This is a genomic window from Photorhabdus australis DSM 17609, assembly GCF_000711895.1.
GTDB classification, from domain to species: domain Bacteria; phylum Pseudomonadota; class Gammaproteobacteria; order Enterobacterales; family Enterobacteriaceae; genus Photorhabdus; species Photorhabdus australis.
Genome location: NZ_KL543986.1, coordinates 52,152 through 107,234, shown reverse-complemented (window position 1 = coordinate 107,234; position 55,083 = coordinate 52,152). Strand labels below are relative to the sequence as shown.

Sequence of the window (55,083 nt, the reverse complement as noted above, 5' to 3'; positions counted from 1 at the left end):
TTGAATTTTCTGTGTTGTATGGTTTTTTTATTTTAATATCAATTTCATATATAGTTTTAATTGTATTTTTATTAATGTGTTCTTTGTCATGTTATGCAAAAAAAACATTTTTTATTATTGATGATTTATGATGAGAAAAATAATCTGTATATATGTTTATTAAATATTTTTAAGTTTTTTTCAGTTGGGATTTTATTTCACAGTTTTTTGCATGATTGGTTTTAGTTAAAAAGGAATTAATTTTATGGTCAAGTATGGTGTCTAAATTGGATTACGCTATGTATGACAATCACATGGATATTTCCAGATTGTGATAGTGGTTTCGGCAATATTTTCCGGATGAAAGAGAGATTCAATTCAACGTCATCATGCCATTTACTATCTTCTAATGGTCCCTTGTCGCTGCTTTAGCGTTTATGGGCAGTGGCTTACCTTAAACAATTTTTGTGTTTTGAAAGAGGTAATAATGAAGAAATTTAAATTGTGTACACTGGCAGCATTAACTGCAACTGTTGGACTTATGGGTTCTGCATATGCCACTGATGCAGCGCGGCAGTTGGTTGATTCACTAAGTCAATTAAAAGTTAATTATAAGGTTATTGATAATCAGGCAGGCAATCATGGAGTTGACTGCGCTGTACTGGGGGCAGATTGGGCTACTTGTAATCGAGTAGATATTACTTTAACAAATGGTAATCAGGTGATTAACTCATCTGACTGGGCGATTTATTTCCACAGTATCCGTCAAGTCCTGAATGTGGATAATGAGCAGTTTAAAATTACACATATTACTGGTGACTTACATAAACTGGAACCAACGGAAAAATTCACCGGTATTAAAGCTAATCAGCAGGTAAAACTGCCTATTATTGGAGAATACTGGCAGATTTATAGCACTGACTTTTTGCCCCGCTGGTATGCGACGTCAGGTGATGCGAAACCTAAAGTACTTGTTAATACGGATACGGAAGATCTTAGCGAATTTTTATCTGCTTTCGTTGATGATCAATGGAAACGTACAAAAGCAGATAATAACATTCTCATGACACCTGAGAATCGTTACGTCAAGAATTTACAGGTCAAAAAAATAGGATCAGAAAATCTGCGTGGGCAAATTATCCCGACACCAAGAGAGATTCAAATTTATGCTCAGGATGCTGATTTATCGGGTGGTGTCAGGCTGGAGCTAGGTGGTTTGAATGATGAGGCGGTTATTCTTATTAGAAAGCGTTTTACCGATCAGGGAATTAAGCTAGAGAACAGTGGCTATCCGGTTACGACACAGATTGTCTCTTCAGATTTTATTGACGATTGGAAGGTTAAAGGTGCTTACCGTTTGAATGTTAGTCAGAATGGTGCTCAGATCGTTGCTTTTGACCAATCTGGGGTGTTTTACGGTCTTCAGTCTCTGCTGTCATTGATTCCTACTGATGGTAGCGGAAAGATTGCGACTCTGGCGGTAAGAGATGCTCCACGTTTTGAGTATCGTGGGGCTCTCCTTGATGTCGGGCGCAATTTTCACAGTAAACAAGCTGTCTTACGTTTGCTTGACCAGATGGCAAGTTACAAGTTGAATAAATTCCATTTCCATTTGTCTGATGATGAAGGTTGGCGTATTGAAATCCCAGGGTTGCCAGAGTTGACAGAAGTTGGTAGTCAGCGTTGTCATGATTTGAGTGAAACCAAATGCTTATTACCACAACTGGGTTCCGGTCCTGATAACAACAATATGGGTAGCGGGTTCTTCAGCCGTCAGGATTACATTGATATTCTGAAATATGCCAAAGCCCGTTATATCGAAGTTATTCCTGAAATTGATATGCCGGCTCATGCCCGCGCTGCGGTGGTTTCTATGGAAGCTCGCTATAACAAGTTAATGGCTCAGGGGAATGTGGAAGGGGCGAATAAATATCGCTTGCTGGACCCAACCGATACGACGAGGGCAACATCTGTTCAATTTTATGATCGTCGTAGTTATTTGAACCCATGTATGGATTCTTCAAAACGATTTGTCGAAAAAGTCATTAGTGAAATTGCTGCTATGCACAAAACGGCGGGCTTACCATTAGAAACATGGCATTTCGGTGGTGATGAAGCGAAGAATATCCGTCTGGGAGAGGGTTTCCAGGATAAAAATGGTCCTATAGAGCCGGGTAAAGGTATCATTGATAAAAGCATTGAAGATAAGCCGTGGGCTAAATCTCAGGTTTGTCAGAAGATGGTAGAACAAGGTGTAGTGAAAGATATTGAACATCTTGCCAGCTACTTTGCAATGGAAGTGAGTAAGATTGTGAAGGCCAATGGTATTGAAAGAATGCAGGCGTGGCAGGATGGATTGAAACATGCTACTGACGCTAAAGATTTTGCGACTAAACGTGTTGGTGTGAATTTCTGGGATACTCTCTACTGGGGTGGGTTTGATTCAGTTAATGATTGGGCGAATAAAGGATATGAAGTGATCGTATCCAATCCAGATTATGTTTATTTGGATATGCCATATGAAGTCCATCCAAAGGAGCGCGGATATTATTGGGCAACCCGTTTTAATGATGAAGCCAAGATTTTTAGTTTTGTGCCCAATAATATGCCGCAAAATGCTGAAACTTCCGTTGACCGTGATGGTAATGCCTTTAGTGCGAAAAGTGATAAACCATGGCCGGGCGCTTATGGGCTTTCAGGACAGGGATGGAGTGAAACAGTCCGTACTGATGAGCAGATGGAATATATGCTTTTTCCGCGTTTGTTACCGCTAGCAGAACGAGCATGGCACCGTGCTGGTTGGGAACGAGATTATGTTCCGGGTCAGGAATATAAGAAAGGAGAAACATATAAAGTTGATATTGATGCGCTTAATCAGGACTGGACACGGTTTGCTAACCTGATAGGGCAACGAGAGCTTATCAAACTGGATAGAGCCGGAATTGCTTACCGTTTACCAGTTCCAGGTGCCAAGGTGAAACGCGGTGTTCTGAATGCCAATATTGCTTTGCCGGGATTGGTCATCCAGTATTCGACTGATGGTGGTAATAGCTGGAAAGTGTATGACAACCATAAACGTCCGAAGGTGAAAAGTGGTGTGTTGATCCGTTCTGTCAGCCCGGATGGTAAACGTTACAGCCGGATTGATAATGTGAAGGCATGATTATGTAACATTAGGAAGGGAACCCATCAGGGTTCCCTTCTATGATAAAAGTCAGTGGATCAGGAATGAATTACTTCTCGTCGTGTGCACTACTATCTTCGCGGCAATTACCGGTAGAGCAGTGACCATATAAGTAAAGACTGTGGTTTGAAAGTTTAATCCCATAACGCTCAGCAATATTTTTCTGGCGCTTTTCGATATATTGGTCACTGAATTCAATGACTTTACCGCAGTCCAGGCAGATTAAATGGTCGTGATGATGTTGTTGAGTGAGTTCAAAAACCGATTTGCCACCTTCGAAATTATGACGGGTGACAATCCCGGCGTCATCAAACTGATTCAACACGCGGTAGACAGTAGCGAGGCCAATCTCTTCACCGTTATCAATCAGTTTCTTGTAGAGATCTTCCGCACTGACGTGGTGGTATTCAGGATCCTGTAATACTTCCAATATTTTCAGACGAGGAAGTGTTACTTTAAGTCCAGCATCTTTTAATGCCTTATTGTTGTCGGTCATGCGGATTCAATCCTGTTACTCAGTAAAGTGAACGTAGCGATACTTCAAAAAGTACCAGTTAGTTATCAGATTATGATTATAGGCATGGCTAATGAAAATGAAAACCACGTTAACCATAACTATCATTACACATTTTGCCAGAATAATCATTTGTAAAATGCAGAAATAGCCTGACTATCCATGCTATTAGGCTATTTTATTTGCCATTCGTCGTTATAAAGAGCGAATTTGGCCAGTGTTCGGATAAAAATAATCGTCTTTTGAAAGAGCTTTATGCGGCTCGCAGAGTGAGAAAAGCGAATTGTGCCTCACATGCTGCGGCTACGCTCCGGATTTTGCACACTGTCCGTTTCACTATTGATAAGAATGGCCTGCACCAATTAATACCTATTGAGGTAGGCTCTTATTCTCCAAGAATTTCTGACAAACTCATCTCTTCGCGGATCTGCTTAGTCCAGGAATTGACTCGTTCATCTGTTAACTCTGGTTGGCGGTCTTCATCGATAGCAAGCCCGATAAAGTGGTTATCATCAGCCAGACCTTTTGATTCTTCGAAGTGATAACCCGCAGTTGGCCAGTGACCAACAATAATTGCTCCGCGAGGCTCTATGATGTCACGGATGGTTCCCATCGCATCACAGAAATATTCTGCGTAATCTTCTTGATCTCCACAGCCAAAAAGGGCGACAAGTTTCCCGTCAAAATTGATCTCTTCCAGAGTCGGGAAGAAATCATCCCAGTCACACTGTGCTTCACCGTAGTACCAGGTAGGGATGCCTAGCAGCAGAATATCGAACTGTTCGATATCTTCTTTACTGCTCTTGGCAATATCATGGACTTCAGCAATGTCAGAACCCAGAATTTTCTGGATCTTTTTGGCAATATTTTCTGTATTGCCGGTATCGCTGCCGAAGAATATACCTATAATTGCCATAAGATGATATAACCTCTTGTTTTATTTGTGTATTTCTGTTTGAGATATACGTATATAAAATGTCGAAATCAGCAGAAAGTTTCTGATTGCATTAATAAAAAATAAAGCCCTATTTTGACCAAACAGCAAGGACAATTCTGTCAAATTTGTGTGGTGCTAGTACTTTCAATGCTATGACGCAGTGATGTCACTTTCCGCTAACTGGGCCAACAGAATTTGCTCAATGAGTTCACTGCGGCTGATATTGCGTTGTTGTGCAAGAAAGTTTAGCGCATCTACTGCGTCAGCATTTATTTTCAGTTCCACACGACGCAGGCCCCGCACCTTATCGCGGCGAAGCTGATTACGTTTATTGATTCTAAGCTGTTCATCCCTGGAAAGTGGGTTGGTTTTTGGGCGCCCAGGTCTGCGTTCATCTGCGAACAAATCCAGAGTGGTGCGGTCCATTTGTTCTTTTGCCATAAATTCAACTACTAAAGGGCGTATACCATAAAATATAGCACGCCATGATACCCCAGCTTCCAATGTATCGCTACTGCCTGACAAAGATAAAAAGTCGTGTCATTGTTTGTCCGTAAGGGATTGTCAATGAGTACCCGATTTAACGGTACTGGTATTTTTTGCGGTACTCTATGGGGGTTAACCCATTAAGTTTCTTGAATAACTCTCTAAAATAGCGAGTGTCTTCATAACCAACTTCATGACTAATTTCTTCTATGGTTTTATTTGATTTTTCCAGCCGGTATTTTGCCAGGGATAACCGGATTTGCTGGATATATTGAATAGGTGTCTGGCCGGTTGCTGTTTTAAAGCGTCGTTTCATCTGTCTTTCGCATAGGTGAATTTTACTTGCCAAATCGCCAACAGACAGTATGTCTGATGGAGCAGAATGCATCCAATCCTGTAGCTTGTGGATAAGTGTATCTGAGTGTTGGCGGTAAGGTACAAAACTTGCCAAAGTATGTGGAGGAGCACCTTCCATATTACCAAATATAAGTTGGCTACAGGTTTCTCGAGTATTGTAGCCATATATCTGCTCGACAATATGCATCATGACATCATTGTATTCATAAGTGCCAGAAGTACAGAAGATATTATTATCGCTAGTGACTTTTATTTCCGAGTGTAGCTGTACTTGCGGAAACATATCTTTAAATAAGTTGGTAAACAACCAATGTGTGGTGGCTTTGCGATTATTGAGTAAATTAGCTTTAGCCAGTACAAACGAACCGGAGCAAATAGAGACAATAGGAATATTTTTTTCTTCCATCCTTTGGAGCCAATCTAAGGTTTCCTGGGTACAAGAATCCAAATCGCTATAAGGGATGCCAATTGAACCAACTAGCACAATATCTGTTTGTTTAATCTCCCCGATAAGTTTATTGGGTTTTAATCGCACTCCGCCCAGCCCAACAGCATCCTGATTATCCTGTGTGACGATATTTATTTCTGGCTCCGGCGCTCCGGCTAAATGAGCGGCAAGAGTTAAAATCTCTATTGGGCCAGTAATAGAAGTCAGAGATCCTCCTGAAAATGCTAAAGCGCTTAAAGAAACTGGATTCCTGTCCATAAGAATTCTCCGACTTAAAAATTAAGATGTATAAAGATATTTGATTTAACTAACATATTAATAACTTAATGTTACAATTTAAATGATTTAGTTACATTTTGTTATTTTTTGCACAAATTAATAGAAATAGATACAAATTGAGCCAAAATTCATTCATCTCCTGTTGATTGAAAATTAAATGTGACGGTTTAACTTTTACCGACTTGTTGATTCCACAACTGGGCATATAAACCCCTTTGTTTCAGCAGTTGGTCATGTGAATCAAATTCGATGATTTGTCCCTGATCTAACACACAGATTTTATCGGCATGGCGAATCGTATTAAGCCTGTGAGCTATGCTAATGACGGTTCTATTGCGGCATATTTCATCCATATTTGCCATAATTGCCGCTTCGGATTCATAGTCTAATGCTGAGGTAGCTTCATCGAGGATCAGAATAGTTGGGTTGACGAGAAGCGCTCTTGCCAATGCGATTCTCTGTCTTTGACCACCTGAGAGATTTGATCCTTTTTCCCCGACTGGATGTGCGAAACCGTGAGGAAGAGATTGAATAAATTCAATAGCACCGGATAACTCAGCAGCTCGATATACTTCTTCATCGGTCGCGTTGGGTTTACATAGCCGGATGTTATCGGTGATGCTGCCGGAAAATAGGATACTTTCCTGGAGTACGACACTCATATTGCGGCGTAAAGAGACAGGATCGGCAATGGCTAAATCCATACCATCAACCAGAACTTGCCCATGTTGAGGTACATATAGCCTTTGTAGCAAACGGGTAAGAGTACTTTTCCCTGAACCAGAGGGGCCGGTTATGCCGATGAATTCGCCAGATTTTATGGATAACGAGAGGTTTGCCAGAACTTCCGGCGTGTCATCGTGATAGCGGAAGCGAATGTTTCTGAATTCAATCTGACCCTCCAGCTCAGGTACGGAAGCCAATCCCTGTTTACTGTTCTCCATGGGTTCATCAAGAATGTCTCCCACACGCTTCAAGGCGATTAACGTATGCTGAAAATCCTGCCAAACTTGTGCAAGCCGGAGGATAGGTTGGGTGACATGTCCGGCAAGCATATTAAAAGCAATGAGCTGCCCAGGCGAGAGTTCACCACGTAAGACTTCCGTCACTCCCCACCATAAGAGAATCGCTGTAGTAAATTTCTGGACAAAATCGATGCCTTGTCCGGCAATTAAACCACTTTTCTGGGCAGTGAAGCTTTTAGTCAACTGCTGGCTGAGAATGCGTTGCCAATGATGTAAAAAACGATTTTCAGTGGCAGTGGTTTTAATAGTTTCAATCCCTGTGATTGCTTCAGTCAGAAAGCTGGTTGCATTGGCATCACTTTCATACTCTGCTTCTACTTTGCGACGAATAATCGGCCCGGCTATTATCCAGAATATGAAATAGACGAAGAGCGAACCAATGACGATCCAAGTCAGTATCCAGGCATAATAAAACATGACGCCAATGAACATGATAATGAAGATTAAATCCAGTAGTAGCATCAGAGTAGAACCCGTCAGGAACTGGCGAATTTGCGACATTTCTCTGACTCTGGCAATAATCTGCCCTGTTTGTCGTTGCTTAAAATATTGCAGCGGTAAGCCGGTCAAATGACGATATAGTCGTCCGGAAAGTTCAGAGTTTATCTGGCTTGCCATGTGCCCAAACACGGTATTACGCATGAAACTATATAAGGGTTCTGCAAGGGCAATCGCGAGCATCGCCAGGCCCAATACATGAAGGCTGGATAAACTTCGTCCTACCAATACCTTATCAATGATATTTTCAAACAGAATTGGGCTGATCAGCGCAAAGAGTTGAAGAACAATGGCAAATAAAAACAGATCTCTTATTTGACTTTTTTGCCGGAAAATTGAGGGATAAAACCAACTCAGGCTGAATTTGACATGCTTCTTAGTTAATTCCTGGTCTGCGATTAAAAGAATCTTATAGGTATTTTCTTTATTATCAACGGGTAAAGAAAATAATCGCGTTTGTTTAGTGACGGGATTAAGAACGGTTATATTGGCATTATTAATTTCAATAAGTACCCACCACTGTTGTTCTAATTCAATCAATGCTGGTAAGGGTAACGTCGGGCCTGTATTGGCAGTTAGACGTTCAATTTTACTGCGCAGCCCGATGGCGTTGGCTGCTTCACGTAGTTGTAGATCGCTCAGACAGAGAGAATCAAAACCGAGGCTGTGTTGCAGTTGATCGACGGTGGCTGATTTATGGAATCGTTTCCCCATATAGACGATACAATCCAGTGCTTGATTATCATGGATATCATCATCGGCGCTGGTGGTAGTAGAAGTTAGTAATATGTTCACGATTATTTCTCCCTCAGTGCTTCAGACTGATACTCTCTGATAGGACTCAGGAGATAATCGATAACGCGGCGTTGATCCGTTTTGATTTCGGCGACAATTGACATACCAGGGGTAATTTCAACGTTTGTATTGTCTATGGCAATATGATTACTTTTAAGACTTACCTGCGCAGGAAAGACCAGTCCTAATTGTTCATCAGTGGTTGAGTCTCTGGATATGTTCAACAGTTCGCCGTCGATAGTGCCATAACGCGTGTAGGGGAAGGCATCTACCTTAACTGTGACTTGTTGTCCTGGATGAACAAACCCGGCATCCTTGTTTAAAATTTGCACTTCTGCCAATTGCACATTGTCATCAGGAACGATCACCATTAAGTTTTGTGCTGATTGCAGTACCGCGCCTAATGTATGCACACTGAGTTGTTGAACGGTTCCAGTGACAGGGGAACGAATGATTTCAAGTTGTTCCCGCGCGTGAGCTTTTGAAAGTTCTTGTTCTAAAACGACCAGTTGAACTTCGGCTTGTTTTCTTTTATCAAACCATTCGCGTTCTTTTTGCGTTTTCAGGCTATTTAGTCGTTCTTCAAGGTTAATATATTGCGATTGCAGGACATTAAGTTCAGCACTTTGCTGGGCAATCAGACGCGCTGTTTCCAGGAACTCTTTTTCCTGTTCAAGATATTCAACTTTACTGATCACTTGTTTTTCACTCAAAGTCTGGCGAGCTTTTAAACGTTGGCTGATATTCCGCCGAAGCCTGGTGAGTGCATGAATGTCACTTTTTCGAGCTTGTTGAGAAGCGAGATTTACGTCCATCTCTGTTTTCAGATTTGTTAGGCCAGCTTCATATTCTTTTTTCTCACGGGAATAGTTTTCAACAACTTGTGCCTGCTGAGATGCTGGCAATGTTTGAAACAGTTCCTGTTCTGTTGGCTCTTGTTTCGTAGTCAAAGCTTGATAACGAATCTTTTCATGGACTTGATATTCAATCTGTTTGAGTAATCTGGCGATATCTTGATTAACACCGAGTGTATCTAATGTCAGGAGCGGTGCATCTTTAATCACCCGCTGTCCGTTCTGAACATGAATCGCGGTCACACGACTTTGTTCATACGCTTGAATTATCTGAGAACGGCCAGAGACAATCAGGCGACCGGTTGCGGTTGCCTGGACATCCAACTTACCCAGATATGCCCAGAGCAAGGCGATGATAATGCTGACACTGAGCATGATTGCGGTGTAGCGAGCAAAAGGTGAAGGTGGACGCTGCGATAACGCTAAATGTGTTGGTAAGAAATCATAGTGCTGTGGATGAAAGCACAATCGTGTTTTAATTTTATCCTTAAAAGCCTTAATCATGATAAGGCACCTCCTGTTTCAATTCCTGTTGCAGTTGCCAGAGCTTCCGATACTGCTTGCCGTATTTAAGCAGTTGCTCATGAGACCCTTGCTCAATAATTTCCCCCTGATTAAGAACAATAATGCGATCACAATGACGCACGGTTGAAAGCCGGTGTGCGATAGTGATGACGGTTCTACCCTGTGCAATTTCTGCCATATTTGATTGAATGAGTGATTGCGATTCATCATCGAGCGCACTGGTTGCTTCATCGAGAATGAGAATTTTGGGGCCTGCAAGTATAGTTCGGGCAATGGCAAGTCTCTGACGCTGACCGCCGGATAAGGATTGCCCGCCCTCTGCTATGATGGTGTCATATCCCATTGGCAGTCTGAGGATGAATTCATGAGCACCCGCTAGTTTGGCGACTTTAATCACTGATTCCAGGTTGGCATTGGGTTTTGACTGGGCAATATTTTCATATACTGTTTTGTTAAATAAGAAATTTTCTTGTAGAACTACGCCAACTTGCTGTCTGAGTGTTTCAATCCCTATATTTTGCAATGGAATTCCGTCTAAGGTGATTGCCCCTGTTTCCGGCGAATAAAGGCGGAGTAATAAACGTGCCAGTGTACTTTTGCCAGAACCGGAGGTACCCACAATACCAATAGTTTCCCCGGCTCTTATATCAAGAGTAAATCCTTTAATGGTTGGAGGAATATCGGGTTGATAACGAAAGACAACGTTGTTAAATGAGATTGCACCGTGCAGAACGACTTGTTGTTGTCCAGATTGCTGTTCGGTTGGTAGGTTTAACATATCACCTAATTTATCTACGGCTACCCGTGTTCTGATAAATTGTCCCCAAAGCTCCACCAGTCGAGCTAATGGTTGGGAAGTCTGGTTTACCATCATATTGAAGGCGATCAGCTGACCGATTGTCATTTGCAGGGATAAAACTTCTGATGCACCTAACCAGAGAATCGCGGCATTGGTGATTTTTTGCAGTAGCATAACAATATGGTTTGAGCGATTACCAAGTTGCTGTACTGCGTAACTGGTATCAATCATCTTCTCAGTCTGGCTATCCCAACGGCGAACAAATCTCGGTTCTACTGCCAGGCTTTTAAGCGTTTCGGAACCTGAAACCGTTTCGGTCAGAAAAGAGGTATTGATTGCTGCATGAGTGAACTGTTCTTCAACGGCCTTTTCCATGCGAGGTGTTAGCCACCATGCCAGAATGGCGTAAAAAGGAATTGTTGCGATAAAAACCCAGGTTAGCGTGCTGGATAACAGGCTCATCACGTAGATGAAAACAAACATAAATAGCATATCGACGGATAAAGTGAACATTGAACCAGTCAGAAATTCTCTGATGGTGTCTAATTCACGAACTCGTGTGACAATCGCGCCTACTTGACGAGATTTAAAAAAGAGCAAAGGCAGGCCGAATAGATGCTGAACCAGCTTTAATCCCAGCTTGATGTCGATACGGTTTGCGGTATGAGCGTATTGATATTCGCGTAATCCTCGTAAAATCACTTCGATTATTCCGGCGATAATTAAGCCAAAGATTAATACATCAAGGGTTGATAATGCCTGATGGATTAATACCTTATCCATCACTACCTGAATGACTAAGGGTGAAATGAGTGCAAGAACTTGTAGTACAAAAGAAAACAGTAATATTTCACCCAGGTTTTTCTTTTGTGCCAAAAATTCTGGAATAAACCAACTAATATCAAATTTAGATTGTTTTTGTTTTATCTTAATCCATCTTCCATTCCATTCTTCCATCAGTTTTTTAGCAGGCCATATTTCTGGGGTTTCTTTATTCACCTTCTGAATGAGTGAGTTTTCTTTATTCGATTTGGCTAAAACAAAAGGCAGGCCATTATTATCAAACAAAATTGCTGGTAATGGTATATCATCGTATTTTTTTCTTACAGATTTCTTATTTGCGAGAGATAAGTTAAATTTTTTCTCTATATCTCTTATATAAGATAAGTAACAACTCACGTTTTGTAGGTTATCAATATCATCAATGATATTGCTCTTCCCATGACATATCATCAATATTAACTTTAATGATGATATGGTTAATTTCTCAATCTCATTCATGAAGAAATATCTTTAAAATTTGCATAAAATATGAATAAAAACAGAGTGTTGTGTTATCTGTTTGTTATTTTGTAATTTAATTATCACTTTATTATCTTATAGTTGTTACTGGTAATGGCATGTGGGTAAATGGGACTATATGTGGGGGGTAAAAAGACTTTTTGATATATGAATATTGTCTTTGAATTTTTGCGCGATATTATTTTGTTTGATTTTGTTCATTTCAAAGCATTTATAGATAGATAAACTCATAATATCTTTGAGGTTAATTTTTTTCACTGTTGTACATATTGTACAATCTTATTAATAAATTGTTTATTTTTTGGTAAATAAAATATGTCTGAAAAATTCGTACAAACTATCTCTAGTGTCAATTATAACAAGGGTATTTTCTCTCTTTATTTTGTTGGTCAGGAGTCAAATCGTATGGCTAATGGAATAATGGCGGAAAATGATAGTGAACTTGAATTAAAACAAGTTATTCATATGCCTGCATCGGGATTTATGTATATGGTTTCGATGGTTAAAAATATGTTAGAAGATCCACGTATGGCGGCTGAATTTGATAAATTGATAGCAGCAGGGTTTTTACCAGTTCCGCAATTACCGGAAGAACAAACTGCATCGGAAGCTAAAATTACGGCGGAAGAACCGGCTAATGCGAAGAAACGTACGGCTAAAAATGAAAAATAATATCTGATGGTTGAATAGCGCATGGCGATTATACATCAGCCAGTGAAACTGAATACCACAGAAATACAGGCAATGATCGGAGGAGTAATGCTATTGAGCCAGCATTCTCCTCTGCATCGGAGATACTTAGTATCCGAGTGGCAGCAGCGTATTCTACCTGCATTTGAACTCAATCAGTTTTGCTACTACGAAGATGAACATGGGCGTCCAATTGCTTTCTGTAATTGGGCTTTTTTATCTGAACAAAACCGGGAACAATTGCTTTCGGGAGAAAGAGAGATTAATCACACGGATTGGCGTTCTGGTCCGCATATCTTTTTTCCCGAAATGATTGCCCCTTTTGGTCACGGGCGTGAAGTTGCCAGGGATTTACGCCGCCGTGTTTTTTTGCCGTGGAAAGGACAGAAGGCTTGTACTGTCCGTGGGAAACTTGATGTTCAGAACGACCGCTGTATTCGTCAGGTACAGTGGTTCTTTGTTTAATAAAACGTGGCTCATTGAGAAATGGGTCATTTCTTTACGCAGGTTTAACCGTCTTTATCAACGACGTAAAACAAGTAAATTATTCTGAAACTTCTGAGATTATGTATTGAATACTCTCGATATTACCGTGATCAAAGAAAAAGCGTATATTGAGTATTCCAATGGACACGGCGAAACTGAAATAATTTTATTGGCTATTGTTGTTTCCTACTAAAATAGTAGGATATTATTATCTCATTTACTTATACTTTATTCATGGTTATAATGCCTGATGTTATTCATAATAATGGAATAAAATAATTGATCGTAATTAATAGAAATTTATATTTTAGTTTATTCGTTGCTCTATTGTATCTCCTATATTTTCCATACTCTCGTGGAAAAACACATCTGCGTTAAATATCTTTTTTAATTTTTTCTTTATCTTAATCAATAGGTTTTTTAAAGGTGTTTATACCTGTTAACTTTCAAATTGCCTCTTTGTTGGCTGCGTTCACTTACCCCAGTCACATAGTTATCTATGCTCCTGGGGATGCGTTCACTTGCCGCCGCATTGCAGCTTGAAATCTATTGGGTATATAGATGTATCAGTTTGACACTTTTTTGAGGTTGGTGTTTTCTCTCTTTATTTAATTAAATGAGGATAAAATTATCTTGAGTTAAATAAGTTGCGTAAAGAACATCTAATTGGTTTTTTATTAATATTTTGACTATTAAAAGGTCAGAAGGTTGGCACTATTTCGTGAGAAATTGAATATTAAAAATAACAGTTCTATCCGTTAGGTGCAGTGGTTTTCTGCTTAACCTCAATAATAAATTAAAGGGCTATTGATGGGTAAATCATCAAATAGAAGTACAGAGTACTTCTTTACTGGAAAATATTACGACGATAACGATGGTAATAGTATTACTGCTATTGGTGTTGGTGGTGACGTTTATGCTTATGGCGGAGATGATGATGTTATTGTTGGTTCATTAAAGGTCGATATATACCATACAAATGGTGAACTTTCGGTAAAGGGAGCTTCAGGTTATACCGGTATTAATAAAACGGGAAATGGCGGTTTGTCATTTGCCGGTGCAACCGGTGCGACTTTTATTGATCATTCGGGTGAAACAGGAAATTTATATTATTCGGGTGCTGCTGGCTATAACAAATTGGTTCGTAAAGGTTTATCTGGAGATACCAGTTTTAAAGGTGCTGGTGGATACAATGAATTATGGCATGAAACTGATCAGGGAAATATCTATTTTGCTGGCGCAGGAGCCGCTAATGAAATTGACCGTACCTGGTATAATCATTATGAAGGCACTCAGGGAAATGTGACATTTTACGGTGCAGGTGCTGCAAATAGTATCGATTCACGGATAGAAAGCGGTGACATTATTTTGCATGGTGCTGGTGCTGATAATCATATTGTGCGTAGAGGTAGAGAAGGTAATATTATCTTGCGTGGTGCAGGGGCATCAAATCGCATTGAGCGTATACGCCATAGTGAAGATATATATGAACAGACACAGGGTGATATTACTCTTGAAGGTACGGGTGGTTATAACAAACTCTATTCTGATATTGCCCGCGGTAATATTCATTTTACTGGTGCGGGGGCTTATAATGAAATTACCCGAGCAGGTGTGAAAAATGAAATAGAATTTGCTCAGGCTAAAGATATTATCATGACATCGGCGACAATAGAGGAGAACGGGACTCAACAATTTCAGCAAGTGAAAGCAGTTAAATCCATTGTAGAGCCGGATACTTATCTCTTTGCTATTGCCAATCATGTTAATACTAAAGTTGTTGCTGTGCGGCTGAGAAATAATCCTGATACCGGTAAACTCCGTTATTATGCCACTTCTTGGTGTAAGAAAGGTAATTATCTTCAAGATATTGCTAAGGAAAATATTAATGTAAATAATGGATTTGATCCAATTAAAGGGGAAGATACTATTACTCTCTCCAATATTGACTTTGTATATCGAAAAGGAACTAAGATACAAGGTGTTGAGGAGGCATTATTAACAGATAGATGGGTGAATTATGCTGATGGTACTAACATTAAAGCGGAAGATGTTACACTTGGTCGAGCCAAAATAGGCGGATATGCGATTTCTTCTGATGGGCTGAAAATTGATGTTTCTCCGGTTAAATCGAAAAAACAGTCGAATACTTATGTATATGCCATATTTCTGGATCCTTATACCAAATTGGTTGAAGTTAAATTAGAAAATGATTATGAAACAGGGAAGCTGAAATATATTGCAAGATCTTGGTATAAAAAAGGTAACCATACGGGTGATTTAGAGAATGAAACTTTTTCTTATCCTCGTGGTTATAAATCAATAGGAGCTGGTTATACATTAAGTCAGCTTCATTATGATTTAAATGTAGAACACGATATCGCTGATTCTTTGACTGATCTGGAAGGTTATTCTGAGCAAGATCTTATCAAATTATCAAGAACGGATGGTAATAGCGCGGGTGATATTTATTTCAACGGTGCAGGTGGTGGAAACATTATTATATCCAGTGTGACGCACGGTAATATTAATTTCACCGGAGCTGGGGCGGCTAACATTATTTTGCACAATTCAACATTCGGTAATACGTATTTTGAAGGCGGTGGTGGTGCTAATGTCATTGTGAAAAACGGTGAAGAGGGCAATTTATCGTTCCGTGGTGTGGGCTTAGCGAACGTCCTGGTTCACCAAAGTCGACTTGGAGAAATGGACATTGATGCTGGTGGTGCAGCAAATGTTCTTGTGCGGGTTGGGGATGGGCGATATCTGGCTCATCTTCTGGCTTATGGCAATATCTCAGTTCATAAAGGCAACGGTAACAGCCGAGTACTGATGTTGGGGGGATACAACACGCATACTCAAATAGGTGATGGTAGTGCAGATTGGTCCGGGGCAGGCGGTTTTAACGTTATCACCCAGGCAGGAAAAGGGCATATTTCTTCAATGTTTTTGGGTGGCGCGAACGTGCTGACTAAGCTTGGCACGGGCGATTTGGTTTCTGGTGTGCTTGGTGGTGCCAACATTATCACGCATCTCAGTGATGAGACTGAAACGTCAAACACCACAGCGATAGCGTTGGGTGGAGCTAATATCTTGACTAAAAAAGGGAAAGGTAATGCACTGGCGATAATGGGCGGTGGTACAAACGTCCTCACACATGTTGGTGACGGCAATACAACAGGCATCATGCTGGGTGGGGCGAATATCCTGACTAAAATTGGACAGGGTGACACGATCGGCATCATGTTCGGTATTGGCAACGTATTGACCCATGTTGGCGACGATTTGACATTGGGTGTAATGGCCGCGGCGGGAAATATCTTCACTAAAGTTGGGGACGGAACATCTATCGCGGCCATGATTGGCGCGGGCAATATTTTTACTCACGTAGGCAAGGGTGATGCGTGGGCATTAATGGGCGGCGCAGTGAACATCTTTACCAAAGTGGGTGATGGTAATGCTCTGGCGCTGATGGTAGCAGCAGGTAATGTGTTTACTCATATTGGCGATGGCACGAGTGTTGCTTTGATGCTGGCAAAAGGCAATATCGCCACCAAAGTGGGTAACGGCATGACCCTGGCGGCGATGATCGGCAAAGCCAATATCTTTACCCATATCGGGGATGGCAATACTTTTGCGGCCATGATTGGTGGCGCCAATGTGCTGACTAAAGTGGGTAATGATCTGACTGCCGCCTTCATGATGGGTAAAGCCAATATCTATTCGCATGTAGGTGATGGTACCAGTATTGGCTTGTTTGCCGGTGAACTGAACGTGATGACCAAAGTGGGTAATGGTACAACACTGGCGGCCATGTTTGGTAAAGCTAATATTATGACCCATGCAGGGGATGGCTTAACGGGCGTCTTAGCACTGGGTGAGGCCAATATCGTTGCCAAAGTGGGCAATGATTTTATGGGGGTGGCTGCGGCGGCGAAAGCGAACGTTATTACGCATGTTGGCGACGCGACGACCGCCGGTATCCTGTTTGGCAAAGGTAATATTCTGACCAAAGTGGGGGACGGTACGACGGTTGGCCTGCTTGTTTCCGATGTGGGTAACGTGATGACCCATATTGGAAAGGGGACGACGGTGAGTCTTGCCAAAGGTAAAGCCAATCTGATGACCAAAATTGGGGATGGCACCGGAGTGAATGCGGCTTGGGGGGAAGCGAATATCCTGACCCAAGTGGGAAATGGCGATCGTTACAACTTCGCGAAAGGTAAAACTAACCTTATTACCAAAGTGGGGAATGGACAAGAAGTCACAGTGGTTCAGGGCGATGCCAATATCATTACCCATGTGGGTAACGGGGATGATTACACCGGCGCTTGGGGGCAAGCCAACGTTATCACCAAGGTAGGAAATGGACGTAATGTGGTGCTTGCTAAAGGTAAGGCTAACATTGTCACCCAGGTAGGTCAGGGCGACAGCTTTAATGCTTTATGGAGCGAAGGCAATATCGTCACCAAAGTGGGTGCTGGTACTCAGGTGACGGTGGCAAAAGGGAAAGATAACGTTACCACGACAGTAGGCAATGGCTTAAATGTAACTGCTGCTCATGGTGACGCTAACATTAACATTCATGTAGGTAATGGTGTTTCGGTTAATGCGGTGTGGGGGAAATATAACGTCAATACCAAAGTTGGCGATGGCCTTAGTATTGCGGTTATGAAAGGCAAAGGTAACGCTAATATCCATGTTGGAGATGGTTTGGCTATCAACGCCTCTTATGCACGTAATAACGTGGTGGTTAAGATTGGTAATGGTGATTTCTACAGCTTCTCTGCGACAGAAAGCGGCAAACTCTCTTCCCTCTTTGAGCATATCAAACAGACAACATTAGGTATGGGAGGCAGTCAGGCGATTAATTACCTGGTTCATGGGGAGGAGGCTAACACGTCTGGTACCCATAAAGGCAGAGGCGCGATTAATTTAACAGAAGTTTCTGCTATTGATGGTTTTCAGCTGGATGAAATTGCGCCGGTAAGTTCGGATTTAAACCATTATCTCAATGGTGTTGTAACAGCTGTGGAGACGCCTGACGTCAGTTCAATAGAAGGTGCTTTGAGTCAAAAAACGCGTTCGGAGTCAGATCAGAATGAAAACCTGATCGTCAATGGTGACTTTGAACAAGGTAAGTTGGGTTGGCAGTCAACCAATGATATAGAGGCATATAGCCCGGCGAGTGCTTACGGTCTTGATAATACTGGTTATGATGAGCGAGTCAGTAACTTTGAAGTTGATAAAAACACCGTAATTTGGCAGGAATTGCAAAATTTGTCGGAAGGCGAAGTGGTTTCACTGACTTTTGATTTTATGAGTCATTTTGAGATGGTGGACCGTGATCTGAGTGACAGCGGAATGGTGGTGCTGTGGAATGGTGAATCTGTATTCTCAACTTCTGGACCGAGAGCTATACAGCGTACCCAAAAACTCGATTTAATGGCAAAAGCAGGAACTAACCGGATTGAATTTAAAGGTACGGGTCAGGACGCTGGATTTAGTTATATCTTAGACAATATCGTTGTGAAATCTGATACGTCATTGGTTACCAACGATGACTTTGAGCAAAGTCAGTCGGGTTGGCAATCAACCAATGATATTGCGGCATATCGCTCAGTGAGTGCTGATGGAAAGAATAATACCGGTTATGGCGAACGAGTCTGTGAACTTGATGTTGATAGAAACACCACTATTTACCAGGACTTGCAAAACCGTTCTGAGGGAGAAGTGATTTCGTTGAGCTTTGATTTTGCCAATCGTCCCGATGCTTATTCAGCCGACAATGGTATGGATATTTTCTGGAATGGCAAACTTGTATTCTCGACTTTTGGCGACGCCGCGGGATGGCAAAATAAAGCACTAGAGCTGACAGCAAAGGCAGGCAGTAATCGCATTGAGTTTAAAGGAACCGGTTTGAGTGATGGCGTAGGCTATATTCTGGATAACGTTATTGTAAAATCTGAGAGTTCACGACAAGCTAATATTATTACCGAACATGTGACACAGGATAAAGCTGCGCAAAATGCGTTAAGCGATAAAGAAAAAGCGGAAAAAGATCGCCAACGGTTGGAACAGGAAAAAGAAAAACAATTGGCAGCCATTGCAAAATCGCAATCCCAATTAGCATTAACGGATCAGGCAGCACTTAGCCAAAATGGGCTGACACAGCGTAATGCGATAGAAGCAGAAGCGCAGGCGGAGACTGACAAATTGGTTTCCATGACGCAAGGTTTGGCGGTGCTTGATGACTATTCCAACTACAGCGGCGCCAATTACAGCGGCCAATCAGGTGACCAGTGGAGCAATCAATTTGCCAGCCAATTTCTGGGCCATGTTCAGGGTAAGTTGAATGACACCAAATTTATTGCACAGCGAAAATTAACAAATGCCCGACAATCTATTACGGATAATCAACAACAAGTAGAAGAAGCGGTTGCGAAATCTGAGGTCGGTGTAGCACAAAGTGAACAGCATCGTTCCAATGTAAAACAAGATATTGCAGAGGCTCAGAAGAAAGCAGCGTTAAGAAAAGAAGAGGCATTATTGCAGCAAAAACGAGCTGAAAATGCAGAAAATGACGCAAATATCGCCTATCAGGGGGCAGAATATCGGGGTAAACGTGATATTGCTGCGGCTGAAAGTAAGATTGCTCAAGTACAAGCCAATGCCAAAGAGGCAAAACAGAGCGATGCAAAACCTGATCGTACCGGTGCGGGTGGTAGTGGTTTGTCTGGTAAAGCCTACGAATCGACAGGAGCAGGGGAAACCGGTAGCCATATCGATCCCGAATTAATACCGGAAGCTGAAAAAAAATTCTACAAGGGATTGAGCGAAGAAGAGCTACAAGCGCTGGATAGTGCCAAACAAGCCATTGATCGTCTACAGATAAGTGCGGGTATTCGTGCGGAAAATGCGGGTGTTTTAACGACTTCAAAGTTTGCCAAAGTACAATCTAACGATATGGCGATACCAGCATCGAACCATTTAGATGAGCGTGTCAGAAGACCCCAAAAGATCTCAGGCATTAATCTGGCATCGTTGGGGGATGATCCTAAGGTGGAGCAGAATAATTCCGCTATATTTGAAAATGCAAAATTTAATTTATTGAAAGAAGGAAATAAGCTATTTATCAACCCTCATGTACGAACATTAGGGCGGAAAAAGCAGCTGAGTAAAGCGCTGGCTACTGTACGTGATATTTTCTATAAAACGATGAGCCATTTTGATGAAGAGCATGTGTTGCAGTTTGAGCAGGCACTTTCTCATTGGCAACAGCATAGCCCAAAAGAATTTGCTCTTCGTGTCAGTCAAGTGAACTTAATACGTTTTAGGATGGGTCGGGTAATGGAGCACTTGCAGGCCCAACGCGCTGAATCCGCCGGTGTCCTTGGGATTGCCGTGGCCCCTCAACATGCTGAACATTTTAAGCAGCGAGTCATATTTGATGGAACCGGACGTATTGTCGGCTTGAAAGGTAGTGTCACCCAAGACGAAATTAATCAACTTATTAAATGGAAAATCACACCTTTAACTCGCAAGAATTCAACGGCTGAACGAGAGGCGCCGAAGACAGAAAGTGAAAGCCTCATTGTTTTCATGAGCCGATTGGAAGCCGAGAATATCCCGGAAGCAGGGCCTTTGATTGAGCGGGCCAGGGAACTCTGGCTCACAGGACAAGTCACATCTAGAGAAACGATCCGGTTATTTAATGAAGCTCTCAACCAGTTACAGGCATATCCCGAGTTACATGGTTTAGTATTGTCATTACACGCTGACGCTCACAGAGAAAAATCGACTACCCAATATATTGACAACTTATTTGGCCGTCGTTTTGATTCTGAGTTGGCGCATACATTGGTGAAAACCGCGTCACCGGATGCGATTGCCACTTCAGGTCGGATAGGTCAGTTTCTGGTGCAGGAGTTTGAGCTGTATATGCAAAGTACTTCTGACTCAGCCGTCAGTGACGGACAGATTGCTATCAGGATGCAAGCTTTTGCCGAAAAAATTAAAAAGGATATTCGTCCTTGGTTCAGTCGAGTACCTGAACTGACCGCATTTCTGCAAAAACCGACCTTTGATAACTTTAAAATCATGATGACCAAGGTGGATAACGGCTTTGAAATGATCAAAATTCCGTTTCTGGCGGTAAAAATGTCTACCACCGATGGTATGGGGTTACATTTATCTCAATGGAAAGCGGAAGCCGACATTTTCTATCGGAATGAGATCTATAAAGCGCGTTCAACCAGTAGTAAGTTAACGAATATGGCGGATGTTACCTATAAAGTGAAGTTAACTGAACAGCAAACCAATGATTATGGCATTGCACTGCCCTACCAGCCATCCGGTGATCAATATGAAGATTTTCTGTATGGCAGAAAAGTGGCGGCAGGCAGAGTGTTGACACCTGGACAGGAAACACCGCTTGAGCGTAATGCTTTGGTACAGGGGCATTCTGTGGTGACGGGAGCCTCTGGATCGACCAATATCATGGTTCATCTCAACAACTATATTGCTAGTCAAGAACCCACTTTCTCGCAGGAGCAGGCATATCTTAACACCTTGGTATTCCTGGTATTTGATGGTGGTCATTCGGTTAATGAAAGTTTGGTGGTTTACAAAGCGCTGCAGAAGACCACGGGTGATGAACGCAGGCATGTACTGCAAAACTACACCGCCAGTTATAGGGATCTGATGGGCATCGCCGGAGATAAAGGAAAACAATGGGTAAATCAGGCATTAAATCGTGCATTTGAGAAGACCCAACACCTTTATAGAGAAAATACCCCTGAGAGAGAGCAGAACGATTCTCCGGTGGAAGCATTGCAGGCGTTATCGGGTAAAAATAAAACATCAGAGTTAGTCTCCGGTTATCAACATAAAAATCGGGATACGGTAAAGAACTTGCTGCAAAAGAGTGGTGATCCTAAGACGCGCTTTGATAGTCAGCTCATCATTCAGATGGAAAATGACCCGATAGTAGTAAAAGCCGCGATCAATCTGGCGGGTAAACACCCGGATTCCAGCGTGGTGGTTAAACTTGATACCGACGGTAAATATCATCTCATTTATGGTGATCCTGACAGCCTATCAGGCAAGTTACGTTGGCAGATTGTTGGCCATGGCCGTGATAATTCGGAACACAATAACACGCGCTTAAGTGGTTATAGTGCTGATGAATTGGCAATAAAACTGAAACAGTTCAGTCAGGACTTTGAGCAAGCGGGTAAACCTGATCGTATCAGCATCGTGGGTTGTTCACTGATTAGTGATGATAAGCGCAACGGTTTTGCTTATCGTTTTATTACCGCTTTAGATAAACAGGGCATCCGTAGTGATGTTTCAGCGCGTCGTAGTGAAGTGGCTGTTGATGCAACTGGGCGTAAATTTACTCGCGATAAAAAGAATCAGTGGGTTAACAAATTGAACGATAACAAACTGGTATTACGCTGGAATCAGCAGGGTGAACTAACAACGACAACAGAAAAATTGCGTCGTGGGGTGGCTGAAAGCGATATCAACCTTGCCAGAGTGGGGTATACAGAAGCGGATTCAGTAACCAAAGGGGCAATTGCGGAGAACTCTCATATTTTCACCGCACCAGGGAAGCGCAAAAACAGGATAGAGCTCGGTTCAAATCCTCAATCAGATAAATCGCTAAATTACTCCGGCAATATACAGGTAAACGTGGGTGATGGTGAGTTTACTGCGCTCAACTGGGGAACATCGAACGTGGGTATCAAAGTGGGTACTGGCGGTTTTAAATCGCTGGCCTTCGGTGATAACAATGTGATGGTGCATATCGGTGATGGTGACAGCAAGCACAGCGTTAATCTCTTTGGTTATCAAGCATTTGAAGGGGCGCAGATGTTTATTGGTGATCGTAACGTCAGTTTCAACCTGGGGCGCAGTAATGACTTGATTGTCATGATGGATAAATCAATCCCAACGCCACCATTGGTCAATCCATTTGATGGTGCGGCTCGTATTACTGGTGTACTGAAAGCGATTGCCCGTTCTGGTGAAGAGCGGAATTGGTTGGCGGCGCAAGACCGGCAGTGGACGTTATCTGGTGCAAGGAAATTTGTGCAAGATATGTCTGGCTTAGACCAAACGAGTAGTGTGGACTACAAGACACTGGCTGATCTGGATTCGCAGCATGAACGCAGTAGCCGTGGTTTGAAAAGTGACACAGAAGCCGCATTGAATAAGAAATATCACCAATGGTTAAGTAGTCACGGCAACAATACAGAAACCGGCAAAATCAGCCGTGCGGATAAATTTCGTCAGGCCAATGAAAAATTAGCCTTCAATTTTGCGGTAGGTGGTCAGGGGGCGGATATTCAGGTCACAACGGGTAGCTGGAACTTTATGTTCGGTGATCATATTCAATCGATTCTGGATACCAACTTAGGTTCTCTGTTTGGTTTGATGACACAGCAGTATTCAACCACGGGCATGGTGAAGACAACATTTACCTACACGCCACAAGACTTACCGCGTCAGCTTAAAAACAAATTGCTGGGTCGGTTAGCCAGTGTGAATGCAGATACCACTTTAGCGGATATTTTTGGTGTGGATTACACTCCAGAGGGACAGATTGTCGCCCGTAGTGGTGAGTCGGTTGATGGCAAGGCTATTTTGCGAGAGATGCTGGAAGTTATTAAGCAGTTTGGTGGTGAGCAACTACGTGCCTTTACGGATCCGGATAAATTGATTGATGGTTTGCAACAAAACGCCGATATGAGTGCCGATGGTATTGAATCCTTTTTTGTCAGTCATGGACTGAAAGAGAAAGCACCGGATGAAAATCGGGAAAAGAGTGCGTCTGCGGCGATCAACAGTGGGAATTTTCAGACTAATAACCAACCAGAGCAGGCATTGGGTTTTAATTCGCTGAACTTACCTAACCTGTTTGCGACGATATTCAGCAAAGATAAACAACAAGAGATGAAATCGTTAGTGACCAACTTGAAAGAGAATTTAACCGCAGATTTGCTCAATATGGAGCAAAAAACGTTTGATTTCTTGCGTAACAGCGGTCATCTGCAAGGGGATAGCGATATCCATGTGTCATTGGGGAACTATAATTTCAACTGGGGCGGTGACGGTAAAGATCTCGGTGCTTATTTGGGCGATAACAACAACTTCTGGGGGGGCCGTGGTGGTGATGTTTATTACTCAATCGGCACCTCCAACATCTTTACCGGTGGTGAAGGTGATGACCTGGGTGTGCTGATGGGACGTGAAAACTGGATGTTTGGCGGTAAGGGCGATGATACCGCCGTGGTTGCCGGACGCATTAACCAGGTCTTTATGGGTGAAGGTAATGATCAGACGTTTGTGTTTGGTGAAGGTAGCTTTATTGATGCCGGTAACGGGCATGACTACGTTGTGACTTCTGGTAACTACAACCGGGCGGATACCGGGGAAGATCAGGATTATGCCGTGACTATCGGTAATAACAACCGGGTTGAGCTAGGTCAAGGCAATGACTTTGGCAGAGTATTTGGTAATGGCAACCGAATCGATGGCAACACGGGTGACGATGTCATTAAACTCATGGGCTATCATGCGGTAATTAATGGTGGAGAAGGTGATGACCATCTGATCGCGGCCACAATTTCGAAATTCAGCCAGTTTGATGGCGGTGATGGTCAAGATCTACTGGTTTTGGGTGGATACCAGAACCACTTCCAGGGTGGTGCAGGGGTAGACAGCTTTGTAATCAGCGGTAAGGTGATTGACAGCCAGGTTAATGATATCAATGCAGAAGATATGATTGTCTTTAACGGAATTGATTGGCAAAACCTATGGTTCCAGCGCAGTGGATACGATTTAGTGTTATCAGTGAACCGCGGTACTCAGGATAAAACGGTTCAGAGCCTATTTGAATCGGTGGGTTCAGTCACTTTTAATGATTACTTTAATGGTCATCGTGCCAAATTGGTGACTCGTATGGAGAATAAAGATTCTTCAGGGCAGCGTGAATTTACGGCACTTTCTGATAATGCGGTTGATTCATTAATTCAGGCAATGAGCGGTTTTGCTCCGACAGCCGGTGATAATGGTTTTATTGAGAGTCTGGATAGTAAAGCGAAAGCTGTCATTACAACAGCGTGGACGGATACCATAATAGGAAAAGGAAAATTTGCCTGATTAATTTCGCTATTAAGATAAGTAAAAAAGTTGTCATAAAAGTAGATAGCATACTTAAATTAAAGGATAACCAATAGGTTGTTATCCGATGCGTCGTAAAACCCCGTCCTTCAGTGCCAGTCTTTTGCGACTTCTTTGGGGCGGGGAGGATGTCAATTGGTAAGGTAGTACTCATTTCAGAAGCTGAATATCGTGAGTTTGCAGCCAACAAAGAGGCAACTTGAAAGATGACGGGTATATAACTATAAAGGGGATGTCCATGATACTGGAAATAATTCATACGAGCTGGATAAACCAGCCCGATAAATTAAAAATAATCAATGGCAAGTATATGAGAATCCTTAACTATGGAGTAAAAAGCATGAGGAACCCAAGAGTCAATGTAAATGGAATCCCCTTGTTTAAGGCTATCCCTACGGCGTTCTCTCTGCTTACTCAGCCATAAAACACCAATTTCTCCTTGAAGAACATAAACAACTTCTTTGACCTTATGACCAGTATTCAATTTCATCTTTATACAAATCATTGCAAAGTGGGGTAGTTTTGAGCACCATTAACTCAGGGTCAGCAAGCGTTTTCATTACGTGACGGTAATGATAAAGATCACCAGCCTCACTTGTTTTTATTCTCTCAAATTGAGTTCCTCCGCGACTAATTTTTACTCCAGCTTCCAGATCATAAGGATAATTATCCAGCAAAGATAAAATATCTTGTACTGGCAAACAAGTAATCGGTCCATGAACCACTGTGAATAATAGAATATATAATTAAAATCAATAAATTGATGAACTGGCAGGTAGAACCAACTTTCTATGAACCTAACAAATAAGTTAGGCTGTTAAGAAGACTGTTAAAATAATGAGGTCAGAAAATGCGAATCCTTATCAGGACTCTTTGAAGTCAAGTATATGTTTGTGACTACATTACTAGAAAATTTTATTTACTATCTTGAATTAAGTCGGTATCTATATAATCATTTAGTTATATCCTATCTTTATCCATTCTTTAGCTTGAGTTTCAATCGTATAAATGATAATTATAGCTAATTATTAGTATTATTAACACAGAGTATTCATGTCAATATATCGTTGATACGAATAGGTACAAAGCACAGGGAGTATAAGAAATTTAAAGTCTGGGATAATCTTACTCATGGGTGAACGAGCCGATATCTCCAAGTCAACTAAACACATTCAACAACTATAGGTTTTTCAGAATACTACCAAATGCAACATGACAAATAGAATAACTTAATAATATTAAGTAGTTAATAATAAAATAAAAGAAACAAGTACTGAACAAAAGGAAAACGATCACTATGTTTAATAATAGAGCTGTTATGCTGAATGTGTTATTAAGTTCTGCAAACATCACCGGTTCGTCTGGTCTGATGATTTGGGTAGATACTATGCTTAAAGATGGAGGCATGATTCTATACGCTTATATTCCTGTTTTTTCCTATTTATTGGGATTATCTTTGGGGTGTATGACCATATCTTTCTTCATTCGAAAAATGAATATTGCTCTTTTTGGAAAAAATATTTTTGGATTTTTCTTATTCTTAGCAACTATAAACTGCATTCTCTTTTCAAGAGAAACAACTCTTATTTCAGTTTGGCTGGATGCTCTGCATAGAATATTATGGGGAGTAATAAGTGGATTTATTGTCATAATGGGAAGAAATATTCTTATAACTGAAGGGAATGAAAATAAGACGAGTAAGGATTTTTCTATCTTAAGCCTGGCGCTATTAAGCCTGCCATTTATAATTCCAGTCATTTTTTCTTTCTTAGGTTTAAATTCCCGCACATCAGCAGATTTTTTTGCTGCTTTTATTTATTCTATTGCTTTGATTATCTATTATACGGGCTTTAAAAACAATAATTTAAAAAAACAAAAACTCGATATTAAGGATTTTGTGAAAACAACCAATAGATTAGTTGTTTTCTTCTCTTTTTCAAGTTTAGTCATAATCAATGTTTGCTTTTTCCTCTCTTTAATGATTATGCCCGCTATGCGAACAAAATATTTTGAACATATTGATATGGTTCAAATGTATATTATACTACTGATTATATGGTTCCCCTGTGCAATTGGTATCATGAAAGTCATGAAATCCGTAATTTTAACAAAAAGAATTATGATAGGTAATATCATTCAATTATTTTCTCTCGGATTTTGTTCACTTGGCATTATTATAAATTCGGGCATACTCTATTTGCTATTCACAATTATGGTGTTTTTAGCTAATACAATTATGCAACCTATTTTTTTCTCTTATCTGGGGTTATATTCAAAAAATTCTCTTTATACTTTGGGTATGCAGTCAGGGATTTATGTATTTGTTACTATGATTATTCTCCTTTATACTATTTACTTAGGTGTTGGCCTTGAAGAAATCATTACTGGATTTACAATATTATTAATTTCTTCAATAGTTATCTCTACTATTTTCCTTTTAGCAGTTAATTCAAAAAAAATAATAATAGGTAGTAAAAAATAATAAATTTATATAAAAATAACTTTTATTGACAATATCTCAACCTTGCTTTTATTTTTTAATTAATTCAATTAAGAGATAAAGGTAACAGATATCATGGCAATCGCATGAGTGATATTTAATCATTTATACCCAATAGATTTCAAGTTGCAGTGCGGCGGTAAGGGAGCGAATCCCCGGGAGCATAGATAACGATGTGACCGGTGTGAGTGCAGCCAACAAAATAGCTGTTTTCACACATTTCCCAGAGACCCATTATTAAAGCCGCTCCGATGCTTATTATTGCGCACAATACCACCTACGAGTTAATTGGCGATCAATAATGAAATAGATTTAACTTAAAAATATACAAAAATATTCGAATTTATGAATATTAGACTAATTTTATTGTCTTTAACCTTTATATTCCTTTGGATACAGCGGCTTAATAGCAGTGAATAGCCGTATTAATGGGAATAAATTTGGAATAAATAGCGATATTAATTTTACGGATCAAATGATGATTGGATAAATCATGTCAAACTAATTTGACTTTAATCTGAAATGAGTGTCATTCATTTTGTTTTTAGATATAATTGAAAGATACATTCTAATAAGTAATTAATTGTGTGATTTTATTTCCTGAAAACAATAAACAAATAATTTATTTTTAATTTAAAATTATTTATTTTTTATATTAAAAATAACTGACATATACATTGGTCGTATTATTTTTTTATTACAAAAAAATATATATAAAATTAGTTTTTGTTTGAAATTATTTCGTCTGAGTGTTAAATATAATTAGCGTTTACATCAGTTGTATAATTTGATTATTATAAAATAATATGTAATGAAGCTAGTTTATATTTTTGCATGTTAAGATATATCTGATTAAGTGTTAACTTTATGATAAATATGGTTTTTTGCTGTTGTAAGGGGGGCTGATTTGCACATAATTATCAAAGCAAACCCATTGTTAATTAAAAGTCAGGAAAGTGAATTCATCTTTCTAGTATCTGGTTTTTCCTGAAATAGTTTACATCAGATATTAATATTATACCCAATAGATTTCAAGATGGATCGCGACGGCAAGGGAGCGAATCCCCGGGAGCATAGATAACTATGTGACCGGGGTGAGTGAGTGCCGCCAACAAAGAGGCAACTTGAAAGATAACAGGTATAAATGGACAAAATACAGCAAGGATTTAGCTCTCATGCCAGTATATATATCCAATAGATCCATTTTTATTTAGTTATGGAGTTCAGCGTCTGCTAATAAAAAATTGCAGTAAATCAAAGGCGCTTATCTAAAAAACAGGAACAAAAATGGAATACTTTTTTAGGTTCACCAGATGAACTGTTTATTCCACGGTTAGGAAAATTATCGTTGCAGAATTGTTAATTATGCGGCTATCAACCGGAATATGACATCCAGCGCCTGAGAGAAAATATTGCCTGAGCATCTTTCGATGTCTGGCGTGCTCGTTGTTATTTCTCCTAAAAGTAAAAGAAAAACATTTTTTATGGTTGCTGGAAATAACAGTTTTCAAATATTTAACAGATTCGTTGAGGTAGTAAGTAAATGAAAGAGAGTATCGCGAGAAAGGGAAGTTCCGTTGAAGCTGAACACACACTGTTGCTGGAAACCTGGAATGCGACTGAAACACTGTATCCTAACCAGTTGTGTCTCCATCAGTTATTTGAACAGCAGGCAGCGAAAACCCCGGCAGCCACGGCGTTGATAGCGGGAGAGCAAATCCTTAGCTATGCGGAACTGAATGCTAGTGCTAACCGGTTGGCTCATCAACTGATTGAACAAGGAATTCATTCGGGTGACCCTGTTGCAATCCTGCTAGAACGATCCATTGAATTGGTGGTGGCACAGTTGGCTATCCTTAAGGTTGGTGCTGTTTACGTGCCTATAGATCCCAGCGTACCGGACGAGAGAAAAAATTGGCTGATAAGCGATTGCTCAGCCACGTTATTGCTTACCGATATGCAGTTTGATATTCCGGCTGACCTTACTGTTCCGTTATTTCGTTTGTCCGATGAGACCACTACAGGCAGGGAGGGAGATTATCTCAATCCTGACTTACCGTGTTCCAGTAGCCAGGCCGCGTATATCATGTACACCTCCGGTTCGACTGGTATGCCAAAAGGCGTAGTCGTGCCTCATCGGGCCGTTGTCCGATTGGTCATTAATAATGGTTATGCTGAAATTGGGCAGGATGACCGGATTGCCTTCGCCGCTAACCCCGCTTTTGATGCCAGTACGTTTGAAGTTTGGGCGCCTTTGCTTAATGGTGCTACGCTGGTCGTTATCGATCACCTTACCTTACTGACCCCGCCAGATTTTGTGCAGGTATTACAACAACATCACATCACTATCCTGTGGCTGAGTGTCGGGTTGTTTAACCGGCTGGCAGCGGAACTGTTCCCAGTGTTGCCTCAACTCAGAATTCTGTTAGTCGGCGGAGATGTCCTCGATCCACATGTTATTGCTCAAGTACTACGCCATAGTCCGCCACAACAGTTATTAAATGCCTATGGTCCCACTGAGGGCACGACCTTTACTACCACATACCGCATTGAATCATTACCGGAGGGGACAACCAATATCCCCATTGGTCAACCAATCGCTAATACGCGAGTCTATTTGTTGGATGCTGATGGTCAGCCGGTACCTTTAGGGGAGATTGGTGAAATTTATGTGGGTGGAGACGGGGTTGCCTGCGGTTATCTTAATCGACCTGAATTGACAGCGGAACGGTTCCTGACCGACCCATTTAGTGATTCACCGGATGCGAGAATGTACCGCACCGGGGATTTGGCTCGTTATCTGCCGGACGGCAATCTGGAATTCCTTGGGCGTAACGATCAACAGGTTAAAATCCGTGGCTTTCGGATTGAACCGGGGGAAATTGAGGCTCGGTTGGTAGAATACCCTACAGTACGCGAAGCGGTTGTGTTGGTGTTGGGGGATGGGCAGGACAAACATCTGGTTGCCTATGTGTTGGCGCAAGCGGATGACGGATTAGCTGCCAGCTTGCGCAATCATCTAAATGCCCGGTTACCTGATTACATGATACCAGTGGCTTTTGTGTGTTTGGATGAATTCCCGTTAACCCCAAACGGCAAATTGGATCGTCGGGCATTGCCGGCACCGGGGAAAGAAGCCTTTGCCCGTCAAGTTTATGCTGCGCCACAAGGGGAGATGGAAACTGTACTAGCAACTCTCTGGCGTGAATTACTGGGGATTGAGCAGATTAGCCGCCATGACAGTTTCTTTGCATTGGGCGGCCATTCACTACTAGGCGTGCGCATGATTGAACGTTTGCGTCAGCTTGGGTTAACGCTGGCGGCACGTAACCTGTTCCAGTCGCCGGTACTGTTGGAACTTGCCCAAACATTAGTACAGCATCAGTCTGTCGTGTTGCCACCTAATGTCATTACGCCGATGACAACGACGCTGACGCCAGAGATGTTACCGCTGATTGATCTGACTCAGCCTGACATTGACCGCATTGTTGAACAAGTGCCGGGTGGGATTGCTAATATTCAGGATATTTATGGGTTGTCACCGTTGCAGGACGGTATCCTGTTCCACCATCTGTTGGCAAATGAAGGTGATCCCTATTTGCTGACCTATCCGATGACCTTTGCTAGTCGGGCTTTGCTGGATCGTTATCTGGCGGCAGTTCAACAGGTGATTGACCGCCATGACATCTTGCGGACTGCTTTTATCTGGCAAGGATTATCCGTTCCGGCTCAGGTGGTTTGGCGTCAAGCCCAGTTATCAGTGACCGAATTGGCGCTGGACCCGGCTGACGGCTCGATCAGTGAGCAATTGACTCAACGTTTTGACCCGCATCGATATCGTCTTGACCTGAGTCAGGCGCCATTGTTGCGCTTTGTTGTGGTGCAGGAAACCGATGGCCATTGGGTAGCCCTGCAATTGCAGCATCATCTCATCGGTGATCATACGACGATGGAGGTAATGAACCGGGAAGTTCAGGCGTACTTTGCTGGTCAGGAGAATAACCTGCCAGCTCCAGTTCCCTTCCGTAATCTGGTGGCTCAGTCTCGACTTGGAGGAAATCAGGAAGAGTATTCTCGTTTCTTTACTGACATGTTGGCGGAGGTGGATGAGCCAACGCTGCCATTTGGACTAAGCGAAGTGCATCGTGATGGTTCGCAGGTGACACAATCGCATCAGCCGCTATCACCGATACTGAATGAGCGCCTGCGTGGACAGGCCCGGCGTCTTGGTGTCAGTCTGGCGGCCTTATGCCATCTGGCTTGGGCACAGGTCCTGTCGCGTACCAGTGGCCAGGAGAAAGTGGTGTTTGGTACTGTGCTGTTTGGCCGCATGGCCGTGGGGGAAGGGGCAGATAGTGGCATGGGGCTGTTTATCAATACTCTGCCGTTGCGGCTGGATATGGATGATACCCCGGTGCAGGAGAGTGTCAGAGTGGCACATAGTCGGTTGGCCGGGTTGCTGGATCATGAGTACGCTTCATTGGCGCTGGCTCAGCGTTGCAGTGGGGTTGCCAGTGGTACACCGCTTTTTAGTGCTTTATTGAACTACCGGCATAATGAACAGCCGATCACTCCGCATGAAATAATGAGCGGAATTGAATTCCTTGGGGAACAAGAGCGCACTAACTATCCGTTTGTGCTGTCGATAGAGGACGGTGGTTCTACTTTGGGACTGACTGCTCAGGTGGTGCAACCGTTTGATCCAGCACGGATATGCGGTTATATGCAACAGGCGCTGGAAAGTCTGGCTGATACGCTTGAACAGGTGCCAGAAACGCCAGTACGGGCACTGAACGTCTTGCCTGAAACTGAACGTACTTTATTGCTGAAAACGTGGAATGCAAGCGAAGTCTCCTATCCTGATTCGTTGTGTATTCATCAGTTATTTGAGCAACAGACGGAGAAAAATCCTGAAGCAACTGCACTGATGTATGAAGAACAAACCTTCAGTTATGCGGAACTGAATGCGAATGCTAACCGGTTGGCTCATCAACTGATTGCTCTGGGTGTAACACCAGATCAACGGGTAGCGATCTGTTTGGCAAGTTCACCGGCACGGGTGGTCGGGGTATTGGCGGTATTGAAAGCGGGTGGTGCTTATGTGCCTTTGGACCCAGCTTATCCCGGTGAACGTTTGTTACATATTTTGACCGATGCGACACCGGCTATTTTGCTGGCAGATAACGCCGGACGTGCGGCATTAGGTGAGGATGTGGTCTCAGGGCTGATCATACTTGATCCCAATACGCTGCCAGACCATCCGGCCAACAATCCACAGATACCTGCGTTGACCTCCCGCCATTTGGCGTATGTGATTTACACTTCTGGTTCGACCGGCATTCCGAAAGGGGTGATGGTTGAACATTGTGGGTTGGTCAATCTTATCCGGGATAAAATCACCCAGTTTAATGTTCGTGCTGAGAGCCGGATGTTGCAGTTCGCTTCATTTGGCTTTGATGCCAGTGTTTGGGAAATCATGATGGCACTGGCCGGAGGGGCGAGTCTGGTTATTCCTGACGACACGGTTCGTCAGGATTCGCGTAGACTCTGGCATTATCTGGAAGAACAGTCGGTGACGCATGCCTGCTTGACTCCGGCCTTGCTTCGGGATGGGGCTGATTTACCGATGATAGCAATAAAACCCACCTTGATACTGGGTGGGGAAGCTCCCGGTGCCGCATTACTCCAGACGCTGAGCAGCCGGGCAATATTGTTCAACGCTTATGGCCCGACAGAAATAACGGTTTGTGCCACCGCCTGGCGTTGTCCGTCAAATTATAAGGATACATTGATTCCTATTGGGCGTCCGACGGCTAATACACGGCTTTATCTGCTGGATGCTCACGGTCAGCCAGTGCCATTGGGCGCTGTCGGTGAGTTATATATTGGTGGTGAGGGTGTCGCGCGTGGCTATCTCAATCTACCTGATCTGACTGACGAACGTTTCCTGACCGATCCATTTAGTGGGGTTGCCAATGCCCGGATGTACCGCACTGGGGATTTGGTTCGCTACCTACCAGATGGCAATTTGGTATTTATTGGTCGTAATGATCAGCAGATTAAAATTCGCGGCTTCCGGATTGAGCCGGGAGAAATCGAAGCACGATTGACTGAACATCTGGCGATCCGTGAAGCGTTGGTATTAGCGTTGGGTGACGGATTGGCTAAGCGTTTGGTGGCTTATGTTGTGGCTGAACCGGATGATGGACTGGTTAACAATTTGCGTGCCCATCTGAGTACAATCTTGCCTGATTATATGGTACCAGCCGCCTTTGTACGTTTGGATGCCTTCCCGCTGACGCCTAATGGCAAGCTGAACCGTCAGGCATTACCGGTGCCGGGGGAGGATGCCTTCGCCCGACAAATTTACCAGGCACCACAAGGCGAGATTGAAATTGCACTGGCGGCTATCTGGTGTGAATTGCTGGAGATTGAGCAAATCGGTCGCAATGACGATTTCTTTGCACTAGGCGGCCATTCATTGCTGGCAGTACGAGTAATGAACCGTGTGGCTGATTTCGGTGTCCAGCTGCCGCTGACTACATTGTTTCAATCATCCTCTTTGATGGCTTTGGCTGAGGTGGTGAGTGCACGGCTTAATGAACAGAGTCGTCGTGTGTTGCCTGCTATCGTACCGACCCCCCATGACGGCGAGCTACCGCTGTCATTTGCTCAACAGCGCCTGTGGTTCCTGGCGCAGTTTGAAGGTGTCAGTGAAACTTATCATATCCCTTTAACACTGCGTTTACGTGGTCAGCTTGACATCGATGCCTGGCAGCAGGCGCTGAATCGCCTGTTTGCCCGCCACGAAGCTTTACGTTCGGTCTTCATCACTGTTAATGGGCAACCGCAAGTTGAGCTGTTGCCGACAGAATTCGGCTTGCCGGTGAAAAAATATGATCTGCGTAAAGCGTTTGACGTGGATAAACAGCTTAAATACCTGTGTGAACAAGAAGCTGAAATGCCGTTTAATCTGGCTCGCGGGCCGTTAATCCGTTCTGCTCTGGTACAGCTGGCGAACGATGATTATGTATTTTTGCTGACCCAGCATCATATTGTTTCTGATGGCTGGTCTGTAGGAATACTAAAATCAGAATTGAGCGCACTTTATGTCGCTTGTTTGAAACAACTGCCTGATCCGTTGCCGCCATTGATGATTCAATATCCTGATTACGCGGCATGGCAGCGGAAAGTTTTCTTAAGTGAAGGATTACAGGCTCAGCGTGATTACTGGCACCGTGTGCTGGCAGATGCGCCGGTATTGCTTGAATTACCCACCGATCGGCCACGCCCATCTCAGCAGTCATTTACCGGAGGCCGGATACCCGTCCACGTTGATGCCTCGTTGGTACAGGCTTTGAAGCAGCTGGGACAACAGCAGGGTACGACACTGTTTATGACATTGTTGACCGCCTGGGCTGCATTGTTGTCACGTCTATCGGGACAGGATGATCTGGTGATCGGCATACCGAGTGCCAATCGCAACCGGCGGGAAATTGAGTCGCTAATCGGGTTCTTTGTCAATACCCTGGCATTGCGCATCGATTTATCGGGTACGCCGGACATGATAACGCTGCTCCAGCGTGTGCGACAGACGACACTGGAAGCACAGGATCATCAGGATCTGCCCTTTGAACAAGTTGTTGAGATCGTACAACCGCCACGTAGCACAGAACATACCCCGCTGTTTCAGGTGATGTTTGCTTGGCAGGAAGCAGAAACTGAGGAATGGCAACTGCCAGGATTGTCGGTAACTCCGGTTGGTCAGGAGTACGATATCGCTAAATTCGATCTGCAACTGGAATTGGCGGAGAAGGATGGCGAGGTTATAGGGGAATTGACCTATTCTGCTGTTTTATTCGACCGAAAAACGATTGAAAGGCAGGTTGGTTATTTGCAGGCCATATTGCGAGCGATGGTGAGCAATCCTCAACAATCTGCCACAGCTATCAATATCTTGTCATCCACTGAGCGGACATTATTGCTGGAAAGCTGGAACCAGACTGAAGAGCCATATCCTGAACAGCTGTGTGTTCACCAATTGTTTGAACAACAAGCAGAGAAAACCCCAGATGCTATCGCGGTGAAGTATGAAAATCAGACGTTGAGCTATGCGGAACTCAATGCTCGCGCTAATCGGCTGGCTCATCAGCTTATTGTACTCGGCGTGAAACCGGATCATCGGGTAGCGATTTGTGCGGCTCGTTCACTCGCCCGGGTGGTCGGGTTATTAGCTGTATTGAAAGCGGGTGGCGCTTATGTGCCGTTGGACCCAACGTATCCCGGTGAACGTCTGACTTATATGTTAACTGATGCAGCCCCGGCTATTTTGCTGGCGGATGATGCCGGACAGGCAGCGCTGGCGGAGGAGGTTATGGCGACGCTGATGGCGCTTGATCCAAATATCCAGCCGGATCAGCCGGACAACAACCCGCAGGTACCTGAATTGACCTCCCGGCATCTGGCGTATGTGATTTATACGTCTGGCTCTACTGGCAGGCCGAAAGGGGTAATGGTTGAACATCATGGTGTGGTTAACCTGACGCTAACACAAAACGCGCAGTTTAACCTTTGTGCTGCCAGTCGGATGTTGCAATTTGCTTCATTTGGTTTCGATGCCAGTGTCTGGGAAATCATGATGGCGTTGAGTAGTGGGGCCATTTTGGTCATTCCGTCTGAGACAGTCCGTCAGGATCCATGTCGCTTGTGGCATTATCTGGAGGACGAGGCCGTGACGCATGCTTGTCTGACACCGGCTATGTTCCATGATGGCGCTGGTTTACCGGCGATAACAGTAAAACCCACGTTAATATTTGCCGGAGAAGCCCCTGGCCTGGCACTGTTTCAAGCCCTGTGTAATCGGGCAAATCTGTTCAATGCTTATGGGCCAACGGAAACAACCGTTTGTGCTACTACCTGGGATTGCCCGCCAGACTATATGGGGCGGTTAACGCCGATAGGGCGTCCGACGGCGAATAAATGTATCTACCTGCTGGATAAACACGGGCAGCCGGTACCGCTGGGAGTGGTCGGTGAGTTGTATATTGGTGGTGCGGGAGTGGCACGCGGTTACCTCAATCGTCCAGAATTAACGGCTGAACGTTTCCTGACTGATCCGTTCAGTCATAAAGCCGGTGCACGGATGTACCGGACCGGGGATTTGGCCCGTTACTTGCCGGATGGCAATGTCGTGTTTGTTGGTCGTAATGACCAGCAGGTTAAAATCCGGGGTTTCCGCATTGAACCGGGAGAAATTGAAGCCCGGTTGACCGAATACCCAGCAGTGAGTGAAGCGCTGGTATTAGCATTGGGTGATGGGCAGGATAAGCGATTAGTTGCCTATGTAGTGGCAGAAGCCGACGATGGATTGGCAATGAGATTGCGTGAACATCTGAGTACAATTTTGCCTGATTATATGGTTCCAGCGGCTTTTGTGCGTCTGGATGCCTTTCCGCTGACGCCGAATGGCAAATTGGATCGTCTGGCGTTGCCAGCGCCTGATCAGAATGCCCTTGCTCGTCAGATTTATCAGGCGCCGCAAGGAGAAATTGAGACGGCTCTGGCGACTATCTGGAGTGAATTACTGGAAGTTGAGCAGATCAGCCGGCATGACAGCTTTTTTGCCTTGGGTGGTCACTCGTTGCTTGCTGTAAAAATGATTGAACGTTTGCGACGTAGCGGGCTGGGAATATCGGTACAGGCACTATTCCAGTATCCGACATTGAGTGTATTGGCTCAGTCCTTGGATCAACATCGTGAAATCAAGGTGCCTGACAACGGTATTACACCGGATACGGCTACACTGACCCCGGCAATGTTGCCGTTGATTGATTTGACTCAGCTTGAAATTGACCGCATCGTTGATCAGGTGCCGGGAGGGGTGAGTAACATTCAGGATATCTATGCGTTGTCACCGTTACAGGATGGCATCTTGTTCCACCATTTGCTGGCAAATGAGGGAGATCCTTATCTGCTAATCACTCAACAGGCTTTTGCAGACAGACAGTTGCTGGACCGTTATCTGGCCGCCGTTCAGCAAGTGGTTGACCGCCATGATATCCTGCGCACCGCCTTTGTCTGGCAAGGATTGTCTGTTCCGGCTCAAGTAGTCTGCCGTCAGGCGCTTTTATTTGTGACTGAACTGACACTTGATCCGGCTGACGGGCTTGTCAGTGATCAACTGTCCCAACGTTTTGACCCACGCCGGCACCGTATCGACTTGAGTCAGGCGCCATTGTTACGTTTTGTTATTGCGCAGCAGGCCGATGGTCGCTGGATTCTACTGCAATTGCTACATCACTTGATTGGCGATCACACCACGCTGGAAGTGATGAACAGCGAAGTGCAGGCGTATCTTACTGGACAGCAAAACAGCTTACCTGCGCCAGTTCCTTTCCGCAATTTGGTGGCTCAGGCTCAGTTTGGGGTCAGTCAGGAAGAACATACTCGCTTCTTTACCGACATGTTATCTGACGTGGTTGAACCAACTCTCCCATTCGGGCTGACGGAAATACACCATGACGGTACCCAGGTGGTGGAGTCGCATCGGATGCTGACAGCTGGGCTGAATGATCGCTTACGTGGTCAGGCTCGGCGTTTGGGTGTCAGTGTGGCGGCGCTGTGCCATCTGGCCTGGGCGCAGGTGTTGTCGCGGACCAGCGGGCAGACACAAGTGGTATTTGGCACCGTATTGTTTGGGCGTATGCAAGCAGGTGAAGGGGCTGATAGCGGGATGGGGTTGTTTATCAATACGTTACCGTTGCGGCTGGATATCGATGATACTTCGGTACAGGATAGTGTACGTACAGCACATACCCGATTGGCAGGATTATTGGAGCATGAACATGCATCTTTGGCGTTGGCTCAGCGTTGCAGCGGAGTAGCCAGCGGTACACCACTTTTCAATGCGCTACTGAATTATCGGCATAATACGCAACCAGTGACGCCGGATGAAATCATGAGCGGGATTGAATTCTTGGGCGCTCAGGAGCGAACTAACTATCCATTTGTCTTGTCGGTAGAAGATGGCGGTTCCGATCTGGGGCTAACGGCTCAGGTGGTGCAACCGTTTGATCCGGAACGGATATGCGGTTATATGCAGCAGGCGTTAGAAAGTCTGGTGGAGGTGCTTGAACAGGAGCCAGAGACGCCGGTACAGACATTGGGAATCTTGCCTGAAACTGAACGTACATTATTGCTGAAAACATGGAATGCAACCGAAGCATCGTATCCTGATCAACTGTGCATTCATCAGCTGTTTGAGCAGCAGGTAGAGAAAAACCCCGGCGCTACGGCACTGATATATGAGAACCAAACTCTCAGCTATGCCGAATTGAACTCACGCGCGAATCGGTTAGCACATCAGCTTATTAAGTCAGGCGTATCGCCAGATCAACGGGTAGCTATTTGTGTCGCAAGCTCTCCGGCGCGAGTAGTAGGATTATTGGCCGTGCTGAAAGCAGGTGGGGCTTATGTGCCACTGGACCCAGCTTATCCGGGCGAACGTTTGTCACATATTTTGACCGATGCGGCACCCGTTATGTTATTGGCCGATCATGTTGGGCGTACAGCGTTAGATGAGCAGAAGCTTTCGGGGATGATGGTACTTGATCCGAATTTGTTGCCTGACCCGTTGGACCGTAACCCACAGATATCCGCACTGACCTCTCGTCATCTGGCGTATGTGATTTACACTTCCGGTTCGACCGGTACACCGAAAGGGGTAATGGTTGAGCATCGTGGGCTGGTCAATCTTATCCGGGATAAAATTGCCCAGTTTGATATTCACTCCCATAGCCGAATGTTGCAGTTTGCTTCATTTGGTTTTGATGCCAGTGTCTGGGAAATCATGATGGTGTTAGGAAGTGGTGCTAGTCTGGCTATTCCTGCGGACACCGTGCGTCAAGATCCGAATAATCTCTGGCGTTATCTGGAAGAACAGACAGTGACACACGCTTGCCTGACACCGGCTCTGCTCCGGGATGGGGCTGATTTACCCGTGATGACCATAAAACCAACATTGATATTGGGCGGTGAAGCGCCCAGTGTGGCGCTACTTCAGACACTATGTGGTCGGGCAACGTTATTCAATGCCTATGGTCCGACAGAGATAACCGTTTGTGCCACCGCCTGGCGCTGTCCTTCAGATTACATAGAAGGGTCTATTCCCATTGGGCGCCCGACAGCCAATACGCGGGTTTATCTGTTGGATGACTATGGCCAACCGGTACCGCTGGGAGCGGTAGGTGAATTGTACATTGGTGGTGCGGGAGTGGCGCGTGGTTATCTCAATCGCCCTGAACTGACTGACGAACGTTTCTTGATTGATCCATTTAGTGATGCAGCTGATGCACGGATGTACCGCACCGGGGATTTGGTTCGTTATCTGCCGGACGGCAATTTGGTGTTTGTTGGTCGTAACGATCAGCAGATTAAAATCCGGGGTTTCAGGATTGAACCGGGTGAAATTGAAGCCCGATTGACAGAACATCCCGCAGTATGCGAAGCGCTGGTGTTGGCATCAGGGGATGAGCAACAAAAACGTCTGGTTGCCTATGTAGTGGCAGACGAAGATGATGGCCTGGTTAACCGCTTGCGTACTGACTTAAGTGCAGTTCTGCCTGATTACATGGTACCAGCGGCCTTTGTACGCCTGGATGCATTCCCGCTAACGCCTAACGGCAAGTTGGATCGCCGGGCCTTGCCGGAACCTGATCAGAATGATTTTGCCCGTCAGGTTTATGCAGCTCCGCAAGGGGATACAGAAACGACACTGGCGACTATTTGGCGTGAGTTATTGGGGATTGAACAGATCAGCCGACACGACAGCTTCTTTGCTCTGGGTGGTCATTCGCTGCTGGCGGTGCGGATGGTTGAACGCCTGCGTAACGTTGGATTAACGCTGGCAGTGCGTGATCTGTTTCAATCTCCGGTGTTGTCTGAATTGGCCCAAACCTTGAAGTCGAATCAGGCTAAGGCCATCCCTGCTAATGTTATTACATCGACAACGACAGCATTGACGCCAGAGATGTTACCGTTGATTGATCTCACCCAGTCTGAGATTGACCATATTATCGAGCAAGTACCGGGCGGGATCGCCAATATTCAGGATATCTATGCTTTATCGCCGTTACAGGACGGCATTCTGTTCCACCATCTGCTAGCAGACGAGGGTGATCCGTATCTGTTAGCGGGGCAAATGGCTTTTGCTGACCGAGCTTTGTTGGACCGTTATCTGATCGCGGTTCAGAAGGTGATTGATCGCCATGATATCCTGCGCACGGCTTTTACTTGGGAAGGAATCTCTGTTCCGGCTCAGGTAGTCTATCGTCAGGCTCAATTGCAGGTGACTGAACTGGTGTTGAATCCGACTGATGGGCCGATTAGCGATCAATTAGCCCAACTTTTTGATCCACGCCAGTATCGTATCGACTTGAGTCAGGCTCCGCTTTTACGCTTTGTGATAGCACAGGAGGCCGATGGTCGTTGGATTGTGTTGCAGCTGATGCACCACCTGATTGGTGATCATACAACGCTGGATGTGATGGACAGTGAAGTTCGGGTGTATCTCGCTGGTCAGGAGAATAATCTGCCGGCTCCGGCACCTTTCCGCAATCTGGTGGCTCAGGCCCGGTTGGGGATCAGTCAGGAGGAACATACTCGCTTCTTTACCGACATGTTGGCCGGGGTGGACGAGCCTACACTGCCATTCGGATTGACAGAGGTACGTCATGATGGCTCGCAGATAACGGAATCACGTCGGATACTGACAGACGGACTGAATAACCGCTTGCGTGGTCAGGCCCGACGTCTTGGTGTCAGTCTGGCGGCTTTGTGTCATCTGGCTTGGGCACAAGTATTGTCGCGTACCAGTGGACAGGAACAGGTGGTGTTCGGCACTGTGCTGTTTGGACGCATGGCGGCGGGTGAAGGGGCTGATAACGGTATGGGGCTGTTTATCAATACCTTGCCGCTACGATTGGACATCAATGGTACTTCAGTTCGAGAGAGTGTACAGGCCGCTCATAGTCGGTTGGCTGGCTTGTTGGAGCATGAACATGCGTCACTGGCGCTGGCTCAGCGTTGCAGTGGTGTACAAGGTGGAACCCCACTTTTTAGTACCTTGTTGAACTATCGGCATAATGCATTGCTGGCGACGTCGAATGAAATCATGAGTGGTGTTGAATTTCTTGGTGCGAAAGAGCGAACTAACTATCCGTTTACCCTGTCGGTGGAAGATTTTGGTGAATCGTTGGGACTGACAGCTCAAATTGCCCAGCCATTTGATGCGGAACGTGTGTGCGGCTATATGCAACAGGCACTGGAGAGCTTGGTGGAGGCACTTGAACACGCCGCGGAAACGCCAGTCAGGACGCTGGAAATTTTGCCAGCAGCAGAGAGGAATTTGTTGCTGAAAACCTGGAATGCGACAGAAATTGCGTGTCCTGACCCATTGTGTATTCATCAACTGTTTGAGCAACAGGCGGAGAAAAAACCGGATGCGACGGCTCTGGTGTATGAAGAACAAACCCTCAGTTATGCGCAATTGAACGACCGGGCTAACCGATTAGCCCATCAATTGATCGCATTGGGGATAACACCAGATCAGCGGGTGGCAATTTGTGTGACCCGTTCACCGGCAATGGTCGTAGGCTTGCTGGCAGTACTGAAAGCGGGTGGAGCCTATGTACCATTAGATCCAACTTACCCGGGTGATCGTCTGGCTTATATGCTGGATGATGCTGCCCCGTCAGTAGTGCTGGTGGATAATACTGGACGTGCTGCGCTGGGTGAACAAGCGCTTATAAGATTCACGGTACTTGATCCGAATATTCTGCCTGATCAGCCGGATAACAACCCACAAATACCTACTTTAACCTCGCAGCATTTGGCGTATGTGATTTATACCTCTGGCTCGACGGGCATGCCAAAAGGGGTAATGGTTGAACATCGCGGGCTGGTTAACCTCATCTGGGATAAAATCACCCAGTTTGATATTCGTGCCGAGAGTCGGATGTTGCAGTTTGCCTCATTTGGTTTTGATGCTAGCGTTTGGGAAATCATGATGGCGCTGTGTGGTGGTGCCACGCTGGACATTCCTGCCGATACCGTTCGTCAGGACTCACTTCGTCTCTGGCATTATCTGGAGCAACAGGCGGTAACTCACGCTTGTCTGACACCGGCTCTGCTTCGGGATGGTGCTGATTTACCGGAGATAACCATAAAACCGACGTTGATATTAGGTGGTGAAGCACCGGGTACGACACTGCTGCAGGCGCTGAGTGGGCGGGCAACCTTGTTCAATGCTTATGGTCCGACAGAAATCACCGTGTGCGCCACTACCTGGCGTTGCCCGTCTGATTATACGGAGGCATTAATCCCGATTGGACGCCCGACGGCCAACACTTATGTTTATCTGCTGGACGCTTACGGCCAGCCAGTACCGTTGGGAGCGGTGGGGGAATTGTATCTCGGTGGTATCGGTGTAGCGCGTGGTTATCTCAATCGTTCTGACTTAACTGCGGAGCGCTTCCTGACTGATCCATTTAGTGACACACCGGATGCCCGCATGTACCGAACTGGCGATTTGGCGCGTTACTTGCCGGATGGCAATCTGGTGTTTGTCGGCCGTAACGATCAGCAGGTTAAAATTCGCGGTTTCCGAATTGAACCGGGTGAAATCGAAGCCCGATTAACTGAATATCCAGCGGTGCGTGAGGCTATTGTTTTAGCGCAGGGGGATGGACAGGAAAAACGGCTGGTTGCCTATGTGGTAGCAGAAGCCGCTAACGGATTAGCTACTCATCTACATAATCATCTGAGAACACGATTGCCTGACTACATGGTGCCGGCAGCTTTTGTGCGTCTGGATGCATTCCCTTTGACACCTAACGGCAAACTGGATCGCCGGGCGCTGCCTGTACCTGATCAGACTGCTTTTGCTCGTCAGATCTATGAAGCGCCACGAGGTGAAGTTGAGATTATCCTGGCAGATGTCTGGAGTAAGTTACTCGGAGTGAAGCAAATAGGTCGGTACGACAATTTCTTTGCGCTGGGTGGACATTCGCTGCTTGCCATGCGGATGATAAACCTTGCTGCGGAGCGTGGTTTGATTTGCACATTGAATAATTTGTTCCAATTCCCTGTGTTGGCTGAGCTGGTAGCGGAAATCACATCAGAATCGCTATCTCCATCGCAAAGAAGTGCGATACCTGTGCGACCTGACGGAACTGAACCGCCGCTATTCTTTGTTCCCAGCGGGATGGATGATTATTCCTATGTTTTCGGACTGGCCCAGCATATACAGTCGGATTACCCGATTTATGCATTACCCTGGCCGTCGATTAATGAAGAACAAGCATCGACTATTGAGGTACTGGCGACCAGAATGATCACCTTTATGAAGGCGATTCAGCAGCAAGGACCGTACCGAATATATGGTTACTCTTCTGGTGGCGTATTGGCTTATGCCATTGCTCAGCAGCTTTTGAATGCCGGTGAAACGGTGAATTTCTTAGGCTTGATTGACACGCCCGCTCCTCATCGCTTCAAGACTCGTGTTGTTCAGCCGAAACTTCAATTTCTTGCGGAATTGGCAAGGCAATCAGTGGATAAATATCCCCAGAAAATTGAGGCGTTACACCAGAAAATGGATGCATTGGACTTGGTGCAATTTATTGCAGCAGCACAGGAACTGGAATTGTACCCGTCAAATCTGCGTCCTGACTTAATTGCAAAACGGTGGGAACAGATGGGAAATTATGTACAGCTGGTCAAAGATTATGAACCACAAGCATTAGCGATTAAGCTACATCAATTCTATGCAATGGAATCTTACCCACAGATACCTTTCGTTACTGATGTTGCACTACAGTCTGTAAATATGGAGCCATCGTTAGGTTGGGAACAGATAGTGCCCGATTCTTCGCTACAACTCACTTCTGTGCCGGGTGACCATTTTAGTTTGATGGAAGATAGTGAGAATAAAACTATTTTGGCTAAGACCTTAAGCAGGGCGTTGGCAATGCATTGTGAAGCAGAAGCGCTGTAATGTTGTAATGTCAGTAACATTACAGGAGCAGGGCGCAATATTGATTGTCATCCGCTGATGATTAAAGTTGTTCGGTTAAACATTCTTATCGCAGCCGAACACTTTATGCTGAATAAACAGCACCGAATATTGATGACTTCGGTGCTGATTTTGGATCATCGCTCTCTACCCATTTAAAAAGAGCTAATTTAAGACCTGTTAACAAGTCTTTTGGCGTATTTCTATGGCTGACATAATTTTATCAGATACTAGTGCAAGCATTAGTGAACTAAAAAAGAACCCGATGGCAACCGTTAACTCTGGGGCTGGATACCCTGTTGCGATCCTAAATCGTAACCAGCCAGCGTTCGACTCGCCAATGAGCGTAGAGAGCAGGTATTGGTTGATGTTGATATAGAGATGTAGATTTGGATCATTACCTGTGACCTATACAACCACAGAGCTGGTTTTTTTCCTGGCGAGAATACCTTCCTCCATCTTAATAATATTCTCCGGTGAATATTTGCTTAACCCTTTCAGTGAATGGCTATGAAAACGCAGGTGAGTACCAAATTCTTCGCGAAAGCGACGATAACAGGCCAGAATGTGTTGCTTTTTCTCCTGAGTGTAGCCCTGTTTAAAAAACAGGGTAATCGAGAGTCCCAGACGGGAAACAGTCAGCCCATCGGCATTGAGAAAAAGAAAGGAGGTCAATTGTGATCTCAGTTGGGCAAAGTAATCTACAGTTTCCATTATTTTCTCCGTTCATTATGAAGCGGTGGATAATCTGTTATTCCGCGATACTTGCCGCCTCTCGTACCAGATGCCACATGGTTGTCCCTGATTCTGCACCTTCGATGTCAAAAGCTATGGCACCCTGAGCAAAGAAATACAGTTTTCCGGGGAGTCTGTCTGTTCGCCAGAATCCGCTGACCCGTGCTGGATAGCCAGCCCGGAGTGGTGTGATATGCAGAGGTTCACGGTCATAACGGGCATACCAGGCCAGAGTGGAAGCTGTCGTAAAATGACCCGCCCCATAAAAATGCAGAGAATGACCTTCACGGGGGATAACCCGTATCGGGCGTATCAGCTGATTAATGGCAAAATAACTCTCCGGGACACTGCCCGGCAGCGGGGTCAGATCTGGGTATTTACCCGCCCGTATCATCAGACCATTGGAGTAAGGACTAATCACCACATCCGGGTAACGAGCCAGTGTTTTGCGTATCCAGACTTCGCCGCCCAGACGTCTTACAAAGCGTTTGGACAGCAGGGTGATCCAGTTAATACTACGGATGGAATGCTCATACTGTAATACCGCAGTATGAACCGTTGAGTTCACCTGCAGGGAAGGGTAACGTTGCGCCAGTTGGTACTCTAAAGGAAAGTAGTCATGGTAATCTCTGGGCAGGACCAGACAATAACCACAGTCCCCACTGTCGGGTTCGAGTTGTTCACACAGAAAGTCCAGCCACGCCATAAAACGAGTCATGCCCTCTGGTTCTTTCAGATAATCCCAGGGCAGTGTCAGACTCAGGTAAGAGCTATCATCATCACCATCAATTTCCCGGGAATCCAGGTAACGCATCAGATAGTGAGGGGCTTCATAGATGTTTTTAGCATCGCTAACTACCCAGCTAGAGGGCTGATTTTTTTTCTGATTAAGAATGCCTTCTTCCACTTTGGCAATATTTTCCGGTGAATATTTTTTTAGCCCTTCCAGCTCATGACGGTGAAAACGCAAGTGAGTGCCAAACTCTTCACGAAAGCGACGATAACAGGCCAGAATACGTTGCTTTTTCTCCAGCGTGTAGCCCTGTTTAAAAAACAGGGTAATCGAAAGCCCCAGACGAGAAACAGTCAGCCCATCGCCATTGAGAAAAAGAAAAGAGGTCAATTTTGATCTCAGTTGGGCAAAGTAATCTACAGTTTCCATTATTTTCTCCGTTAATTATGAGGCGGTAGCAAATGTCACACTCGCCAATATGGCCAGGACGGCGGCTAACGCTGCGGCGCCGACTGTTGCAGCTGCGGCTAAAATTTCCACCAATGCAATCAGCGCGGCAGCGACGGCAAAGGTGACAAGGATAACAACCGTGACTTCGGCAATTATCACAACCACTTCCAGCATTTCTTCACCAACTTTTTTCAATATTTGCATCCAGTTAATGTTTTTTAGCTCTTCCAGCGTGAGATCGGTGCCCTGTTGCACGGTTTGCCATTGGGCTTTTATCTCGCTCTCAGTCCAGGTCACGATTTTCCCTGTCTGTTCACTAACCCAGGAAAAAGCGTAGCTGACTTGGTGGGTTATTGGGTCAATAATCTCGTTACATACCCACTTTCCGGCCTCACTGCACCACATGCCAAACTGGGCGAGGAGTTCACGGGTACTGTCGCGGACATAATTCAACCCATTTTCGGCCAGACCAGCTACTTCTTGCCCGAGGACAACCCAGTCTTCATAGCTGGGTAAAAACGACCAGCGGGAAGTGCTGAGAAGCGGGAGTTTTTTTGTCAGGGGTTGCGGAATAGTGCCCGGTACGCCTTCTTCGGGAGGAATGGGGGTAGGTAAGGTGTCATCGTCAGGAGGTGAATTGGGTGGCAGTGGGGCCAGTGGTATCGGGTTTTTATAGTGTTGGGAACTGGGTTGATAGAGTTTTCTCCATGCTTCATCATACTGTTTTTGCTCTTCTGTGCGGTTATCGTCGACACGCATTACACCGAAGCGGTCTTCGGTCGCAATCTGGATATAATCTCGTTCCTGATTGTCAGAGAGTCCATCCCCTGGAAATTTCACCTCAATCAACATCTTCAGATTATCAGGGTGAACAGAGCCATCGAAGTAGGTGGCCTTTCTGCCCGGCCAGCGGAGAGCTTCATCTTTAACTAAAATAATATCGGGCCGACGGATACCAATGACCCCAAATTTCTCCGCGTCTTCGGCAGAAGGTCGGGCAAACGGATTGCTGGATTGCGGTAAATTACCGCTATAACGCTGTTTAGAGGCCAGACTGGTCGCCAGCATAGGTAAAGGAACATCCTTCTTCCCTCTGATAGCAAACACTACTTCCGCTTTATAGGGCCACAGAAAGTCATGTTTAAGTTCCTCAACCTTAATCAATCCACTCATAATGACTTGATTAAGAAAACGAATAACCCCCAGTTTGGTAGTAATCATTGCCGGCATACGCAGGGCATACTCGGCTTTTTCCGCCAGATAACAGGGATCTTCATCAGCGGGAAAGACACCGATTTCCATCGTACAATTAATTGAGGTGACAGCCGGACACATCCTGCCGCTGTTGGATATTGTCATACTTATTTCTCCTTAAACGCCATAACATATTCCACCGGCGTGTTACCACTGGCCCGGTATTCCATTAGGGTATATACCCGTCATCTTTCAAGTTGCTTCTTTGTTGGCTGCGTTCACTTACCCCAGTCACATAGTTATCTATGCTCCCGGGGATTCGCTCCCTTGCCGTCGCGATGCATCTTGAAATCTATTGGGTATATATGTTTTGATATTTTTTCTTTGAATACAATTTATTAAATCAAATAATCTTTGCAGTGACAACCTTGCATTGAAAAAGGGGTTGCTTTGCGGTGATTTTAATTTCTTTCATTTTCATACTTATTTGTTTGATTGTAGAGGATAGAGGTGAGAATAAAACTAAGAGTAGAGCTTATAATAGAAAGGTGATTATGGCGGGATGGAGTGAGGGAATATATTTAAAGGATTTCGTGATAATATCCTTATTAACCTGTCTGGTTTTATGTTTGAAAGTTATTATATATCCCCCTGACGGTGAAATTATTTCTTTCCTGTTTTGATATGTGTAACTGAATTTATTCTCATTTTCATGACGCAACTAATAATCATTCTTTTTTACATATATTTTTCTGTTAAATTTTTAGATTAAAAATGGAATATTTGCATCGATAATTCCCAGTATTAATTTTATAAAAATCAACTTCTTACGTTTTATCTCCCCATAAATCATCTTGTTATAACAGAGAAAATAATCTGATTCATGTTATTAAAATAAATGCAACGTTTTATTTTAATAAATTAAATTTCGTTTATTTTTAGTTTATAAATTATATTTATTTTCTCTTCTTTACTGGGATTTACATATTATCAATTTTAAACAAAAAGTGCTTTTTGATAAAAATTAGCTTGATTTAATTTAAATCTATTTAGAAAATCACCCCATGCAAGAAATAGCTCGCCGGATAGGTGGTTTTATTTATTGTGGTGAGCGATGTCGGTTTTCTCTTATTTTGTTTCTGGTTGATGGCCTGTCTTTAAATATCTGAATCCGGTTTCCTGTTTCTGAAATCTGCTATGGCATGTCCATCATGTCTTTCGTTTCATTTTATTATTGAGGAGTGGCTTATGGCACAAAGTTTTCAAAATGAGATCCCCAAAGCGCGTATTAATATCAAATTAGATTTGCATACGGGCGGTGCACAGAAAAAAGTGGAATTACCCTTGAAATTATTGGTGATGGGAGATTACAGCAACGGACAGGAACAACGCCCTCTTTCGGAAAGAGAAAAGGTTTCTATTAACAAAAACAATTTTGACAGCGCATTGGCTGAATTCAGCCCGGCCCTTAACCTGACGGTTGAAAATACCCTGGTGGGTGACGGCAGTGAGGCGAATATCGCGCTGGCTTTCCGGCAAATAAAAGACTTTGAACCTGAGCAAGTAGCCCGCCAAATTCCGCACCTGAGGGCGCTGCTTGCTATGCGCAATCTGTTGCGCGACCTGAAATCCAACCTGCTTGACAATGCCACGTTTCGCCGGGAATTGGAGCACATTCTCCGGGATGACCAACTGAGTGATGAACTACGAGCGGAACTGGCAGCATTGGCGCCGTAGGAAGACTAATCATCACACTATTTTCTTATCACCTTATTTTCATGAAATTTAAGTTAAGGATAAATTAATGGCGGTACAAGAACAGATGACATCTGCTGTAGCGACGACGACCTACAGTGAAGGTAGCATTTATCAATCTTTGTTTGAAAAAATCCATTTACAGCCGGTTGAACGGCTGAGTGATATCAACCGTTTTCAGGATAACGATGCACTGGCCGATGTAACGACGGATGAGCGAGTTACAGCGGCGGTCAGCGTTTTTCTCACACGGTTGAAAGAGTCGGCGCAAAAAGTTAAGCGTCTGGATAAAACGTTGCTGGATCAGCATATTGATGCACTGGATAGCCAAATTAGCCGGCAACTGGATGTTGTCATGCATCATCCGGCATTCCAACAGGTGGAAGCAGCCTGGCGGGGCCTGAAGTTTCTGGTTGACCGGACGGATTTTCGTCAGAACGTCAAAATTGAAGTGCTGGATGTGACTAAGGACGATTTGCGGCAAGATTTTGATGATGCGCCGGAAATTGTTCAAAGCGGTTTCTATTGCCATACCTACATTCAGGAATACGATACTCCGGGCGGTGAACCTATCGGCTCAGTGATTGCCAACTATGAATTTGGTGCCGGATCGCAGGACATTGCCCTGTTGCGCAATATCGCTAAAGTGGCGGCAGCGGCGCATATGCCTTTTATTGCTTCTGCTGGCCCGGCCTTTTTTGGCAAGGAGACCATGGAAGAAGTCGCATCCATTAAAGACATTGGTAGCTACTTTGACCGCGCTGAATATATCAAATGGAAATCCTTCCGCGACAGCGACGATGCCCGTTACATCGGCCTGACATTGCCGCGGGTGTTGGGGCGTCTGCCTTACGGCCCGGATACAGTACCGGTACGAACCTTTAATTACATGGAACAAGTCAAAGGGCCGGACCACAATAAATATTTGTGGACCAATGCGGCTTTTGCTTTTGCCGCTAACATGGTGAAAAGCTTTGTCGGAAATGGTTGGTGTGTGCAGATCCGTGGGCCACAGGCGGGTGGGGCGGTCCCTGATTTGCCGATCCACCTCTACGATCTGGGCACTGGCAGTCAGGTCAAAATTCCTTCAGAGGTGATGATCCCGGAAACCCGCGAGTTTGAATTTGCTAATTTGGGTTTTATTCCGCTCTCTTACTATAAAAACCGCGATTACGCCTGCTTCTTCTCGGCTAACTCAACGCAGAAACCGGCGATATACGACACGGGGGAAGCGACGGCTAACAGCCGCATTAATGCACGTCTGCCGTATATCTTCCTGCTATCCCGTATTTCCCATTACCTGAAGTTGATTCAACGAGAAAATATCGGCACCACTAAAGATCGACGTTTGTTGGAAGTTGAACTGAACAACTGGATCAACACGCTGGTGACTGAGATGACCGATCCATCTGACGATCTGCAAGCCTCACATCCATTGCGTGAAGCGCGAGTGATCGTTGAGGATATTGACGACAATCCAGGATTTTTCCGGGTCAAACTGTATGCGGTGCCGCACTTTCAGGTAGAAGGGCTGGACGTCAATCTGTCGCTGGTTTCTCAGATGCCGAAAGCGAAAGGGTAAGGAGGACCGCATGAAAATTGATCGTCCGCTCTGGGTAACGGGGACCATCTTATCGCCCCAACAGTTTCAGCAGCAGGCCCGCTGGGAAGCCTATGCTAACGAGCGTATTGCCCGTCTGGGGTGGGTACACCCTTGGGGAGTGCAAGCGGCTGTGTTTGATAAAGATGCACTGGCGCTGGGACAGTTGAAGGCCGATCACCTGTGTGTACGTTTTGCTGATGGTTCGCTGATTGATACCGATCAGGCTGACAGGTTACCGCCGGTACTCACATTGGCGGAGCTCCTGCCAGTTGATACGCAACAGGCCATCGTCTTACTGGCACTGCCACATACTTACGCGAACGGCGGTAATTGTCTTAAGCCGGATGAACAGGTTGATCGCCCGGTGCGTTACCGGCAGGAATGGGTGTCGGTACAGGATGAATTCGGTGACCGTAGTGAATCGATGGCGGCGGCTCGTTATGCTGTGTCGCTACGTTTTGACAGCATGGAAAACGGACAATATCTCACTTGCCCGGTTGCCCGCCTGTTGCGTGATGCTCAGGGAAACTGGGCGTTTGATACGCAATTTGTGCCGCCATTACTGCGTGTCGGGGCGAATGCCGGACTGATCACTCGGCTCGATCGGTTGCTGACCCAGCTAAGGGCCAAACAGGCTCGGTTGATGGGAATGCGTCGTGAGAGTAACGAACGGATGGCGGATTTTGCCGTGGCGGATGTCTCATTGTTTTGGTTACTCAATGCGCTGAACAGTTATGAACCGGTGCTGAGTGATTTTCTGCTTCACGCGGATGTGCATCCAGAGCTGTTCTACCGTGAAATAGTCAAACTGGTTGGCAGCCTGCTGACCTTTTCACTGGACCATGATGCTGGAGTGATCCCCCGTTATCAGCACGATAACCTGACCGGGGTGTTTCTCCCGTTGTTTGACTTGTTGAACCAATTGCTGGAAACCAGCCTGCCGTCGCGCATGGTAACGATTGAGCTGAGGAAACAGGGAGAACAGCAATGGTTGGGAACTTTGCATGATGCTCGTTTGTGCGAAGCGGCAGATTTTTATCTTTCGGTCCGTTCATCAATGCCAGCCCATCAATTGCAGGCCCGGTTTCCGCTGCTGTGTAAAGCCGGTGCGCCGGATGATGTTGACCGGATGATTAACCGGGCGCTGACCGGGATCCCGCTGGTGGCACTCAGTCACGTCCCGGCAGCGGTTCCGTTACGGCTGGAGAACCAATATTTTGCTTTTGAACTGAGCCATCCGGCGGCTAAAGCGATGCTGGCGGCAGGAACCTGTGCCTTTTACGTGCCCAGTATCCTGGGCGAGATTCAACTTGAACTGTTTGCGGTACTGCGGACATGAATTCATCACATTTAACGACTCAAAAAAAACGGCACCCGGATATTGATGCCTTGTTGCAAAACAGCTACCTGCTGGTGACGGCGCTGTGTCAGAACGTACCGGTAAAGCAGGGGGACACGATATGGCAACACTGTACCGGCGAGATAGAACGGGTTCGGCAGGAACTGCATGATGCGGGTGTCAGCGAATCCGCGATTGAGCATATCAGTTATGCCCAGTGTGCCCTGCTGGATGAAACCATCCTGAAACGGGCGAAGGATGCGGGGTATACAGCCTGGCGTGCGGCCTCGTTACAGGCTTATTTCTTTGATACGGCGGAGGCGGGTAACCAATTGTACGAGCGGATACGCACTGTTTTACAGGAACCAGCGCCTGATAAAGCGGTACTGACCTGTTTTCATCGGGTGCTGATGTTGGGATTTGAAGGCGATGGTCGGGAAGAGACCCCTCAGGTTCGGGAACAACTGATAACTTGCTTAAATGAGCAGGTTATCCCTTTCGGGTCTGTTCAGTCTTCTTCTCTACTGAATTGTGCGTCTCGGTTTGGCGATTGGCGGTACGCCGTTGCCCGTCGACTGGTCGTGACAGTGGCCGTGCTGGCCGGCGTCTGGTGGGGGCTAAACCAGTATCTGGCAACGTTGTCACCGGGGGCGATACGATGAGTCTCTGGTTGCAACGGGGGCTGTGGGTATGGGGAGCGGGGCTGGCGCTGTTGCTTTGCTTGATCTGGTTGCCTTTATCACTTACAGGTCAGTGGGTGGGCGTGGTCATCATCGTGCTTATCACATTGACCGTGGGAATTTATACCGAACGATCCCGGCTGCGGGAACGGCATGATGATCTGTCGGCATTGCTGCCACCAGAAAATGACCGTCAACCAGTGGTGCTGGTATGCAGTGACATTCAAGACGGCTTGTTTGGTGAGGAATGGCTGCGTCAGACGCCACAGGGCTGTTGGTTGTGCTTGCCATCTGGAATGTCTCTGTCTGATGGAGTAGAAACTTTGCTGGCTGCCCGGCCATCTTGGGGCGGGCAGTTGAGCGTGATGGCAGTGTTCAATCCACAGCAATACTGTGATGCGGCAATGTTGGCCGGTCGGGTACGGGAGCTGCGTTGGCAGCTTTCGCAGGTGCGCCAACGACATGGCATCCCGCTCCCTTTATTGTTGACCGGTTATTTAGCTGATGCCTTGCAACAACCTGATCCACCGTGGTTTGAGTGGCTGGCGGGACAGTCCAGCGTGACGGTCTGGCAGGAGAAAGCCGCGTTTCAGCCGTTAGCGGATTGGCTGAGACAGGGCACGGTGACAGAACAGATGGCGCGTTTTCAGCGTGGGGTCGAGCTGACCGGTTGGGCTGACTGGATGAAAGAATACATATTGCCGACTTGTCTGACCCCAGAGGAGGGTTTGCCGCCTTGTCCTCCGCTGGCCATGATGCTGACATTTGTGCCGACGTTACCCCATCGATTAACTGACCATGTCTGGCAACAATGGTGGCAGAGCAGAACAGCGCTAAAAGGGGCAGGAAACCCACCCAATTTGCCAGATACGACGAAAACTATCTCGGTACTCCCTTTCCCGGATCGGGTATTGCGCCTGTTACCAACGGGAATGGGACTGACACCGGTACAGCGGGCGCAGTGCACGGCCTTAGGACTCTTTTTGCTGGCCGGGATTATCGCACTGAGCTGTTCTGCCTGGCATAACCGACAGTTATTGCGTCAGATGGAGGGAGATCTGTTGCACTATCAGTCTCTCGCCATCACGGAGAAGGGCCGCAGAGCACAGGCGGTAGCGGTACTGCAGGCGGATGACAAATTGCTTGAAGCATATTACCGCGACGGGGTGCCGTGGCGTTTGGGATTGGGATTGTATCAGGGCGCACGGTTACGTCCGCGGTTGCAGGCGGCTATTGCCAGTAATGTCACTGAACTGCCGGAGAAAAAGTCAGTGACGACAGCCATCCCGCAGACCATCAGTCTGAACAGTTTGGCGTTGTTCGATGTTGGTCAGGCGAAACTGAAAGTCGGTTCGACCAAAGTGTTAGTTAACGCGCTAATGAATATTCGCGCTAAGCCAGGTTGGTTGATAGTGATCACTGGCTATACCGATTCTACCGGCGATGCCGCGAAAAACCGGGCACTGTCACTGGCGCGAGCAGAAGCGGTACGCGACTGGTTATCACGAACCAGCGATATTCCACTCGCTTGCTTTGCCGTACAGGGCGAAGGTGCAACGCGGCCGGTCGCCACCAATTCAACGGCTGCGGGGCGTGCTGCCAACCGCAGAGTTGAAATCCGTCTGGTCCCTAACGCAGTCGCCTGCCAGCGACTGCAGGTGGTGTCAGGCTCTTTATCA

At 45.1% G+C, this 55,083-nt stretch carries 22 protein-coding genes and 3 pseudogenes; 12 read left to right on the top strand and 13 right to left on the bottom strand.

The genetic code is table 11. The features are described 5' to 3' along the window. Positions 1-466: 466 nt before the first annotated feature. The gene (locus BO26_RS19900; protein WP_036774528.1) at positions 467-3,142 is read left to right on the top strand and encodes a beta-N-acetylhexosaminidase; all 2,676 of its coding nucleotides are present in this window, start codon (positions 467-469) and stop codon (positions 3,140-3,142) included. A gap of 70 nt (positions 3,143-3,212) precedes the next feature. On the opposite strand, the gene fur is transcribed toward BO26_RS19900, so the two are convergent. The 7 genes from fur to BO26_RS19865 form a co-directional block, all read right to left on the bottom strand. Continuing rightward, on the bottom strand, positions 3,213-3,659 hold the full coding sequence (gene fur, locus BO26_RS19895) for a ferric iron uptake transcriptional regulator (RefSeq protein WP_036774527.1): 447 nt from the start codon (positions 3,657-3,659) through the stop codon (positions 3,213-3,215). A gap of 403 nt (positions 3,660-4,062) precedes the next feature. Continuing rightward, positions 4,063-4,593: a flavodoxin FldA gene (gene fldA, locus BO26_RS19890; RefSeq protein WP_036774526.1), complete on the bottom strand. Its 531-nt coding sequence runs from the start codon at positions 4,591-4,593 to the stop codon at positions 4,063-4,065. 171 nt (positions 4,594-4,764) lie between these two features. After that, positions 4,765-5,055 carry a LexA regulated protein gene (gene ybfE, locus BO26_RS19885; RefSeq protein ID WP_036774542.1) on the bottom strand — a complete coding sequence of 97 codons (291 nt, stop codon included), beginning with the start codon at positions 5,053-5,055 and terminating at the stop codon, positions 4,765-4,767. Between the two features lie 139 nt (positions 5,056-5,194). Next, complete coding sequence (locus tag BO26_RS19880) at positions 5,195-6,163, bottom strand: GlxA family transcriptional regulator (RefSeq protein ID WP_036774524.1); 969 nt, start codon at positions 6,161-6,163, stop codon at positions 5,195-5,197. A 188-nt stretch (positions 6,164-6,351) separates the two neighbouring features. Beyond that, the gene (locus BO26_RS19875) at positions 6,352-8,421 is read right to left on the bottom strand and encodes a type I secretion system permease/ATPase (protein ID WP_240487725.1); all 2,070 of its coding nucleotides are present in this window, start codon (positions 8,419-8,421) and stop codon (positions 6,352-6,354) included. An 83-nt stretch (positions 8,422-8,504) separates the two neighbouring features. Beyond that, a complete protein-coding gene (locus BO26_RS19870) occupies positions 8,505-9,860 on the bottom strand; it encodes an HlyD family type I secretion periplasmic adaptor subunit (RefSeq protein ID WP_036774520.1) in 1,356 nt (451 codons plus the stop codon). Then, complete coding sequence (locus tag BO26_RS19865; RefSeq protein ID WP_036774519.1) at positions 9,853-11,961, bottom strand: peptidase domain-containing ABC transporter; 2,109 nt, start codon at positions 11,959-11,961, stop codon at positions 9,853-9,855. The genes BO26_RS19870 and BO26_RS19865 overlap by 8 nt, the downstream gene beginning before the upstream one ends. 336 nt (positions 11,962-12,297) lie before the next feature. On the opposite strand from BO26_RS19865, the gene rtxH reads away from it, so the two are divergent. The 3 genes from rtxH to rtxA all read left to right on the top strand — a co-directional run bounded on the left by rtxH (position 12,298) and on the right by rtxA (position 25,326). Beyond that, positions 12,298-12,654, top strand: coding sequence for a protein RtxH (rtxH, locus tag BO26_RS19860; protein WP_036774517.1), 357 nt, complete (start codon positions 12,298-12,300; stop codon positions 12,652-12,654). A gap of 21 nt (positions 12,655-12,675) precedes the next feature. Further along, complete coding sequence (gene rtxC / locus BO26_RS19855) at positions 12,676-13,137, top strand: RTX toxin-activating lysine-acyltransferase RtxC (protein ID WP_036774516.1); 462 nt, start codon at positions 12,676-12,678, stop codon at positions 13,135-13,137. 831 nt (positions 13,138-13,968) lie between these two features. Further along, complete coding sequence (gene rtxA / locus BO26_RS19850; protein ID WP_036774514.1) at positions 13,969-25,326, top strand: MARTX multifunctional-autoprocessing repeats-in-toxin holotoxin RtxA; 11,358 nt, start codon at positions 13,969-13,971, stop codon at positions 25,324-25,326. A gap of 307 nt (positions 25,327-25,633) precedes the next feature. On the opposite strand, the gene BO26_RS24730 is transcribed toward rtxA, so the two are convergent. Next, positions 25,634-25,837: a cupin domain-containing protein gene (locus tag BO26_RS24730; protein ID WP_072023313.1), complete on the bottom strand. Its 204-nt coding sequence runs from the start codon at positions 25,835-25,837 to the stop codon at positions 25,634-25,636. Next, positions 25,815-26,048 (bottom strand): cupin domain-containing protein, encoded by a 234-nt coding sequence (locus BO26_RS19840; protein WP_036774512.1) that lies wholly within the window; start codon positions 26,046-26,048, stop codon positions 25,815-25,817. The genes BO26_RS24730 and BO26_RS19840 overlap by 23 nt, the downstream gene beginning before the upstream one ends. 596 nt (positions 26,049-26,644) lie before the next feature. Here BO26_RS19840 and BO26_RS19835 point away from each other — a divergent pair. The 3 genes and pseudogenes from BO26_RS19835 to BO26_RS19825 all read left to right on the top strand — a co-directional run. After that, on the top strand, positions 26,645-27,829 hold the full coding sequence (locus tag BO26_RS19835; protein ID WP_036774511.1) for a hypothetical protein: 1,185 nt from the start codon (positions 26,645-26,647) through the stop codon (positions 27,827-27,829). 1,597 nt (positions 27,830-29,426) lie between these two features. Beyond that, a pseudogene (locus BO26_RS19830) lies at positions 29,427-44,897 on the top strand (amino acid adenylation domain-containing protein); the annotation flags it as partial. 223 nt (positions 44,898-45,120) lie between these two features. Continuing rightward, a pseudogene (locus tag BO26_RS19825) lies at positions 45,121-45,246 on the top strand (type II toxin-antitoxin system Phd/YefM family antitoxin); the annotation flags it as partial. Here BO26_RS19825 and BO26_RS24465 read toward each other — a convergent pair. The 4 genes and pseudogenes from BO26_RS24465 to BO26_RS19810 form a co-directional block, all read right to left on the bottom strand. Beyond that, positions 45,191-45,313 carry a hypothetical protein gene (locus BO26_RS24465; protein ID WP_268870619.1) on the bottom strand — a complete coding sequence of 41 codons (123 nt, stop codon included), beginning with the start codon at positions 45,311-45,313 and terminating at the stop codon, positions 45,191-45,193. The pseudogene BO26_RS19825 and the gene BO26_RS24465 sit on opposite strands and share 56 nt — an antisense overlap. 31 nt (positions 45,314-45,344) lie before the next feature. Continuing rightward, positions 45,345-45,629, bottom strand: a pseudogene (locus BO26_RS19820) (type VI immunity family protein); the annotation flags it as partial. 37 nt (positions 45,630-45,666) lie between these two features. After that, a complete protein-coding gene (locus BO26_RS19815; protein WP_036774509.1) occupies positions 45,667-46,812 on the bottom strand; it encodes a DUF3396 domain-containing protein in 1,146 nt (381 codons plus the stop codon). A 15-nt stretch (positions 46,813-46,827) separates the two neighbouring features. Further along, the gene (locus BO26_RS19810; protein ID WP_036774507.1) at positions 46,828-48,192 is read right to left on the bottom strand and encodes a VRR-NUC domain-containing protein; all 1,365 of its coding nucleotides are present in this window, start codon (positions 48,190-48,192) and stop codon (positions 46,828-46,830) included. 1,083 nt (positions 48,193-49,275) lie between these two features. Between BO26_RS19810 and tssB the strand changes: the two genes are divergently transcribed. From tssB to BO26_RS19780, 5 genes are all read left to right on the top strand, one after another. Continuing rightward, the gene (gene tssB, locus BO26_RS19800; RefSeq protein ID WP_036774505.1) at positions 49,276-49,764 is read left to right on the top strand and encodes a type VI secretion system contractile sheath small subunit; all 489 of its coding nucleotides are present in this window, start codon (positions 49,276-49,278) and stop codon (positions 49,762-49,764) included. An 85-nt stretch (positions 49,765-49,849) separates the two neighbouring features. Continuing rightward, positions 49,850-51,364: a type VI secretion system contractile sheath large subunit gene (gene tssC, locus BO26_RS19795; protein ID WP_420864721.1), complete on the top strand. Its 1,515-nt coding sequence runs from the start codon at positions 49,850-49,852 to the stop codon at positions 51,362-51,364. A gap of 10 nt (positions 51,365-51,374) precedes the next feature. Further along, positions 51,375-52,724, top strand: a complete 1,350-nt coding sequence (gene tssK, locus BO26_RS19790; protein WP_036774503.1) for a type VI secretion system baseplate subunit TssK — start codon at positions 51,375-51,377, stop codon at positions 52,722-52,724. Beyond that, positions 52,721-53,386 carry a type VI secretion system protein TssL, short form gene (gene tssL / locus BO26_RS19785; protein WP_036774502.1) on the top strand — a complete coding sequence of 222 codons (666 nt, stop codon included), beginning with the start codon at positions 52,721-52,723 and terminating at the stop codon, positions 53,384-53,386. The genes tssK and tssL overlap by 4 nt, the downstream gene beginning before the upstream one ends. After that, a partial coding sequence (locus tag BO26_RS19780) for an OmpA family protein (RefSeq protein ID WP_236637647.1) occupies positions 53,275-55,083 on the top strand: 1,809 nt, incomplete at its 3' end. The genes tssL and BO26_RS19780, both read left to right, overlap by 112 nt.

Excerpts from the sequence above, each read along its gene's own strand:
- tssC (WP_420864721.1), top strand. The coding sequence starts at position 49,850 with ATGACATCTGCTGTAGCGACGACGACCTACAGTGAAGGTAGCATTTAT.
- tssL (WP_036774502.1), top strand. The coding sequence starts at position 52,721 with ATGAATTCATCACATTTAACGACTCAAAAAAAACGGCACCCGGATATT.
- rtxH (WP_036774517.1), top strand. The coding sequence starts at position 12,298 with ATGTCTGAAAAATTCGTACAAACTATCTCTAGTGTCAATTATAACAAG.
- BO26_RS19880 (WP_036774524.1), bottom strand. The coding sequence starts at position 6,163 with ATGGACAGGAATCCAGTTTCTTTAAGCGCTTTAGCATTTTCAGGAGGA.
- fldA (WP_036774526.1), bottom strand. The coding sequence starts at position 4,593 with ATGGCAATTATAGGTATATTCTTCGGCAGCGATACCGGCAATACAGAA.
- BO26_RS19870 (WP_036774520.1), bottom strand. The coding sequence starts at position 9,860 with ATGATTAAGGCTTTTAAGGATAAAATTAAAACACGATTGTGCTTTCAT.
- BO26_RS19835 (WP_036774511.1), top strand. The coding sequence starts at position 26,645 with ATGTTTAATAATAGAGCTGTTATGCTGAATGTGTTATTAAGTTCTGCA.
- rtxA (WP_036774514.1), top strand. The coding sequence starts at position 13,969 with ATGGGTAAATCATCAAATAGAAGTACAGAGTACTTCTTTACTGGAAAA.
- BO26_RS24730 (WP_072023313.1), bottom strand. The coding sequence starts at position 25,837 with ATGAAATTGAATACTGGTCATAAGGTCAAAGAAGTTGTTTATGTTCTT.
- BO26_RS19900 (WP_036774528.1), top strand. The coding sequence starts at position 467 with ATGAAGAAATTTAAATTGTGTACACTGGCAGCATTAACTGCAACTGTT.
- fur (WP_036774527.1), bottom strand. The coding sequence starts at position 3,659 with ATGACCGACAACAATAAGGCATTAAAAGATGCTGGACTTAAAGTAACA.
- rtxC (WP_036774516.1), top strand. The coding sequence starts at position 12,676 with ATGGCGATTATACATCAGCCAGTGAAACTGAATACCACAGAAATACAG.
- BO26_RS19865 (WP_036774519.1), bottom strand. The coding sequence starts at position 11,961 with ATGAATGAGATTGAGAAATTAACCATATCATCATTAAAGTTAATATTG.
- ybfE (WP_036774542.1), bottom strand. The coding sequence starts at position 5,055 with ATGGCAAAAGAACAAATGGACCGCACCACTCTGGATTTGTTCGCAGAT.
- BO26_RS19810 (WP_036774507.1), bottom strand. The coding sequence starts at position 48,192 with ATGACAATATCCAACAGCGGCAGGATGTGTCCGGCTGTCACCTCAATT.
- BO26_RS19815 (WP_036774509.1), bottom strand. The coding sequence starts at position 46,812 with ATGGAAACTGTAGATTACTTTGCCCAACTGAGATCAAAATTGACCTCT.
- BO26_RS19875 (WP_240487725.1), bottom strand. The coding sequence starts at position 8,421 with ATGGGGAAACGATTCCATAAATCAGCCACCGTCGATCAACTGCAACAC.
- tssK (WP_036774503.1), top strand. The coding sequence starts at position 51,375 with ATGAAAATTGATCGTCCGCTCTGGGTAACGGGGACCATCTTATCGCCC.
- BO26_RS24465 (WP_268870619.1), bottom strand. The coding sequence starts at position 45,313 with ATGATCCAAATCTACATCTCTATATCAACATCAACCAATACCTGCTCT.
- tssB (WP_036774505.1), top strand. The coding sequence starts at position 49,276 with ATGGCACAAAGTTTTCAAAATGAGATCCCCAAAGCGCGTATTAATATC.